Below are 57,671 nucleotides of genomic sequence, written 5' to 3' on the forward strand. Positions count from 1 at the left end.
GCAACTGTGATAGATAAATATTGGTATACTAGATTTAACTATTCTAGTGAAGGTGATGACAGTTATGAAAAAGAAGAGGATTCCGTGGGACCAATATTTTATGTTGCAAGCGATGTTAGTTGCGTCCAGAAGTACATGCAATCGACGATCTGTCGGTGCGGTATTGGTGCGAAATAAGCGAGTAATTGCTTGTGGATATAACGGTTCAGTATCAGGAGATGTCCATTGTATTGACGAAGGGTGTTATTTAGTAGATGGTCATTGTCAAAGAACAATCCACGCCGAGATGAATGCCATTCTACAATGTGCTAAGTTTGGTGAGTCAACTGATAATGCTGAGTTATACGTCACTGATGTACCTTGTTTGCAGTGTACAAAGATGTTACTTCAGGCCGGGATCATTAAAATCAAGTATTTAAGAAATTATCATAACAGTGAGTATGCTAAAAAGTTATTGGACATGAAACATGTCTCTTTAGAAAAAGTTGATGTTAATCAAAATGATGTTAATAATCTACCGTTTGAATCATTCTTATCCGTCGATAAATAATTAAAAAGAATTTTTTGGTTTTTACATCCATTTTGTGGGTGCTTGGTGCATTCGCATTTTTTGGAAATCACGTAATTGGAATTGTTTTATTAATTTTATGGTTGATTCGTATCTTTCTTTTAAGAATTCCCCGTTTCTTTTCAAAAAGTGTCATCTCACTGCTAATTCCACTGATATTTTTTGGAATTTGGCAAAATCACATTAACCGACAAGTTAGGGTGATACCTAAGACAGAAACGACTTCGACTTGGATAGCTAAGGTCCATCCAGATGAATTACAGCTTCATGGAGATACGTATAGTGGAGTTGTAGAAATTCCCCGGCTAAAACAGCGGGTATTAATTTATGGGTTTGTAAAAAATAAGAGTGAAAAAGATGCTTTGCTTCATCTTAATCACACCAGCGAATTTATTATTGATGGCCAACTTAGTTTGATTGATTCACCACCCAATTTTGCTCAATTTGACTCCAAGAGTTTTAATCGCGCTAAGGGAATTGTGAGTGAAATTAAATGTGATCAAATTAAATACCGTCAGATTTGTAGCAATCAAGGTTTAGGTGATCGGGTTCACGACTTAAGGTTTCAAATGATTAAAACGTGTGATCAATTACCTAAACATCTACGGATGTACGTTTTGGGTATCATTTATGGAAGTCGGAGTAGTGATTTTAGAGAAGAACTGACCGGGGTCCAACGCTTGGGCCTCATCCACTTATTCACAATTTCGGGGATGCACGTTTATTATTTAATTGGTTTGATTACGTGGATTATGACGACTTTTCGATTGAGAAGGGAGCAGGTTAATTCATTCTTAATCATTTTTCTTCCATTTTACTTTGTAATTGCTGGTGCAGGAGCTAGTTTACTTCGGGCAATTATAATGGCCGAAGAACGCTTGGGTCTAGATAAAGTGTATCTTGACATATCTCCCTTAGATATCTGGTCCAGTGCGGTGATGATCAACTTGCTGATTAATCCATTGTTTATTTTTCAGTTTGGGTGTCAGCTTTCATATTTATTATCACTTGGGTTAATCCTGACGAAAAACTGTGGGTTTTTAAAACAAACTATCCTACTTAACTTAATTAGTTTACCGATTATTTTGTATCATATGTATGAATGGCATGCATTATCTTTGTTTGCCAATCTGTTATTTGTCCCTTTCTTTTCAACCTTTATATTTCCGATTGTGTTAATTGGATATTTGCTGTCATTTTTAAAATTTGATTTGATTGTTTCATTAATTGATACAACCTTAAAGACATTTGACCAGCTTTTAAATTTTCTTTCAAGGCTTCCAGGAAATTTGGTGATCGGGAAACTAAACGTATGGATCGTTTTATTAATGGTAATAATTTCTTTACTACTCATTGAAAAAGTAACTATGAAGCGAATGATTCTTTTAGTGTTATTTTTTAGCATTGGTTTTGTGATGATTCATTTTCCAATGAATGGAGAAGTTGATGCATTTGATGTTGATCAAGGGGATAGTTTTCTTGTTAGAGAGCCATTTAATCGTTCGATTACGTTGATTGACACTGGTGGAAAGCCTAATTTCTTTGGCAAACAGAAGCGGGCCAAAATTTATCAAGCCAATGATACTTCAATCCAATATTTAAAAAGCATTGGGATTTCAAAACTTGATAATGTTTGTTTAAGTCATCAAGATGCTGATCATGTTGGTGATTTGCCGGCCTTCTTAAGTAAAATGAAGGTTGATCGGGTTTATGTTCCGTGGGGGATGACTAATAATCAAAGCTTTTTAAGGCGAATTAGACCGTATCAAGGACAGTTTCAGTTGCTTGATGCCAAGACTGGAAATCGAATTAAAAATTCCCCATTTCAAGTTGTTCATCCGATGAAAAGTGGGTCTGGTGAAAATCAAGATTCCATGGTACTTTTTGGTAAAATTGGCGGTTTGAAGTGGATTTTTATGGGTGATTTGAACCGAGAGGAAGAACTTAAGATTATCCAAAAATATCCTGATTTGCGAGTTGATGTGATCAAGCTAGGTCATCACGGAAGTAAGACTTCATCCGATCCTAGATTTATCAGGGCAATTAATCCTAAAGTTGCTCTGATATCTGCGGGTCGTCATAATCGTTATAATCATCCAAATCAGGAAACTATTGATACAATGAACCAACAACATGTTGCAATTATCAGTACCAAAAAGAATGGTATGATTAGATATAAATTCAAAAATAATAACAAAATTGGAAAATTTGAAACAAAGTGGAAGGTGGCACGTCGTTGAGTGTCGTAGAACAAGTTAATCAGATTGATAGTGATCCTAAATCAATTTATTTAATCCTTGGAAATGATGATTATTGGATCGATATAATTCAAAAGAAACTAAAGTCTCTGATCCCAAATGATGAACGGACAATGAATTTTGCTACTTATGATATGGAAGAAACATCGCTTTCCGTTGCACTAAATGATGCGATGTCAATTCCTTTTTTTGGAAAAAAACGACTAGTCTTCATTAAGAATCCGTATTTTTTAACCGGTGAAAAAAATAAAAGCAAAACCGTTCATCATTCAGAAGAACTCATAAATTATTTGAAGAATGTTCCTGATGAAACAACTTTGGCTTTTTTTGCTCCATATCAAAAGTTAGATGCTAGAAAAAAGGTTAGTAAGGAGCTTTTAAAACGTGCGGAAGTAATCGACTTAAATCGGTTTTCTGAAAGGGAAATTAAGCAGTTAGTGCAAAGTAAGATTAAGAACAGTGGATATTCGATCGATCGAAATGCACTTGAAGAACTTCTTTCTCGAACTTCGGGTAATTTGGCTAGTGTTATGAATGAATTAGATAAACTCTTTTTATACAAAATCAATGATAAAAAAATAACGCTTGATGCGGTCGATTCGTTAGTATCAAAATCGATGGATCAAAACGTTTTTGATTTAATTAATTATTTAATGAGTGGTAAAACAACGCAAGCAATCGAGTTTTATCATGATTTAATTTCTCAGAAGCATGAGCCAATTCAAATCAATGCAATTTTAGTTAGTCAGTTCAGATTATTACTGCAAGTTAAAATTTTAGATTATTTTGGCTATAGTCAGGGGAATTTAGCAAGTTCTTTACGGGTCCATCCGTATCGAGTAAAATTAGCAATCAGGAACAATCGCAAGTATCCTAGAGAATATCTACGAGATGCATATATTAGTTTGGTAGAAATTGAAGAGCAACTGAAAAGTACGAGTATTGATCCAGAATTGTTGTTTGAAATGTTTGCCGTTAAACTAAATCAGAGTATAAAAAAAGAATCCGATTAATCGGATTCTTTTTTTAGTTATCGTTTTTAGCAAGTTTATTTGCTAAATGAGACTTCTTACGGTTAGCGTTATTAGCTTTGATAAGACCCTTAGATTTTGCATGGTCAATTGCTGCAACAGCACTGCGGTATACACTATCTAAATCATCGGCATCAGAAGCTTCAGCTTTTTCGAATTTTTTGATTGCACTTCTCATTTCGTTCTTTTGAGATGCGTTTTTCTTTCTAGCTTCTTCGTTAGTTCGCATACGTTCGATAGCAGATTTAATTACTGGCATTAAGTTCACCTCCACCTTGTGAAATAAATTCAATTATTCACATCTTTTGACGTTCCTAATTATACAAAATCCATTGATTAATTGCAATAGCACTAAAAACAAGACTAATTTTTTAATGATAACTTGAATAACGCTTTCTTTTAGGTTATATTAAATAAGTAACTTAATCTTAGTTTTGCGAGTCACTGACGTATTACTCAGATTGAGGGATTAGATTAGAAAGGTGGAATGTAATAATGGCTTTAACTAAAGAACAAAAGAACGATATTATTAAAAAGTTTGCTCAACACGATGGTGACACGGGCTCGACAGAAGTACAAATTGCTGTACTGACTGCTGATATTAATGAAATTAATGGACACATGAAGACCCACAAAAAGGATTTTCATTCACAACGTGGACTTATGAAGAAGATCGGTCACAGAAGAAATCTTCTTGCTTACTTACGTAACAATGATGTACAAAGTTATCGTAAATTAATCAAGGAATTAGGATTACGTCGTTAATCTTGATTTTAATAGGGCGGATTTTTTCCGCTCTTTTTTTATACATAAATAATTTAGTGCTTAATATAAATATGTTACACTGTTAACAGATATCATGAGCGTTTAGAGGCCAAGCTTCGCATAAAATAGTTAATTTTAATCGTAAGTAATTTTTTGAGAGGAACAAGTAATTATGAAAAAGAACATCAAAATCATTCCACTGGGTGGAGTGAGAGAAAATGGCAAGGATCTTTATGCTATTGAAATTAATGATAATAGTATTTTTATTTTGGATTGTGGACTAAAATACCCTCAAAACGAAATGTTAGGAATTGATTTTGTAATCCCAGATTTTTCGTATTTAAGGGATAACGCCGATAAAATTGTCGGGGTCTTTCTTACCCACGGTCACGCAGATGCAATTGGTGCACTTCCATATTTTTTAAGTGAATTTAACGTTCCCGTGTTTGGAACGGAGTTAACGATTGGTTTGGCAAAGTTGGCGGTTGCCGATAATAAGAAGACTAAGAAATTTAATGATTTTCACGTCATTAATAGTAAAAGCGAAATTGTATTTGAGGATGGCACGGTTAGTTTCTTTGATACCACTCATTCAATTCCTGACTCAGTTGGGATCGTGATTAGTACTGAACTCGGAAACATTGTTTATACTGGTGATTTTAAATTTGATCAGACTGCTGCTGACGGGTACAAAACGGATTATTCAGCTCTTACTGATATTGGTAAAGAACACGTGTTGGCACTTTTAAGTGACTCAAGAAATGCTGACAATCCGGAAGAGAGTACTGACGAGAAGGAGATCAGAGACTATCTCTATGAAACCTTTCACTATCAGAAAGGTCGTGTGATCGTTGCCTGTCTTGCTAATAATATTTTAAGAATTCAAGAAGTATTAAATGCTGCGTCTAAGTCAGGTAGGAGAGTTTATCTAACCAGCAAGGGTCTAGAAGAGGTTATTGATACTGCGTTGAAACTTGGCAAGTTAACGTTACCTTCTGACGATTTGTTTATTGAATCTGCAAAAGAGTTAGAGCAAATGAATCCGCATGAAGTTTTGATTCTACAAACCGGTAAGAACGGTGAACCAATGGAATCACTTCAAAGAATGGCTGATAACCGAGACAGAGACGTTGATATTCAGCCAGGTGACCTGGTCTTGATTGCTACCAGTCCATCCCGTGCAATGGACACTCCATGGGCTAAGACTCGCGATATGATCTATAAAGCTGGTGGAGAGGTCACGAGCATTGCTGATGAAAAGAATATTTCAGGGGATGCCAGCAAGCATGATCTTCAACTGCTCCTTAATTTAATTCATCCTGATTACTTAATTCCAATCCAAGGTGAATATCGATTAATGGAAGCACAAAAAGAGCTAGCTGAGGAAGTTGGGATGAAACCATCACACGTTATTTTACCCGCTAAAGGTGATGTAATTGAGTTTGATGGTGAAAACATGTTTTTGTCAGAAGCTGTCCCAGCTTCTGACACCATGATTGATGGGATTGGTGTCGGAGACATTGGAAACATTGTATTACGAGATCGAAAAGTGTTATCGGAAGATGGTGTCTTCGTGGCAGTTGTTACTATCGACCGCAAGAAGAAGAAAATTATTTCAGAGCCCAAAATCATGGCTCGGGGATTTGTTTACGTTAATTCTGATAAATCCTTGCTTAAAGAAGCAGCTGGTATTGTATCTGAAGCAGTCCAGAATAACCTTAATAACAAGGAGTTTGACTGGGGTCATTTAAAACAGGATGTTAGAGAAGATCTTGGACAATTTCTATACAAAAAGACTGGGAGAAGACCAGTGATTCTTCCAGTTATTATGGAAGTCAATCAACACCATAGAAGAAAAAAAGCTAACAATAAAAACGATCAAGAAGACTAAAGAAGTTGAGCCCCGGCTCAATTTTTTTGTTTTCTTATGTGAGGATAATAGATTGAATGATCATCAAAAGGCAAGATTAAAAAAAGCACAAACAGACTTTAGGAAAAAACATTATCAGAAAAGTTCACAGGAATTGTTGGCTTTGTATGATGAAGTTGACGATTACAATGTGATTGATTTGTTGGGACACTCGCTCTTTAATGAAAAAAAGTACGTTGAATCATATCGATTATTAGAAGATAACTTTAATTATTTTGTTGAAAATGACGTTAAATTATTAATAAATATTTACTTAAAAAACCGGAAGTTTATCCCATTACGAATAATTGTTGATTCAATTGATGTATTAGATAAGGATGATGTCAAAGGCAAAATCGAATCTTTAGAGAGAATCAATGACTCTGAGCAAGCTGAATCTAACCGGGCTAACTTGAAGCATTTTATGCACATGGGTGGACAAACGGGAATCAAGCAGCGCGACATAATGGAAAAGGCTGAAGAACTCCCGTATAAGCAATATTTGAAGGGTGCACAGTTTAACCTAGTAGATCCAGATGTCAATCCGGTATGGAGAAATCAGTTACTTAATAATTTAGCTAAGTTAAAGTATGATAAACCAGTTAAATATATTTGGATGGATGGAAAAACGTATACTTTAACACCATCACAGCTTGTTGATGAATTGGATTCTAGTGCGTATCAAGCAATGCAAAAGGAAATTAGGGAACGCTATGGACAAAATGATCCAATTCGTTATCAGCAAATTTCTAACGCGGCCGAATATGATGCTCAGATTTTGTATCCGTTTATTGATGATGTGATTAAGGAACCTGATGAATGGGTAACCGCTATTCATCGGCATATCATTAATCCGAATATGGTAGTGGATGATGAAAAAATGAAATCAATTGATCATTGGTTAGTGAAAATTGATAAAATCATGAATTTATTACTAAAGTAATTTAAGAAATTGTCTATATCTGGTTTACAAATAATTTGTCAGTGGATATAATATGAAAGTGAATTCCCAAAAAGGTGACAATTTTGCCTTTTAGGGGAAATGTAGTATAATTAATAATAAAGAGACATTGGCGTTTTGCTGATGTTTATCTTACGAAAATGACAGGAGGGTTTCATAAATGGCAAAAGAACATTATGAAAGAACAAAGCCCCACGTTAATATTGGTACTATCGGCCATATTGACCACGGGAAGACTACTTTAACTGCAGCAATCACTAAAGTATTATCAGAAAAAGGCTTGGCTAAGGCTGAAGACTTTGCTGATATCGATGCTGCACCAGAAGAAAAGGAACGTGGTATTACTATTAATACTGCCCACGTTGAATACGAAACTGAAAAGCGTCATTATGCACATATTGACGCCCCAGGACATGCTGACTACGTTAAGAACATGATCACTGGTGCTGCCCAAATGGATGGTGCCATTCTTGTTGTTGCCGCAACTGATGGTCCTATGCCACAAACTCGTGAACACATTTTGCTTGCTAGACAAGTTGGTGTTGACCACATTGTTGTCTTTTTGAACAAGACTGACATGGTTGATGACGACGAATTGATCGACTTAGTTGAAATGGAAATTCGTGAGTTGCTTTCAGAATATGGTTACAATGGTGACGATGTTCCGGTTGTTCGTGGTTCAGCTTTGAAAGCACTTCAAGGTGACAAAGAACAAGAAGAAAACATCATGAAATTAATGGATGTTGTTGATGAATACATCCCAACTCCAGAACGTGATGACGACAAGCCATTCTTAATGCCTGTTGAAGATGTGTTTACCATCACTGGTCGTGGAACTGTTGCTTCTGGTCGTATTGACCGTGGTAGCATCAAAGTCGGCGACGAAGTTGAAATTGTTGGTTTAGTCCCTGACACATTGAAGACCACTGTTACTGGTCTTGAAATGTTCAGAAAGACTCTTGACAAAGGTGAAGCCGGTGACAACATCGGTGCATTACTTCGTGGTATTGATCGTGACCAAGTTGTTCGTGGACAAGTTCTTGCAGCGCCTGGTTCAATTCAAACCCACAAGAAGTTCACTGGTCAAGTTTATATCTTAACCAAAGAAGAAGGTGGACGTCATACTCCATTCTTCTCAAACTATCGTCCTCAATTCTACTTCCACACCACTGATGTTACTGGTGTTATCGAATTAGACAAGGGAACTGAAATGGTAATGCCTGGAGACAATGTTACTTTCCACGTTGACTTAACTAAGCCAGTTGCCATTGAAAAGGGTACTAAGTTCACTATTCGTGAAGGTGGACATACCGTTGGTGCCGGTGTTGTTACCGAAATCGATGATTAATTAGTATTTTTATTTAGAGATTGAAGACAATGTCTTCAATCTCTTTTTTATTGCTATGGCCGTTTTAGCGTCGCTGTTTACTTTTGAGGACGCTTAAGTTAGAATATTATTTGAATACTATTACTTGGAAAAGTGTGTAAATATTTTTCATGTTGGAGGAAATGTTATGGCAGATTGGAAGAAAAAAGGTACCAATGATGGGGAATTAACCTTTGAAATTGGTCTTGATAAGATTAAAGAAGGATTAGATCAAGCTTTCAAAAAGAATAAGAAAAATATTAAAGTTCCTGGATTCCGTAAGGGTAAAGTTTCAAGACAAGTATTTAACCAAATGTATGGTGAAGAAGCTTTATACCAAGATGCTTTGAATTTGTTATTACCAGATGCTTACAGTGAAGCAATTAAAGACGCTGGCATTGAACCCGTTGGTCAACCTGACGTTAGTGTTGATTCAATTGAAAAAGGGAAGCCTTGGGTCTTAAAGGCTACTGTTAGCGTTAAACCTGACGTTAAACTTGGTCAATACAAAGGACTAAGCGTTCCAAAGGAAAGCACTCGAGTTTACAAGAAAGACGTTGATGCTAAGATTGATAAAATGCGTCAATCTCAAGCTGAACTTGTTCTAGTTGATCGTCCTGCCAAAAAAGGTGACACTGTTACCATTGATTTTGAGGGATTTGTTGATGGCAAGCCTTTTGAAGGTGGAAAAGCAAATAACTATTCTCTTGAACTTGGTTCAGGATCATTCATTCCAGGATTTGAAGATCAATTGATTGGAAAAAAGGCTGGCGATGATGTCGAAGTAAAAGTTACCTTCCCTAAGGATTATCAAGAAAAGTCACTAGCTGGCAAAGAAGCTACCTTTAAGGTTAAACTCCATGAAGTTAAAGAGAAACAACTTCCTAAGCTTGATGATGACTTTGCTAAAGATGTTGATGAAGATGTTGATACTCTTTCTGAATTGGAAGACAAAGTTAAAAAAGAACTTAAGGAACAAAAAGAATCAGCCGCTCACGATGCCAAGGAAAATACGGCTATTAGTGAAGCAGTAGATAATGCTACTGTTAAAGATATTCCAGAAGTTATGATTAATGATGACGTTCAACGTCAAATGGACCAGTACTTAGCTGGAATGCAGCAGCAGGGTATTAACGCTGAAATGTACTACAAACTCACTGGTACTAAGCCAGAGGACTTAAAGAAGCAATTTGCTGATGGTGCAGATCGTCGAGTTAAAACTAATTTGGTCTTAGAAGCAATTGTTAAAGCTGAAAAGATTGATCCTAGTGAAGAAGACATTCAAAAAGAAGTTAGCAACCTCGCTAAACAATACGGAATGGAAGAAACTGCCGTTCGTAATGCATTATCTGATGACATGTTAAAACATGATATTGGTATTCAAAAAGCCGTTGACATTGTGGTTGACAGTGCTAAAGAAGAACCAAAATCAACTACCAAGAAGGCTTCTGAAAAGAAGGATTCCAGTAAAGAAAATAAGAAATAATTTATACAAGATGGGATCCGCTTGTTAGAGCGGGTCTTTTTTTGTAGAGCAAATTATTTTAAAAGGTTCTATTAGTATGGTATAGTTTCAAATTGCAGGCAACGAGACGAATTAACAACGAATTAACAAAAAGGAGAGATACCATGTATGATGATTCAAATCAAAATGAGACCATTACTTGCTCCTTTTGTGGAAAGTCACAGGACCAAGTAAAAAAAATTGTTGCTGGACCCGGTGTATATATTTGTAATGAATGTATCGATTTGTGTGAACAAATCATGAGTGATGAATTAAACAAGACCAATGTTGAAGACATCAATGTGCTTACCCCAAGTGAAATTGTTAAAAAACTTGATGAGTATGTGATTGGTCAAGATGAAGCCAAAAAAACGCTAGCGGTGGCTGTCTTTAATCATTATATGAGAATTAAGGCTTTGAATGATTCTGAAGATGATGATGAAAGTGAAGATGGTAACCAAGAACGACATGCTTATGATGATGCTCAGATTCAGAAAAGTAATATTGCGATGATTGGACCAACTGGATCGGGGAAGACTTATCTGGCTCAAACACTTGCTAAAATTTTAAACGTTCCCTTTGCAATTGCTGACGCTACGACGTTGACTGAAGCTGGATATGTTGGAGAAGATGTTGAAAATATTCTTTTGAAACTCTTACAGAACGCTGACTATGACGTTGATCGGGCTGAAAAGGGAATCATTTATATTGACGAGATTGATAAAATTGCTAAAAAAGCCGAAAATGTTTCAATCACAAGAGATGTATCTGGTGAAGGTGTCCAGCAAGCTCTGTTAAAGATTTTAGAGGGAACTACCGCTAATGTTCCACCAAAGGGTGGTAGAAAGAACCCGAGCCAAGAGTTTATTAAGATTAATACGAAGAATATTCTGTTTATTGTTGGTGGGGCTTTTGATGGAATTCAAGATATTGTTAGACGACGCTTAGGTGATAAAACAATTGGTTTTGGGGTTGATAATCATGAGACCCAAGACGTTGCTGATGAAGATATTATGCAAAAAGTAATTCCTGAGGACCTGATGAATTTTGGATTAATTCCAGAGTTTATCGGTCGTCTTCCAATTTTGACCGCTTTGAATAAGTTAAGCGAAAATGATCTGGTCAAAATTCTGACTCAACCTAAAAATGCGTTAGTAAAACAATACCAAAAGCTTTTATCACTCGAGGGTGTCCAACTTAAATTTGAAGACGCTGCACTTAAGGCCATGGCAAAAAAAGCCATTGCTAGAAATACGGGTGCTCGTGGTCTTCGTTCTATGATTGAAAGTGTGATGAGAGATATCATGTATTCACTTCCAAGTCGTGATGACGTTAAAGAAGTGATTGTTACCCCAGATTCAGTAAATAGTGGTAAAGAACCAAAGATGGTCTTAAAAAGCGAAACAAAGTAATTAAACGGAGATAATAATGGACGTAAATGATGTTGAACTTGTAATGAGTGCAGTTGATCCCAAACAGTATCCCACTACTGGATATCCAGAAATTGGCTTTTTGGGTCGATCTAACGTCGGCAAGTCTTCACTAACGAATGTGTTGATTAACCGAAAGGATTACGCTCATACGTCTGGTCAACCTGGAAAAACTCAAACTTTGAATTTTTATTGCGTTAACGATGAACTCTACTTTGTTGACGTTCCAGGATATGGGTACGCGAAGGTTTCTAAAACGGAACGGGAAAAATGGGCTCAAATGATTGAGACTTATCTAACGCAACGTGAACAGCTCCGGGGAGTGATCAATTTAATTGATGGTAGACACGCCCCGAGTGAGTACGATATTCAGATGCGTGATTGGTTAGAGTATTATGGAATTCCCGTGCTTTATGTAGCGACTAAGGTTGATAAAATTCCTAAAAGTAAAATCAAGAAACAAGAACAGACGTTGCGAAAAGGGCTGGAGCTTGAAGCAGATGAACCGTTGATAATGTTCTCTGCTAAAACCAAGGTCGGAGCAGATCAAATTTGGAACTGGATTGAGCAACAAATTAAGTAATAAAAAATCAGCTGTGAGAACAGCTGATTTTGTGTTTATTTGGTTTTGTCTTGATCTAATATTCTATTCTTTTTTGATTCGCGCTGGTCTTCTTTGTTTTTATGATTCAAAAACTTGGTACGGTTAGGATCTTTCGGATTCTCTTTAGCGAATTTACTGAACATGGCATCAAGATCTTCATTTCTTCTAATTTTTAGTCCCATATCGATCGCTCCTTTAAACTCATCATAGCAAAAAAATCATTTCATGTCAGTTTGTTATACAAACTGTAACTAATTCATTATAATTGTAACAGTAGTATTTATCGGAAAGGAGGGAGTTTATGGCATCTGATTTAATTGAACGAAAGTTAACGTTACTTCCGGATCAACCCGGTTGTTACATTATGAAAGATAAAGATGGCAAAATTATTTATATTGGTAAGGCAAAAAACCTAAAGAATCGAGTTCGCTCTTATTTCAAGAGTACTCAGTATGGGAGACGAGCCAAATTAGTGCGAAACATTGCTGATTTTGAGACAATCATTACTTCAAATGACAAAGAAGCATTTTTACTTGAAATCACTTTGATTCAGAAGCATCGGCCTTATTATAACGTTCGTTTAAAGCAAGGACACAGTGGGTATCCTTACATTAAAATTACTAATGAACGTGATCCCCGAATGTTGATTACTAATACCGTTAAAAATGATGGTGGATATTATTTTGGACCATATCCAAACGTCTATGCTGCAGATGAAACCTTGAATTTCTTACAAAAGATGTATCCACTCAGACGTTGTAATGGGTATCAAAAACGAGCTTGTTTGTACTACCACATGGGACAGTGCTTGGGAGCTTGCTTTAAGAAAGTACCTAAGTCAGAGTACGATGCTCAAATCAAGAAAATCAAGTCATTTTTAAACGGTAGTGTGGGACCTGCTAGACAACTACTGACTAAACGAATGAATACGGCATCAAATAACATGGAGTATGAGCGGGCAGCTGAATTGCGCGATCAACTGCATTACATTGATGCGACCGTTGAGAAACAAAAAATCATTTCACATGATAATACCCCACGAGATGTGTTTAATTTTTATGCTGATAAGGGATGGCTTTCTGTACAAGTTTTCTTTATTCGGCAGGCACGTTTAATGAAACGTGAGAAAAAATTGTTTCCGATTATCAGTACCGCCAATGAAGAGATGACTAGCTATATCGTTCAATTTTATAACGATTCTGATCGGATTCCACCCAAAGAAATTTTGGTACCTAACTCAATCGACCATGATGTTCTTTCGAAGATGATCGGAGTGCCAGTTAGAACCCCTCAACGTGGCCAAAAGAAAGCCCTTTTGGACATGGCAGAGCATAATGCGCGATTGGTTTTAAACGAACAGTTTAAGTTAATGGAAATGGATCGCAAAAAGACTACCGGAGCAATGGATGAGTTGGGTGATGCTTTAGGAATTGGTCATCTCGGACGAATCGAAGCTTTTGATCATTCTCATATTTCAGGTGCTGATTTGGTTTCTGCTATGGTAGTATTTGAAGATGGGAAACCGAATAAAAAGAAGTACCGAAAATATAAGTTAAGAACCGTTGATCATGCCGATGAAGCAGCCAGCACGCGCGAAGTGATTAGAAGGCGCTACACACGTTTATTAAAGGAGCACGCTGAAATGCCAGATTTAATCCTAATGGACGGAGGCGAGATTCAGATGAATGCCGTTACCGATGTTTTGGAAAATGAACTTAATCTGCACATTCCAGTAGCTGGAATGGTGAAAAATGAGAAACATAAGACGGCTGATTTGCTTTACGGAAGTAATGATCATCACGTTAATTTAAATCCGAAAAGCCAGGCCTTTTATCTAGTTCAAAGGGTTCAAGACGAAGTGCATCGCTTTGCAATTAACTATCATCATCAACTCCATAATAAGAATTCGATGACTTCTAGATTAGATAGTATTAGAGGAGTGGGACCCAAAACTAGAAATAAACTTTTGCGAAAATTTGGTTCCACCAAAAACATTGCAGATGCTAGTGTCGAAGACATTCAAGCAGTCGGTATTTCAAAGAAAGTTGCTCAGACGGTAAAATTGACCTTTGAGAACGTTGCACCAGTGGCCAAGATGATGAAAAACTAATATGAAAATGGAGAAATTATGTTTGTAGATCAAGTAAAATTTAAAGTTAAGGCTGGTAAAGGTGGAGACGGAATGGTCGGATTTCGTCGGGAAAAATATGTACCAAATGGTGGACCTTCTGGTGGTGATGGTGGCCATGGTGGTAACGTTGTTTTCAAAGTTGATACTGGAATGTCAACTTTAATGGATTTTAAGTATAAAAAACAATTTAAAGCCAAAAACGGTGGGAATGGTGCTAACAAAAAGATGACGGGTGCAAGTGCACCGGATTTGGTAGTACATGTCCCCGATGGCACCACGATTTATAACTCAGAGACCGGCGAGCCAATTGCGGATTTGACTAAAGCAAACGATGAAGTTGTAGTTGTAAAGGGTGGTCGTGGAGGAAGAGGAAACGTTCACTTTGCCACCCCTAAAAATTCTGCGCCAGAAATTGCTGAAAATGGGGAACCAGGTCAAGAAATGGAGATCGAACTTCAGTTAAGGTTATTAGCTGATGTTGGTTTAGTCGGTTTTCCATCGGCTGGTAAATCCACGTTATTAAGTGCAATTACTTCATCAAAACCAAAAGTAGCTCAATACCACTTTACGACCATTGTTCCTAATCTGGGGATTGTACGAAATCATGATGGAAGTGACTTTGTGATTGCTGATTTGCCTGGACTGATTGAGGGAGCTTCCAAGGGTGTGGGATTAGGTTTTGAATTTTTAAGACACATTCAAAGAACTCGAGTTATCCTTCATGTTGTTGATATGAGTGGAGTTGAGGGACGTGATCCGTATGATGACTATGAAAAAATCAATCATGAACTGGCTAATTTTGATAAAAGTCTTTTGAAACGTCCCCAAATCATCATTGCTTCTAAAATGGATATGCCGGATTCGGCTGAAAATCTTAAGTTGTTTAAACGTGAATTAGCTGAACATAATGACCACGTTAATGGCAAAATTATTCCCATTTCTTCCATTACTCATTCAGGGCTTAATGATCTCATTCGAGAAACGAGTAGTGAACTTGATAAGGCACCAAAGTTTCCAATTGTGGGTGCTAACGAGCTTAATGATTCTAAGGAAGTCATTTACCGTCCCGATGAGGATGAAAAGCCGTTTACTTTGACAAAAGATGAAGATGGAACTTGGGTTCTGTCTGGACATCAGATTGAACGAGTAATTCAAATGGCCAATACTGAACATGAACAAGGTGTGTTAAGATTAGCTCGAAAATTACGTGGAATGGGTGTTGATCAAGCACTACGGGATGCCGGCGCTAAGAATGGCGATCTGGTATCAATTTCGGACTTTACCTTTTCATATGTTGAATAATATAAAAGACGATACTTGTGGTATCGTCTTTTATTATCCAAAAATAAGCTCATCATTTTTTAAACGATAACCGAATAGTTTTGGAGTTTCAATTGTTTTACAAAAAAGTGATAGATGATCATCAAGTTCTCTTGTCCGGGTATTAAATTGATTCAAGGTTAGTGACCGTTTGTTTTTGCTTGGTACTAATAAAATTTTATTTTGCGAACATTCAATGTCAAAAACTGGTAAAATAACCTTATTAATTTCAACGTATATTTTATATGAATTATTTAAATCTTCGGATGAGACGTAAAATTCGTTTAATCTCAAAGTTATCACCTAGATTCAGCTTATTATTGCTAATGTGGTATGCTACAATTGTATAGTAATTCTTCACGAGTGTAAAAATTTGAGTGTCAAAAAGGAACGATAGGATATGCAATTAGAGTTTTTTGGAACTGGTGCGGGAGTTCCTGGTAAGTTTCGAAACGTTTCTAGTGTCGCTTTAAGATTGTTGGATGAGATTAATTCCGTGTGGTTGTTTGATGCGGGGGAAGGTACTCAACAACAAATCTTGCGATCAACGTTAAAACCGCGAAAAATTAATAAGATTTTTATTACCCACCTTCATGGTGATCATATCTATGGTCTTCCGGGATTATTATCAAGTCGTTCGTTTCAAGGCGGAGATGATCCGGTTACCATTTATGGCCCCTTTGGAATCAAAAATTACGTTCAGACTAGTTTGCAAGTGACGCAGACTAAGTTAGGGTATAAAATAAAATACGTAGAGCTGGACCAGCCTGGTAAGATTTTTGACGGTAAAAAGTTTACAGTTTATGCGGAAAAGCTTGATCATCAAGTTCAAAGTTGGGGTTTTCGAATTGTTGAACATGATCATCCGGGTGAACTGCTTGTTGATAAATTGCAGGAGGATAATATTCCGTCTGGTCCACTGTACGGAAAGCTTAAGGAAGGTAAGACGGTTAAACTTAGTGACGGGAGAGTCATTAATGGCAAGGACTACATTGGTAATTCCCAAAAGGGGAGAATTGTTACCATTTTAGGGGATACGAGAAAAGTTGATACCATCAATAAGTTAGCGCAAAATGCTGACATTTTAGTTCATGAAAGTACTTTTGGAAAGGGCGAAGCAAAATTAGCTCACAATTACTATCATTCTACGAACATCCAGGCTGCTAATACCGCCAGGGATGCCAACGTAAAACGATTATTATTAACGCACATTTCTGCAAGGTATACTGCTAAAATGGCTCATGAGTTACAGAGGCAGGCTCAACAAGTTTTTCCAAATACCAAGGTAGTTAAAGATTTTGATTTTATTGATATTCCCTTTAATAAGGGAGAGGAGAATGCCCAATGAAAAAGCAAGTTTCAATGATTTTAAGCATGGTCTTGATTGTGATTGTCGCTATTTTTGTTTTGTTAAATATGGGAAGTGCGGAGATTAATTTTGGTTTTACGACGGTTAAAATGCCGTTAATCTTAGTCTTATTATTGACATTACTAATTGGGGCTTTAATCATGTTCTTATTATCAATGATCAGTTCATTTAAAAATGGTTCCAAGCGGAAAAAAGAAAATCGTGATTCACAGAAAACCATTGATGGATTAAAGGGGCAAATTAATGATTTAAATAAACAAATTGATTCTCTAAAGATGCAGTTAAAGAATTCAATTAGTAAACAAAAGGTTAATCAAGATAATCGAAACGTTGAAGATGTAATTAATAAACAGCAAAAGGACAACGAAAAATAGTGAAAAGAGGATCCATATTTGCTTTCTTCAAAGTATAATTGGGAGCTAAAACAAAATAATCTTAACCAAGATGCTGTTAATCAACTAGCTAATGATTTGGGACTTGAACCGTTAGTTGTTAGCTTACTGTTTGAACGTGGTTATGATAATGTCGATAAGATTCAACATTACTTAAACCCGGATACTAGTGACTTAAACGATCCCTTTTTAATGCATGATATGCAAAAAGCAGTTGAACGGATTGAATTGGCAGTTGAAAACGGTGAACAAATTACCGTTTATGGGGATTATGATGCTGACGGACTTACTAGTACCGCCATTTTATATGAAACGCTAGTCGAGATGGGAGCGGAAGTTCGTTATTATATTCCTAATCGGTTTAAAGATGGATACGGTCCAAATGTGAAGGCCTTTCAAAAAATTATTGATAGTGGAACTTCGTTAATTGTTACTGTTGATAATGGAGTTGCCGGCTTTGATGCAATTGAGGAAGCTAATAAATTGAGTTGTGATGTGATTATTACCGATCATCACGAATTACCAGAAAAGTTGCCAAACGCCTATGCAATCGTTCACGCTCAGTTGGCCGATCCTAAATATCCGTTTCAGTATCTTTCTGGAGCTGGAGTATCTTTTAAGTTGGCGACGGCATTAATGGATGAAATTCCTCAAGATAAACTAGATTTAGCCGCAATCGGGACGGTTGCTGACTTAGTATCGTTAACCGGAGAGAATCGGGCACTCGTTCAGTTTGGATTAAATGTCATTCATTTGACGGTGCGACCTGGATTAAAAGCCCTTATTAAACGATCTGGAATTGATTTGGAAAAAGTTGATGAACAGGACATTGGGTTTAACATTGCTCCTAGATTGAATGCACTTGGACGGATGGGTGACGCCAATATGGGAGTTGATTTGCTTACTACGGTTGACGACGATCAAGCTAATGAACTAGCTAAGAAGACTGAGCAAAAAAATGATCAAAGGAAGTTACTGGTTAGTTCAATTACGGACGAGGCAATCGCTCAAGCTGATTCACCTGAGAATAAGAAGAGAGAAACCCTTTTAATTGTGGGAAAGGATTGGCATACTGGAGTTTTAGGTATTGCAGCTAGTCGAGTTAAAGATAAATTTCATAAGCCGACGGTTGTTGTCAGTGTTGATGACCAAAATAAGATCGCCAAGGGATCCGGAAGAAGTGTCAAAGGATTTGATCTTTTTAAAGCCTTAGATAGTGAACGTGATCTGATGGATGCATTTGGTGGACATGCGATGGCAGTTGGATTAACGGTTCCAGCTGATAATTTAAAAACACTAGCTGAGCGGTTTGAACGGTCAGCAGCAAAACAGCAGGTTGATTTATCACAAAAGCCAACTTTAAAAATTGATTTTAAAGTTACTCCAGATGAAATTGATCAAAAGTTATTTCAACAAATTCAAACTTTGAGTCCATTTGGGACTGATAATGAATGCCCCCGATTTGACGTTGATCCGATTGCTTTAACTAATGTTCAGGCAATTGGGAAAGCCCATGATCACCTTAAATTTCAAGCTGTTGGCAATCATTCACGGATTTCTGCAATTGACTTTGGGATGGGTGATGTTGCTACTGAAGTTTCTAAATTGTCAGCTAATATTAACGTAGCAGCGACCTTGAATGAAAATGAGTGGAAGGGTCGTACTAATCTTCAGTTGATGGTTGATGATCTTAAAGTTGACGGAACCGTTGTTATTGACAAACGGACCACTACCTTAACTAAGTCAATGTTTGTAAATGCGGGAACGTATATTTTCTTTCATCGTAACTTGTATCAACAATTAAAATCATATGTTGGTAAGAATTCTAAAGCTATGCTTGCTTCGGATGTTAAAAAAGATATTACGAATGGGGTAGTTTATCTTGTTGATTGTCCTGAAACACTTGGTGAATTAAAAGGCGCTGTTAATCATTTCCAAAATCCTGAAATTATATTGTATTTATATAAAAAGAATCATATTTTAAATTTAGGGATGCCAGAACGTTCACAGTATGCTAAACTATTTAAGTTCGTTGAAACTAATAAAAATGTGCAAATTTCAAAGAATGTTGGTGAGGTTGCAAACCATTTGCAGGTTCCAACCAATATTCTGGTTTTCATGTTGCAGGTATTTAATGAACTGGGATTTATCACCATTCGGGATGGAATTTTGAATGGTATCAGTAATCCAAACAAGCAAAGCTTGTCAACTTCTCCCACGTACCAATTGCGAGAAGAGCAATTAAAAGTAGAAGATGCTCTTTTTAACGTTTCCCCAAGTGATTTGGTGAAAATAATTAATAAGATTGGGAACTGATAATAAGAAAGGAAGTATTTTTTATGGTCCTTAATTTAAAGGATTATGTAGCAAGTTATCCTAATTTTCCAGAGCCAGGTGTAACTTTTCGAGATATTTCTCCATTACTAGAAAGTGGCGAAGCATATCGTCAAGCTACTGACGAAATTGTCAACTATGCCAAGGGTAAGAACATTGATATGATTGTTGGTCCCGAAGCGCGTGGCTTTATTGTTGGATGTCCCGTTGCATATGAACTTGGAATTGGATTTGCTCCTGCAAGAAAAAAAGGGAAGTTACCTGGTAAAACTGTCAAAGCTACATATGGTTTGGAATACGGTCAGTCATCACTTTATTTGCATGATGATGCGATTAAACCAGGTCAGAGAGTTCTTGTGACTGATGATTTGCTAGCTACAGGTGGTACCATTGAAGCTACCATTGAGTTAGTCAAAGATCTTGGTGGAGTAGTAGTTGGAACGGCTTTTATTGTCGAATTAATGGACTTAAAGGGTCGCGATAAGATTAAAGACTATGATATTCTCAGTCTGATTAAATATGATTAAGTTTTAAATTAAAAAAACACCTCTCAAGTTGATTGTCGGTTCTTTTACGATTATACTTGAAAGGTGTTAGTTATGGAGAGTTGGCAGAGTGGTAATGCACCGGACTCGAAATCCGGCGAACCGGTTTATAGCCGGCGCGCAGGTTCAAATCCTGTACTCTCCTTTATAAGTAGTATTACAACACAAAAGACTATCAAAATTACAAGTTTTGATAGTCTTTTGTGTTATTGAGCTTTTATAATTCAGATTGCATCCGGATTGCTTTTCCAATGATTTTTCCTGGATTATCTTTATTCAAGATAATCGGTGGGTACTCCTTATTATCAGGAACTAAGACGGTTTGGTCTTTTTGAGTACTAATCCTTTTAAGAGTAGCTTCGTCGTTATCGTTTAATAGGACAGCGGCAATTTCACCATTCTCCACCTCTGGTTGATAATGGATTAAAACGTACGATCCGTTTTGAATGGTAGGAGCCATTGAATCTCCGTCACATTTTAACCAGAAATTCTCACCACTTGGCAGTCCTTCTTTTAAAGTTGGAAAGTACGCGGTAACGTTCTGTTCAGCAAAGATTGGTTTTCCGCAAGCAATGCTGCCAATGAGAGGAAGATCAATTGTCTCATTAGTTTTTGATTTAGCACTTGTACTATCATTGTGATAGTTAAGTTGATTAGTATTTCCTAATAGGTAATCGATCGACACTCCAAGTACTTTGGCGACTTTTCCAAGGCTTTTTGTACTAGGAGTTTTCTTGTTCCAAGTATAAATATTGTTAATCCCAATCCCAGCCTTCTGGGCCACTAACTGAAGTGACCATCCACGCATTCTTGAAAGTCTCTTTATTCGTTCAATTGTTGTCAAAATTGTTTCTCCTTTTCTGAAATTGGTGGTTAAAAAAGTTATTTCAAATAATAGAGAAAATCATTGACATTTTATTTTATATGATTGATAATTAATTTAGTTAAGTAATTGATCAGTCAGTCCAGAATAATATCAATGGTTAAAAGTATCTAAACTAGTTCCCACGAAGAAAATAGTTTAAGTACAGTCCATTATTTTCATCATATTTACATTTTATTCCAAAGGATAGACATAGTCAATAACTTAATTAATAAATTGTGAAAGGAGGGATCAATAATGGCTAACGTTGAATTGGAACGTAATGCTCAAAGAGTATTTAAAAAGATCAAAGTTGCTTTAATTAACAAGGACTTGACTCAAGTTGATATGTCAAAAATTGTTGATGTCTCACCAGTTGAATTAAATCGGGCAATTCATGGTGAGATGAGTCCTAAATCTCAAAGAATTAGGAAGCAAATTTTTAAGTACCTAGATATCAAAGTTTCGTAATCTTCATTTGTTATCCATGTGATAAAAGAGCAGTAAGATAAACTAAATGTATTAATACTACTTGTTTTCACGTTTGTAATTAGTATTAGTATGTGTAGTGATCGTAAGATTTAATAAGGCCTAGATCAGTTGCAGTAGTTGATCTAGGTCTTTGTCGTGTAATAATTAGTTTATTTAGTCTCATCAACTGACAATTGTTTTACTAATTGGTCAATCTGATTGCGGACGTTTCTAAAAGTTTCAATTACTTCTGATTTGGATCCCTTAAATTGTGCAGGATCTTTAAGTGGCCAGTGAATTTTTGCAACTGATTGTGGGGTAACTGGACACTTATCTTTAGCGTCTCCGCAAAGCGTAACGATTAAATCACACTTAACTAAATAACTTTTATCAATTAGCTTGGATGTGTTGTGAGAAATATCAATTCCACGTTCTTTCATCACCTTAACCGCAACTGGATTTAAACCATGAGTTTTTACTCCCGCACTTTTTATTTGCCAGTTTTGCGGGAAATATTTTTTGGCAAATCCTTCCGCCATTTGGCTTCGGCACGAGTTTCCCGTACACAAAAAATAAATTTTTTTCATTTTAATTCATCCCTTAATAATTTATACGTCATGATACCAAAAGATGATGACTATGGATACTATTAGTAACTTATCTTATCGGTTATTAATTGCTTAACTTATGGGTAGTTCAATCAAATTGTGTGCAAATAATTTATTAAATATTGAACATTTTGTAGTCTCATTAGGTAATTGCGTGGTACTATAAAAATGTTCATAGAGAACGACAATTTAAAAATTGAAGGAGGAAGCAGATATGAAAGTAGCTGTAATTGGATCATCTCATGGTGGATTCGAAGCTGTCAGAGGAGTTTTAAAAGATTTTCCTGATGCTGACATCGAATGGTACGAAAAGGGAGACTTTGTATCTTTTCTATCTTGTGGAATTGAATTATATCTTCAAAACGTCGTAAAAGATGTTAACTCTGTAAGTTATGCAACTCCAGAAGGCATGGAAAAATTAGGTGTAAATGTCCACATTAATACTGAAATCACTGATATTGATCCTGAGGCTCACACGCTAACCGCTTTAAACGTTAACGATGGTAAAGAGAGCACTGAAAAATATGATAAATTAATTTTAAGTGTCGGTGCTAATCCATTCCAACTTCCAGTTCCAGGGAAGGAATTAGGTAATATCTACGCAATGCGTGGACGTGATTGGGCCATTAAATTGAAGGAAGCTGAAGTTACTCCAGGTATCAACAACGTCACGGTTGTTGGTTGTGGATACATTGGGATTGAAGCAGCTGAATCATTCGCTAAAGCTGGCAAGCACGTTACCTTAGTTGATACTGGTAAAACCATTCTTCCTACTTACTTGGATCCAGAGTTTACTAAAATTCTTGAAGCTGAGCTTAAAAAGAACGGCGTAAAATTGTCATTGAACCAAAGTGTTAAAGAATACGTTGGTGATGATGATGAAAACGTTTCTTCAGTTATTTCAACTAATGGTGACCAATGGGATGCTGATCTAGTGATTGAAACTGCCGGAATTCGTCCTGCTACCGATTGGCTTAAAGGTAAAGTTGATCTTGACGAAAAGGGCATGATTAAGACCGATGAATATCAAAGAACCAATCAACCTGATATTTTTGCCGTTGGTGATTCTACCGAGGTTACTTTCGCACCCACTGGCAAGAAGCAAATCATTGCTTTAGCTTCTAACGCTAGACGTCAAGGTCGCTCAGCTGCCATGAACCTGAACGATGAGAAGCGTAAGACTACTGAAGTTTCTGGTTCATCAGCACTTCATGTTTTTGATTACAAGTTTGCCTCAACTGGATTTAAGGACGTTACTGCTGAAAAAGCTGGCGTTGACGTTGAATCCGTCTTTGTTGTTGACACTGCGGTTCCTCCGTTTGTTCATGATGATAAGTTGAATGCAGAAGTCTACTTCAAGTTAACTTTTGATCCAAAGACTCGTGAAGTTGAGGGTGCTCAAATCATGTCTAAACGAGATGTAACTGCTAATATCAATACCATTTCATTAGCAATTCAACAACACATGACTGTTGATGACTTGGCATATGCTGACTTCTTCTTCCAACCAGGTTTTGACCGTCCATGGAATATCATGAACGTCGCAGCTCAAAAAGCACAAGATAAGTTAGATCACAAATAAAACCAAAGGGTCCGTTGACTTAATCAACAGACCCTTTTTATTACATACTTTTTGCTACTAGAATATCACCATTTGACAATTTGAACGTTTTATCAAAACCATTTAGATAAATGGTAGTACCTCGTTCTGGAAAATCTTCACTGGTCTTAGGAAGAAATTCAATTTCAAGTGAATGGCCATCTGGAGCCAGATTATCTAAGGTAGTTAATTTCATGACGTACTGATTGTCATCGTTAACTTTAATGGTTTTAGTATCTGAATTTCCAGGTGCTGGAAATGTTAAAGTAATCCGTTTCATATCATCCCTTCTTTCGTAGTTATTATACTACCAATTAATTTTTGGTATTGGTACGAATCTAGTAGTAAGAGAAGTGCTAACATATAAAATAAATCTTAAAGAAAATGGTGAAGCGATAATGAAATTTTATACTTCTGATAATGTGGAATTAGACTATGATGATGAGGGAAATAAAAGCAATCAACCCGTGATGATTCTTACCGGAATTGGGGGCTATAAAGAGATTTGGACCCTTACTGTCCAAAAATTAGTCGAAAGCGGTTTTAGGGTTATTAACGTGGATGCTAGAAATCAGGGGATGTCTGAGCGTACTAGTAAGGATGAACGAATGTCGCGCCATGCGATGGATTTATATGAGATTCAGAATGAACTAAAATTAAAAGAACCAATCTTGCTTGGGAATTCAATGGGAGCAGCAACCATGTTTGCGTACGTTTCTTTGTTTACTGATAAGGGAATTAAGGCCATTGTAGACGTTGATCAGAGTCCTAAGATGATTGCGGATCGGTCATGGCCATACGGATTTAAGGCTTTAGACTGGAGTAATTTTCCTGAATTTTTGAAGCAGCCATTTGGACGTTCGACTTATAGTAAAATTAATGATCTTTTATATAGTAAGATTCAATCGTTAAAACAGAAGTATCCATATGACGCCGACTTAAACTATTCGTTGTTAGTGGATCATGCTTTTCAAGATTGGCGTGACATTTTGAGTGATTTGAAGGTTCCATTGATGATTATAGCGGGAAGAAAATCACCATTTTTTGATTATCACTTTGCAAAAGTTGCAGCTGGGATGGCTCATAATGGTCATTATCAGATTGTTGAAGATGCGGGGCATATTATTATGGCTGAACAGCCAGATGTGTTTAACGATATTTTGTTGAAGTTTGTGAAAAGAATATAATAAATCACAATGGTAAGAAATATCATCGTGTGAATTATTAGACTTAACCCTTTAATAGCGGTCTCACTTTAATGAGGTCGTTTTTTATTTGGGTTTGTTAAAGAGTGTTAACTTGGTTGACTTTACGCACTTTGGTTAATATAATCACAATGTAAGCGGATATGAGCAATCTTGTCTGCGTGAAAATAAAAACAATTGGAGGGGTTTACGTGGCTGATAATATTTATTCCATTCATGAAAAGCACACGGGAATGCTAGAAATGGAATCAGAATTTCCTGTAAAAAACCGTGAGGAACTTAGTGAAGCTTACACACCTGGTGTTGCTAAGATTTCCAAGGCCATTGAAAAAGACCCTAGTTTAAAGGACAAGTACACAATGAGTGGAAAGTTGCTTGCTGTTGTTACTGATGGTTCAGCAGTTCTAGGATTAGGTAACATCGGACCAGCTGCAGGGCTTCCGGTTGTTGAAGGGAAAGCTTTGTTATATAAAGACTTGGCCAATGTTAATGCGTTACCAGTTGCCATTGATCAGGAAGATGCCAAGAAAATGGCCACTCACATTAAAAGTATTCAATATACCTTTGCTGGGATCCATTTGGAGGACATTGCGGCACCAAAATGCTTTGAGTTAGAGGATATCTTGAGTAAAACATTAGATATTCCGGTCTATCATGACGACCAAGAGGGAACTGCTATTGTAGTTTTGGCCGGATTAATCAACGCTAGTAAAGTAGTTGGTAAAGAGTTGAAAGATTTAAAGATCGTCGTCAATGGGGTTGGAGCATCTGGTGTCGCTACTGCCTCGTTGCTGGAGCATGTTGGCATTAAAAATATTACTTTGGTTGATATCGATGGCGTGGTTAAGCCAAATAGTGAGAACTATAATTCATATCAAACTGGACTTGCCCAATCCTTGAACGGAAAAGAAGGACAAACTCTGGATGATGTAATTGATGATCAGGATGTTTTTATCGGTCTGTCAGATGCTAATGTTTTAAGTACTAGTCAAGTTAAAAGAATGGCAAAGGATCCGATTGTCTTTGCGCTTGCTAATCCAGTTCCGGAAATTCTTCCACAAGACGCTAAAGCTGGTGGTGCTAAAGTGATTGCGACTGGATCTAGTAAGTATCCAAATCAAGTTAATAATATTTTGGTTTTCCCAGGTCTGTTCAAAGGACTTTTAAAGAGTGGAATTAAAAAGGTTACATACCAAATTGAGGAAGTCGTTGCTGACGCGTTAGCCAGCATGATTCCTGATCCTACTCCAGATAAAATTGTCCCTGGGGTTTTTGATGAAAATGTTGTTAAAACAGTCACAAATTCAATTATAAAATATAGTGAAAAAGGATAAGAGGTGCAATTATGGCAATATTTATTACATCAATCCAGAGTGTGCTAGCGATTGTAATTATGATTGCAGTTGGTTATGTAACACAAGGACTCGGGTGGTTTAAAGAATCATTTTCCGGTTCAATCTCAAAGATTATTATGAAAGTTGCTTTGCCATGTTCTATTTTTGTGGCGATGCTTAAATATTTTCATCCAGAACAACTAGCTAATTTGTCAACTGGATTAATCTATGTTGTCCTTGCTATCCTTTTAGGCTACGTTATTTCATGGATTGAAGTTAAGTTATTTAGAGTTAAAAAGGGTCGAAGAGGACTGATGATGACCGGTATTAACGGTGCTAATACCGTTTTTATTGGAATGCCCTTAAACGTTGCCTTATTTGGTGAGATATCAGTCCCTTATTTACTTGTTTACTATATTGTAAATACGATCATTATTTGGACTTTAGGTGTTTGGGTAATTGCTGCAGACGATCCAACAGCTAAAGATGGTTCCAAAGCTAAATTTGATTGGCACCATTTGATTCCGGCTCCATTATGGGGATTCATTGTTGCCATTCCATTTTTGTATATTCCATGGCTTCAGGAACATTTATTGGTTAATTTTGTCCAAACAACCTTAACTGATTTGGGGGCACTGGTTACTCCACTTGCATTAATCTATATTGGAATTATGTTGAGATCATTTGGTCTTAGAAACATGCATTTTGATAAAGATGTCATTTTGACTTTAGCAGGCCGTTTCGTGATTTCACCATTAGTCATGGCTGCAATTATTTTTGTTGGGTTCAAGCTCGGAGCATCAATGGTTCCGACCTTCTCCAAGACTTTGATTGTTCAAGCTGCTACGCCTTCACTTGCAGTTCTGCCAATTTTGGCACAAACTTATCATGGTGACGTTAAGTTTGCTACAAACGTGGTTGTATCTACCTCAGTCCTCTTTATCATCGTAATTCCGATTATTATGTTAATCATGGGTTAGTAGAAACGGGAGATTATTGAGGATATGAATATTGAGACTAGAGAAATTAATTTAGAGGTTCCTGACCAATTTAATCAGTGGAGAGATTTTTTGAAATCACTTGGCATCGCCAATTTTTCTGGTGATGAGGTTGATCCCTTAGATTATACCGTTGGACTTTTTGATGGGAATAAATTAGTTGGTACTGGTTCATATTCTGGAAACATTTTGAAGTACATTGGTGTTTGTCATAAGTACACTGAAAATGGGGTTTATTTTAACAAGGTAATTTCGAATCTTTTAACAAGTTTGGGACAACGTGGAGTCTTTCATGTCTTTGTCTTTACAAAGCCAATGTATGCGGAAAGTTTCGAACACGTTGGGTTTAAGGAACTCGTTCAAAGTGATGATGCGGCCTTTTTAGAGACCGGTGATTATAGTATTACTGATTATCTTAAAAGTCTGCCTAAAGTTAATAAAGCTGATAATAATGCCGGGATTGTCATGAATGCTAATCCTTTTACCGATGGTCATAGATATTTGGTTGAAAAAGCGTCAGAAGTTAGTGATAACGTTTACGTATTTGTTGTAAGTACTGATAAATCACTGTTTACGTCACAGGAACGATTAAAACTTGTTCAAGAGGGCGTTTCTGACTTAAAGAATGTGATGGTTGTTCCGGGTGGCGATTACTTAGTAAGTTATGCCACTTTTCCTTCGTATTTTTTGGGGGCGCAAGCAGATAAGGTGCGGTATCAGACAACCATTGATGCATTAATCTTTAAAGATTGGATTGCCAAAGATCTTGGCATTAACGTTCGGTTTCTTGGAACGGAGCCAAATTCCAAAACGACCTCAATCTATAATCAAATTTTAGAAAAGGTTCTCCCGCCTGAAGTCAAAGTTAAAGTTATTAAACGAGATCAGGATGAAGCCGGAAAAGTGATTTCGGCCCGAACGGTTCGGATGGCCATTAAGAATGGTGAGTTAACATCAATTAAAGGGATTGTCCCAAAAACAACTTACGAGTTTATTACCAAACATATGGATTCGTTACAGGAAAGAATTAAGAAGGGAATGAAGATCAATGGGAATTAATAAAACGGCAATGGATGGAACGCTGGAATCTTCTGACATTCAGATCACAGTCAGTAAGGGTACTAACGGAATCCAAATTAATCTTGAATCTGATGTTAAGAAACGGTTTGGTGATGATATTATTGCTACCATTAAGGAAGTTGTTAACAAATTTGAATTAGATAATGTCAATATTAAGGCAGTTGACCAGGGAGCTTTAGATTGCGTAATTAAAGCTCGAACGATTACCGCAATTCAACGGGCCATGGGCGACAGCGAACAACCAGCATGGGAGGCACTATAATGGCTGAAAATGGTGAACGACTCAGAAGAACGATGATGTTTGTTCCAGGTAACAATCCAGGGATGATCAAAGATGCTGGGATCTATGGCGCCGATTCAATCATGTTTGATCTTGAAGACTCAGTTTCGTTAGCGGAAAAAGATTCTGCAAGAAACTTAGTTTATGAGGCTTTAAAAACGGTTGATTATGGTGATGCAGAATTAGTTGTTAGAACTAATGGACTCGACACTGACTTCTTTGAAGCTGACGTCAAAATGATGGTTAAGGCTGGCATCGATGTTATTAGAATTCCTAAAACTGAAAGTGCGGCAATGGTTGAAGAGATGGAGAGTCTAGTTGTTGACGCTGAAAAGGAGTTCAACATTCCAGTTGGAACCACTCATTTAATGGCCGCAATTGAGAGCGCTGAAGGTGTCATGAATGTACTTGAGATTGCTAAAGCCTCTGATCGCATGATTGGGATTGCTTTATCGGCGGAAGATTACACAACGGATTTAAAAACACACCGTTATCCAAATGGCTTGGAACTACAGTTTGCCAGAAATATGATTTTAAATGCTGCTAGAGCAGCTGGTATCGCCGCTTTTGATACGGTTTACACCGATGTTGATAATGTGAAGGGATTCTTGGCAGAAACCGAGTATATTCATGAGTTGGGTTACGACGGAAAATCAGTTATTAATCCACGCCAAATTCCTTTGGTAAACCAAGTTTATGCCCCAAGTGAAGATGAAATTAAGAATGCTGAAAATGTACTTGCTGCGATTGAAAAAGCAAGAAAAGCTGGCTCAGGAGTTATCTCAATGAACGGACAGATGGTTGATAGACCAGTTGCACTTAGAGCTGAGAGAGTTATGAAACTAGCTAAAGCTTCTGGCTTGATTGATAAGGAGGGTCATTACATTGGAAAATAAATTAGGTCGTAATTTACCCGATAAATTAATGAATGAACTGCACTTTAAACCATTTGAAACTACTAAGATTGGTAACCCGGTCTTTCAAAGAACGGCTCCTAAAGTCCAAGTTCAAGATGGACATGATAAATTAAAGGATGATTTAAAGCAGGTTGTTAAAGATAACGTGAAGGATGGGATGACCATCTCATTTCATCACCATTTACGTAATGGTGATTACATCTTTAATCTTGTGATGAAGGCGATCATGGACCTTGGAATTAAAGATCTAACTTTAGCACCTTCTTCATTGACTGGCGTCATGAATGATATGGCAATTAAAGCCATCAAGAATGGAACCGTTACTAACATCACCACATCCGGAATGCGTGGCTCATTGGGTGACGAAGTTTCTCATGGAATTCTTAAAAATCCAGTGATTTTCAGATCCCATGGAGGCCGTGCTCGTGCTATTGAAAACGGTGATATCAAAATTGATGTTGCCTTTTTAGGGGTTCCTAATTCAGACCGTTGTGGTAACGCTAATGGAATGGAAGGTCCCGCCGCATTTGGTTCACTAGGGTATGCGTTAATGGACGCAGCCTATGCTAATAAAGTCGTTTTATTAACTGATAATGTGGTGGACTATCCCAACACCCCTGCCTCAATTCGACAAACACAAGTCGATTATGTCGTTAAGGTGGATAAAGTTGGTGATCCTAATAAGATTGGCTCTGGCGCTACTCGTTTCACTAAGGATCCAAAAGATTTGACCATCGCTAGAGCGGTCAATCAAGTGATTGTTAATTCACCGTACTTTAAAGATGGCTTCTCATTTCAGACTGGTTCTGGTGGAGCTGCCCTTGCTGTTACTCGTTACTTAAGACAAGCAATGCTTGATAATCATCTTCATGCCTCGTTTGGTTTGGGTGGAATTACTAAACCAATGGTTGATTTGCTTGAAGAGGGATTAGTTGATAAGTTAATGGATGTTCAAGACTTTGATAAAGCCGCTGCTGATTCAATGAAGAACAACAAAAACCAACAGGAAATTGATGCGTCATGGTATGCTGATCCTGATAATAAAGGATCAATGGTCGCTCAGTTAGACATTGCGGTCTTAAGTGCCTTGGAAATTGATACTGATTTTAACGTTAACGTGTTAACTGGCTCTGATGGCGTAATTAGAGGAGCTGTTGGTGGACATCAGGATGCTGCTACGTCTAAGATGACAATCATCTGTGCTCCACTGGTGCGAGGTCGCATTCCAACGGTGGTAGATCATATTAGTACAGCTGTTACTCCAGGGCAATCGATTGATGTCTTAGTAACCGAGTTTGGAATCGCCGTTAATCCTAATCGTCCAGACCTGATTAAGCAATTTAAGGATGTTCCGAGTTTGCATGTTTACAGCATCCAAGAATTAGCTGAAAAAGCTGAAAAGATCGTCGGCAAAGAAGAACCACTGAAGTATACTGATAAGACGGTTGGATTGGTTGAGTATCGGGATGGAACGATCATTGATTCAATTCGACAAGTAAAAGATTAATTTTAAAGACGGTGCTATCTGTAAGGCAGATGGAGCCGTTTTTTTAAGGAGTTTGATAAGTTGGAAGATAATATTTTTTTAACTGGGAAAGTGCAGGGGATCCCAGCTGTACTTGCTAACAAAGACAGACGGGCACACTTACAGGCTCGATTAAAGGAGCAGTATCCAATGGATACGATTGTGTCAATCAAGTTAAATATTCCGGGTCCCATCAAGAACAACCCGCAAATCATGAACTTATTTGATGTTGGCTATAAGCGATTCTTTAAAACACAGTTGTACAATATGAAAATTATCGATAAAATGGGGTGGAACACTGATGCGGGAAAAGAACGGTTTTTGGTGGTTGATGGTGATGGGCTTGTTTTGAAGAAACGATCAATTCATTTTGAAGATCATGATCGTTTAGGACGTTTGTTTGATATTGACGTAATGGATCATAATCATTCTCATTACTCCCGGACTGATGTCAAAATGAGACCCAGAAGATGTCTGATTTGTGATCGAAATGCTAAAGAATGCGCTAGAAACCGTACTCATTCCGTGTCTGATTTGCAACGAAAAATTAGCGAGATATATTTTAGGAATGTCGGATATGAATAATGCGGTAATGGATTGGAAAGTTAAAATTTGTCAAAAAAATAAAACCGTTAATGCTGTGATGGAATCAATGTTAGATGAAGTTGTTTCTAATCCAAAACCAGGATTGGTTGATCCAGTTTCTCATAAATCTCATCCTGATATGGATGTCTTTACATTCATTGACAGCATTATTACAATGCGTCCTTATTTTGAAACCGCTTTTTTACGAGGACAAAATTTTTTAAGTGATGACTTAAGTCAATTATTGAAGTTGATTCGACCTGATGGAATTAAAGCTGAAAAAAATATGTTTAGGGAGACTAACGGTGTCAATACCCATAAGGGTGCAATCTTCGTAATGGGAATTATTGTTGCGGCACTAGGCTATCTTTCTCAGTCCAAAGCTTCCTTTACACTTGGAGATATAATTAATGTAGAAAAAGCTATGACTGCTGGAATCGTTAAATCAGACTTTTCGCAGGTGAGAAGAAAATCTGCTAGCAAATTAACCGCTGGTGAGCACCAATTTTTAGAATATGGGATGACAGGAATTCGTGGAGAAGCCGAGGCTGGATTCAAAACTGTGACAGGTCATGGCTTGCCAGCTTTGGTCGCTTTTAATGGAAATAAAAATGAAAAGATCCTTCGAGCGTTACTTAACATTGTTGCTCATAGTCAAGATAGTAATTTGATTAAACGTGCTGGATCGCCTGAAATCGTTGAAAAGGTACACAGGCAGGTTACTTCAATTTTAAACACTGAAGCTTTTAATTCCGCTCTAGTTAAAGAACAACTGGAAAAAATGTGTGAAAACTTTGATAATCAAGATTTAAGCTTAGGTGGTTCAGCTGATTTATTAATTTTAACCATCTTTTTTGGTAAGATAACTGATCATTTTTAAACATGAGTGACGTTTAGAAAATTAAATTGAAAATGGAGTGGTATTAGTGAAAGTTGGAATTGATAAAATTGGCTTTTATACCCCAACTTATTTTATTGATATGGTGGATTTAGCCAAAGCGCGTGATGAAGATCCAAACAAGTATTTAATTGGGATCGGACAAACTCAACAAGCTGTCATTCCCTCCACCCAAGATTCTGTTACGTTGGCAGCCAATGCTTCGGACCAAATTGTAAGTCAAGAAAATCGAGATAAGATTGATTTAATTATTTTTGGGTCAGAAAGTGGAATTGATAACTCTAAGTCTGGGGCAATTTATGTTCAAAATCTGTTAAAACTGAGTTCACACGCACGAGCATTTGAAATTAAACAAGCCTGCTATGGAGCGACTGCGGGATTACAGATGGCTAAAGACTATGTTCATTTGCATCCTGATAAGCAAGCTTTAGTGATTGGTTCTGATATTGCTAGATACGGGGTTCAAACTGCTGGCGAAGTTACACAAGGTGGTGGAGCGGTTGCCATGACGGTGTCGAATAATCCACGTATTATGACTTTAAGCGATGATAGTAGTGTTTATTCTCAAGACATTATGGATTTTTGGCGGCCAATCGGAAAGACTGAGGCGGTTGTGGATGGACACTACTCCAACGATATTTATGAAAAATTTTTTAATGAAACGGTTCATGATTATTTAAAAAAACATGATCTTACTTTTAATGATTTAAAGGCGATCGTTTTTCACTTGCCATACACTAAGATGGGGTTAAAAGCATTACGCCAAGTCCTTCCTGAAGTTTCAGTTAAGGAACAGGAAAAATTGTTAAGAGAATTTGAAGCTAGTCGGGTTTACAGTAAACGAGTTGGCAATTTGTATACCGGGTCACTATATTTGAGTCTTCTTTCACTTCTGGATAATTCTTCAGATTTAAGGGTAGGAGACCAAATTGGTGTGTTTAGTTATGGTTCTGGGGCTCAAGGAGAGTTTTATACCGGAATGCTACAAGATCACTTTAGGGATCAAAATCGGAGACAGTTAATGAATAATCTGTTAGACAGTCGAAAGAAATTATCAATTGAAGAGTATGAACAAATATTCAATGGTTTGCCTAGTCTTTTGGATGATAATTATGAATTGGATCTAAGTAATGATCCTGCTAAATTTGTCTTTTCTGGTGTTAAAGAAGGTAAACGTCAGTATTTAAATCAAGAAAAAAACCATTCACTTTGAAGTGAATGGTTTTTATTTAATGCCGATTCGATATAAACCGACAACTTTACCTAAGATGACTACGTTTTTTAAAATAATTGGTGCCATGTCATCATTTTCGGGTTGGAGTCTGAAATGGTCACTTTCTTTAAAGAATCGTTTGCAGGTGGCTTCGTTTTCGTCGTTCATGGCGATAACAATATCACCATTTTCAGCGGTATTTTGGCGTTTTACAATTACCTGATCACCGTCTAAAATTCCGATATTGATCATACTTGTACCACTAATGGTAAGCATGAAGAGTGAATCAGAACTTCGTTGGAGTGCGGTTGGAATCGGGAAATAATCAGTTGCGTCTTGAACCGCAAGAATTGGTTCTCCGGCAGCAACGGTTCCAAGTAAAGGCATCTCGTCCGGCTTTGATTCTTGAGAAACACCAAGATAGTTCATTCCATCAGAAGTAACTTCAAGGGCGCGCGGCTTAGTTGGATCCTTGATGATATAGCCCTTCTTTTCCAAACGAGCGAGATGACCATGGACCGTTGAAGTTGACGATAATCCAACGTGTTCTCCGATTTCTCGAACGGTTGGTGGGTATCCTTGATCACGAACTTGTTTCCAAATGTATTCGAGAATATCATGTTGTTTTGTTTGTGATGCTTGCGACATAAGGCACCTCTGTGCTTTCTAATTGGTTTTTAGCTAAAATAAGAATACCACAAAAACGGAATTTTGCAAACGTTTGTTCGTGTACAAATCCTTGTTTTCACGCTTTATTTCGTGATATTATGATATCAGATGAAGGGAGAGGTTAACATGGCTGAAGATAAAGAATTAGAAAAACTCATTCCAAGAATTAACGAATTATCTAAAAAATCAAAAAACGAAGGTTTATCTGAAGAAGAAAAAGAAGAACAGAAGAAGTTACGAAAAGAGTACTTAGATCGTTTCAAGGCTAATTTTAAAAGTCAGATTGAAATGACTAAGGTCTATGATAAAAAAGGGAACGAAATTACTTCAGACAAAGTCAAGGAATCTCAGCGAAAGAAAAATTTGCGAGACGATTGATTCCAATCTTTTCAAAACCTTGCTAATTGTGTAAAATAATAATAAAAGGCTTGAAGGGAGGTCAATGATTTGTCTACATGGATCTGGATTTTAATAGTGATTTTGGCTTTACTAGCTGGTGCACTAATTGGCTTCTTCGGTGCTCGTAAGTACATGGAAAAGTATTTGAAGGATAATCCACCAATCAACCAGGAACAACTTAAAGCGATGATGCTTCAGATGGGACAAAAGCCATCACAAAAGAAACTTAACCAAATGATGAACGCAATGAAACATCATCAAAATTAAAAAAACGTCGAATTACTTCGACGTTTTTTTATTATGCGGTTTTGATTCATCAATGTACACGTAGTTGGGATTAATTTCATCATCGAGCTTGTCAAAGGCGGCTTGCATTTGATTTTCAATTAATTTTTGATTCTTATCATCCAATCTTTCTTTTTTGTTGATATAAATTGGATCACCAAAGTTAATTGAAACTTTCTGGCGTTTGAAAACTTCTTTGAGGGTCAATGGCCCCTGATAAACAACTGGTACCAGGGGCACTCCAGCTAGTTGGGCAATCAGTGCTGCACCGCCCTTGAGTTTTTTGGAATGCCTCGTACCAGACGGGAACATCATGAGTGATAGATTGGTTTTTCTCAGTGTTCTAACTGGAATTTTAATTGCTGAAATTCCTGGATTTGAACGATCAACCGAAAATACGTTGACGTGCCGCAAAAACCATCCCAGCATTGGATTTTTGAATAGTTCTTTTTTAGCCATGAAACACAACTGTTTAGGGCGAATTACCGTTGCAATTAGAATCATATCAAACCAACTCCGGTGGGGAGCAATTAACACGTAATTTCCGTCTGGGATACGATTCTTGTGCATCACATTCATTGGTCCATTTATAATTCTTAAAATGAATTGGCCAACTGTAAATAAAAACGAGTACCACAAAAGATTTTAAGCTCCTTTTTTTAAGATGTATAATTTAATAGTATATTATTAACGGTAAAAGTGACAAGTTAAATTTAAAAAATGGTGGTGAACTAGGTGAACTTGATTGGTGATGAACGAATTGACCAACTCTACAGTCAGGACATTAAAGTCATTCAAAGTCCAAGTGTGTTTTCATTTTCTTTGGATGCCGTAATGCTTGCTAATTTTGCTCAGCCTAAGATCAATAAGAATAGTCTTTTGGTTGATTTATGTGCTGGTAATGGTGCCGTTGGTTTGTTTTTAAGCAAAAAAACACATGGTAAGATTGCCGAAGTCGAGATTCAATCACGTCTAAGTGATATGGCAACTAGGAGTGTTCAACTGAACGGCTTAGAGGATCAGATATCCGTTTATAATGATGATTTAGCTAATGCTACCACAATTTTTGGCAAAGATGAGGTTGATACTATTACGGTTAACCCTCCGTATTTTTCAAATCTTCCGACTAGTAAAAAAAATCCGAATGAATATTTAGCGATTGCAAGACACGAAGTAAAAACTAATTTGAAAAGCGTTATTAAAACTAGTAGTGAGCTTTTAAAAACTGGTGGGAAACTTTACATGGTTTATCGTCCTGATCGCCTACATGAATTAATGAACTTAATGACTAACTTTCGACTAGCAATGAAGCAAATTCAATTTATTTACCCTAAAGAGGGAAAGAATTCTAACATGATTTTGGTATCTGCAATTAAAGATGGAAAAAATGCTGGTTTAAAAGTCGATTACCCGATTACGGTTTATGACCATGGTAGTTATTCAAAAGAGGTTAAAAAGATGTTGTATGGAAAGTAAAAGTTACTATATGTATGTCTTACTTTGTTGTGACGGGACGTTTTACGGTGGGTTTACCGATGACGTTTATCGTAGATTAGCGGTTCATCAAGCTGGGAAAGGGGCCAAATATACTAAAACTAGGCGACCCTTAAAGCTACTGTACTACGAAAAATTTAATGATAAAAGGAGTGCCATGAAAGCAGAATACGCTTTTAAGCATCAAACTCGGAGAAAAAAAGAATTTTTTCTAATTAGCCATGGAATTGACTCGACTCTTTGGGGTAATTAGTGGTTGGGTGTTATAATTATGGTGAAAAGAAAAGGGGGACTAAGTTATGAAAATCATTGCATATGGAATTAGAGACGATGAACGACCATACTTAGAACAATGGGATAAAGCTCATCCAGACATTGAAGTAAAAGCAGAATCAAAATTATTGGATAATGACACTGTCGACGAAGCAAAGGGATTTGATGGTGTGGTTGCATACCAGCAAAAGCCTTATACTGCTGATATTTTAGACAAATTAGCTAGTTTTGGCATTAAATCACTTTCACTTCGAAACGTTGGGGTGGATAATGTTGATGCTGATGCTGTTAAACGTGATGGCATTAATGTCACTAACGTTCCAGCTTATTCACCAGCTGCTATTGCTGAATTAGCGGTTACAGAAATGATGCGGTTACTTCGTCATACTAAAAAGTTTGAAGATAAGGAACGCCATGGTAACATGACCTGGGCTCCAGATATTGCTGACGAAATGAACAAGCAAACCGTTGGTGTCTATGCTACTGGGAGAATCGGACGCCAAGTTGTTAAAATCCTTCAAGGTTTTGGTGCCAAAGTGATTGCTTATGACCCTTATCCAAACCCTGAGCTCAAAAAAGAGGGAATTTACGTTGATACCCCTGAAGAATTGTATGCAAATTCTGATATTATAACTCTTCATGCTCCAGCATTAAAAGAAAATGATCATATGATTAATGATGATTCAATTGCGCAAATGAAAGATGGAATCAAAATTATCAATGCTGCCCGTGGAAGTTTGATTGATACTGATGCTTTGATTCGTGGCCTTGACAGTGGCAAGATCTCAGGAGCTGCTCTTGATGTGTACGAAAACGAAGTGGGTATTTTCAATGTTGATTTTGGAAGTTTTGATAAGATCCCAGATGACAGATTGAAGAACTTGATGAAACGGGATAATGTTTTAATCACTCCACACATTGCATTTTACACGAAGCCTGCGGTTAAAAACATGGTTCAAATTGCACTCGATTCAAACGTTCAATTGATTAAAAACGGTAAGTCCGATAACTCAGTTGAAGTTAAATAGGAACTCAAAATAAAAAGTGCACTTCATATGAAGTGCGCTTTTTATTTTGATAGAGCCTTTAAAAGTTCACAAAGCTCATTTTGAGAAGTTACCGTTTGATCTGGGACAAAGTTTGTTTCTGGGACGGATCGTTTGCGGTGATTGAACCAAAAGGCATGCCAACCAGCTCGCTTGGCTGAAATGATGTCACCAGTAAATGAATCGCCAATGTAAGCTACTTCGGATGGTCTGACATCTAATCTATGATTCATAACGGTAAAAATTTTAGGATCCGGTTTTAACATGCCAACTGACTCTGAAGCAATGATGTAATTAGGATCAATGTAATCATCTAATCCAAGGATCTTTAGTTCGTTATTTAAGAATTGACTGGATCCGTTAGCAATAATTCCAATTTTTAAATCATTTGACAACATTTGGATTGTCTTTAAAAGATCGTGATAAGATGAAATTTCTTTAATACAAGTTAGATAGTTTTTCTTAAAATGTTTAATTTCTTCTTTATCCGGATCAAGATCGTTAACACCATTTTTGATGTTTTGATAAACTAGTTCATTTTGCTTGTAAGTCCCAGACATTATATTGGAATAAACTAAGGGACTTTGAATTTGAAAATTTTTAAATGAAGTAGCTGAGTCAATAATTGGATGATTAGGGAACGTCTTAAAAAAGGCCTCTTCTGAAACCCGCTTTTGATCATACAATGTGTCGTCGACGTCAAATACGACAGCTTTTATCATTTAAACTCCTCCTCAGATAAATAAAACCGTAACACATTTTTAATATTATACGCAAGATTTGATTAAATCTCAAAATATTATTGTTATTTACGTTGATATTTTGTATACTAATCCTTGGTGTTAATTACCAATACACACCTAGAAGGTTTTGTAAGGCGGTGCTCATTTGAGTTCCTTGCATAATTCTAGGGAGGAAAAAACTTTTATATGGAGGCTAATTATGGCTGTAGTTACAATGAAACAATTACTTGAGGCTGGTGTTCATTTCGGTCACCAAACTCGTCGTTGGAATCCTAAGATGAAGAAATACATTTTTACTGAACGTAATGGTATTTATATCATCGATTTACAAAAGACGGTTAAGTGCATTGACCGTGCTTACAACTTTATGAAGGATGAAGCAGCAAATGATGCTGTAATTCTTTTTGTTGGTACTAAGAAACAAGCTCAAGATTCAATTGAAGAAGAAGCAAAACGTGCTGGTGTTTACTACGTTAACCATCGTTGGTTAGGTGGTACTCTTACCAACTGGAACACGATTCAAAAACGAATTAAGTACTTGAAGAAACTTAAAAAGATGGCTCAAGATGGCACTTTTGAACGTTTACCAAAGAAGGAAGTTGCTTTGCTTAAGAAGCAAACCGACAAACTTGAAAGATTCTTAGGCGGTATCGAAGATATGCCTAAGATTCCGGATGTAATGTTCATCGTTGATCCACATAAGGAACAAATTGCTTTGCATGAAGCTCAAAAGCTCAATATTCCGGTTGTAGCAATGGTAGATACTAATACTGATCCTGATGGAATTGATTATGTTATTCCTTCTAATGATGATGCAATTCGTGCCATCAGATTGATTACTTCAACAATGGCTGATGCTATTATTGAGGGTAAACAGGGTGAAGATGAAGTTAGCGAAAAAGATTTTGATAAAAATGCTGACCAAAAAGATGAAAAATCCGAAGAAACTAAATAATTAAAGTGATAGGCTGACTTTTGTTTAGACCCTTTTGGCCTAATTTAAGTCAGTTTTTTATTAAAACAAAGGAGATCACAATTATGGCAAAAGTAACTGCTAAACAAGTTAAAGAGTTACGTGACAAGACTAGTGCTGGTATGATGGATGCTAAGAAGGCTTTAGTTGCCGCCGATGGTGATGAAAAGAAAGCCATTGATATTCTTAGAGAAAATGGGGTTGCAAAGGCTGAAAAGAAGAGTGGAAAGGTGGCTGCCAGTGGCCTCACTCGAGTTGTTGTTCATGATAACAAGGCTGCGATCGTTGAAATTAACTCGCAAACGGACTTTGTTGCCAGCAATGATGACTTTAAGGATTTGATTGATGCTGTTGCTGATGCAATTGCTTTAAATCAGCCTAAAGATTTAGATGCAGCAATGAAACTTGAATTAAACGATGGGACCGTCGAAGATGCCATCATTAATACCACCCAAGTTACTGGTGAAAAAATCAAATTGCGTCGTTTCAAGACCTTTAATAAAAATGATGATGATAGTTTTGGCTTTTATCTTCATAATGGTGGAGAAATTGGTGCTTTGGTTGAACTTCAAGGTGGAGATGACAATACTGCTAAGGATGTTGCCATGCATGTTGCTGCTGAAAACCCAGAATTCTTAACTCAAGATGAAATTCCTTCAGATCGGTTGCAGCATGAACGTGAAGTTCTTAAAAAGGAAGCTCTAAGTGAGGGTAAACCTGAAAAGATCGTTGAAAAGATGGTTGATGGGCGTTTAAAGAAATTCTTAGCTCAAATTAGTTTAGCTGATCAACCTTTTGTTAAGGATCCTGATATGTCTGTTCAACAATATGTTGAATCAAATAATGGTAAACTAAAAGGCTTTGTTCGATATGAAGTTGGTGAAGGTATTGAACAAGATACTCAAAGTTTTGCTGATGAAGTTAAACAACAAATGAATCAATAATATTTCAGCAAAAAGTCAGTGTTAAATGCACTGGCTTTTTTGTTATACCTAACTTCAGGGCACTGTTGTTATACGTTAATATATGCTAAAATTATCGTAGTTAATTTATATTGTTGGAGGAAATCTGATGGCAGATTTAAAGTACAAACGGATCGTTTTAAAGTTAAGCGGTGAAGCTCTTGCTGGTGATAAAGGATTTGGAATTAATCCCCCCGTTATCAAGACGATTGCTGAAGAAATTAGAGATGTTTATAACTTAGGGATTCAAATTGCCATCGTTGTCGGTGGTGGAAACATGTGGCGTGGTGAAGCTGGTGAAGAAATGGGAATGGAAAGATCTCAAGCCGATTATATTGGGATGCTTTCGACCATTATGAACGGTTTAGCCTTACAGGATAACCTTGAATCAGTGGATGTTCCGACTAGGCTTCAAACATCGATTGAAATGAAGCAAATTGCAGAACCCTACATTCGGCGTAAAGCAGTTCGCCACTTAGAGAAGGGACGAATTGTGATTTTTTCCGGAGGTACTGGTAATCCGTACTTTTCAACTGATACTACGGCAGTCCTCCGTGCTGCTGAAATTGACGCTGATGCCATTTTAATGGCAAAAAACGGAGTTGACGGAATTTACTCAGCTGATCCTAAAACCGATCCCAATGCTAAAAAGTATGAGAAATTAACGCAAATGGATATCATTAACAAAGGCTTACATGTTATGGATACTACTGCAAGCTCACTTTCGATGGATAATAATATCCCGTTAGTGGTATTCAATTTAAATAAGCCTGGCAATATCAAGAAGGTTGTTCAAGGTGATAAAATTGGAACAATCGTGGAAGGAAAATAATATGCCTAGTTCAAATGAAATTATTGACACAACTAAGTCAAAAATGAAAAAAGCAGAGGAAGCCTTACAGCGGGAACTTGGAAACATCCGAGCTGGTAGTGCTAATGCTAGTTTATTAAGTCCGGTTAGAGTTAACTATTATGGGGCATCAACGCCATTAAACCAAGTCGCTTCAATCTCAATTCCAGAACCGCGTGTAATTTTAATTACACCTTATGATAAGAGTTCGTTAAAGGACATCGAGCATGGTATTTTAGAGGCTGACCTTGGAATTAATCCGATGAATGATGGTGACAATATTCGAATTGTGATCCCACAGTTGACAGAAGATCGTCGAAAAGAAATTGCGAAAAAAGTTAAAGCAACTGGTGAAGAAAGTAAAGTAGCAGTTAGAAATGTTCGTCGTGATGGCATGGACGCTGCTAAACGGGGTAACAAAGATGGTGATTTTACGGATGACGAGTCTCATAATTTGGAGGACAAAATTCAAAAAATCACTGATAAGTCAATTTCTGAAGTGGAAGACATTATCTCGAAAAAGGAAGACGAGATTCTTAATGGTTAATAAAATGAGGAGTTTTTCTAATGGCTGATGATAATGATAACGAAAAAGAAGTAACACCGGGCACACCTGAGTTTGATCACATGGCATTTCGTTTGAAACAGCCAGTTAACGAAGGGAACCTGCGTGCACTGGACTATGATGGTAATCAATTACAGAAAATTCAAGATAATGTGTACGTGATGCCCGCTTATATTAATGATGACTTTAACTTATTTTTTGTAGTTTCTCCCTTGATCGAAAATGACTGGATTATTGCTTTCTCAAAAGCGACGATTGAGAATGGAAACGAGATTACAGATCTGTCAGAGCCAATCCCAACGGGTGAGGGATTGAATCAACTCGGGGAACAGAGCCCAGAAGACGCTAATAAGATTTTAAAGTATTTTAATACTTTGGTTGACGCAGGTCGTGGAGAATGGAAATTAGTAAAGTAAAAGGATGAGGATTCTCTCATCCTTTATTTATGTAAAAGTATTGAGGTACTCAAATGACTAACGAACTGGATATAAAAAACATTCCTAATCATATTGCAATAATTATGGATGGAAACGGGCGCTGGGCAAAAAAAAGACACTTACCTAGAATTGCTGGCCATAAACGCGGAATGGAAGTAGTAAAAGATATTACTACCAAAGCAAGTAATCTTGGGGTTAAAGTATTAACGTTATACGCATTCTCTACGGAAAACTGGAAGCGACCCGCAAAGGAAGTTGGCTACTTGATGAGTTTGCCAGCTAAATTTTTTGATGATTTTGTTCCGAGCCTCATTAAACACAATGTTAAGGTTACGACAATTGGTGACATTTCTGGATTACCTAAAAGAACCCAAAAAGCAGTTTATGACGCAATTGATGATACTAAGGATTGTACCGGGATGGTTTTGAATTTTGCTTTAAATTACGGTAGTCGTGACGAGATTGTGCGTGGCGTTAAGGAAATTGCGCAAAATGTAAAAAGAGGTAATATAAATGTTGATGAAATTTCTGATCAGACAATTTCAGATCATTTGATGACCGCTTTTTTGGGTGAATATTCTGATCCTGATTTATTGATTCGAACTAGTGGTGAAGAACGGATTTCTAATTTTTTGTTATGGCAAATTGCGTACAGTGAATTAGAGTTTGTTGATCAGTACTGGCCTGATTTCACACCTGCTGATCTAGAAAAAACAATTATACAATTTCAACAGCGTCACCGTCGATTTGGTGGTTTGGACGCAAAATAGGAGATTTATTATGAAGCAGAGAATTATCACAGCGGTTATTGCTTTGATTATTTTTATACCGATTATCATTGCTGGTGGAATATGGATTGATTTAGCCGCTATCGTGTTAGGTTTGATTGCTCTAGCAGAAATTTTTATTATGAAAAAACGACTTTTAGTGTCTCCAGAGACACTAATTGCGTTTGTTGCGACAATTGCTATGATTATCCCGACAAACTGGTTATCATTTTTACCATTGTGGATTAAGCCTCCATTTGCAATTTACATTTTAATAATGTTATTGATGTTATTTACCGTATTTTCTAAAAATAAGTTCAATTTTGATGACGCTGGAGTCTTTACCTTGGCAATTTTGTACATTGGGTTTGGATTTCATTACTTTATTGAAGCCCGGACTGATGGATTAACAACCCTGTTGTACGCTCTATTTATTGTGTGGTTAACTGATTCTGGTGCCTACTTTTTTGGAAGGGCATTTGGAAAGCACAAATTGGCACCTCATATTTCTCCTAATAAGACTTGGGAGGGATCGATTGGCGGTACAGCACTAGCAGCCATTTTGTGTACAATCTTTGTCTGCTTTTTCCCAATTGATGGGATTGGTACTGTAAGTATGTTCTTTATTACGATTGTTCTTTCCATTTTTGGTCAATTTGGTGATTTAGTTGAGTCAGCTTTAAAGCGTTATTATGGAGTTAAGGATTCCGGCAAGATTTTGCCAGGCCACGGTGGAATATTAGATCGATTCGATAGTTTATTATTTGTTCTACCACTACTACATTTATTTGGAATTGTGTAATATCTGGAAGGGACTGGGTCTTTATTGTTAATTACAATCATTAGTTTCATAATCATTTTTGGAATATTAGTTTTTGTTCATGAATTTGGTCATTTTATCGTGGCTAAAATGTCAGGAATCATGGTCCGTGAATTTTCAATTGGAATGGGTCCCAAGTTGTTTTACTATCGACATAATCACACGACTTATACACTACGATTACTGCCTATTGGTGGATATGTTCGAATGGCTGGAAGTAGTGATGATGAGGATGAAGAAATTCAGCCAGGGACTCCAGTTCGGCTTCAAACTAATAGCAAAGGTGTTGTTACTAGAATTGATTTGAGTAATAAAAGCCAACTGTTTCAAGGAATACCACTAGATGTGTCGGGATCCGATCTAGAAGGGGGTCTCTGGATTGAAGGATACGAAAATGGTGATGATTCTGAGAAAAAAAAGTTTTCTGTTGATCACGATGCTACTATTATTGAAAAAGATGGGATCGAGGTTCAAATCGCGCCGGTTGACGTTCAATTTCAGTCAGCACTCTTGTATAAACGACTTTTGGTAAATTGCGCGGGAATTTTTAACAACGTTGTCTTGGCAATTTTGGCATTTATGCTTTTGTCCTTCATGCAAGGTGGAGTTCCTAATAACTCAAACAGGGTTAACCTGTCGCCACAAGTTTCAATTGCGAAAAAAGCTGGTCTGCAAAATAATAGTAATATTTTGGCTGTTGATGGTCACAAAACCAACACGTGGAATGATATCGGCACGTTGATTCAGAAGCGCCCAGATAAAAAAGTAACTTTAACGGTTAAGCATGATGGAAAAGTTAAAAATATTTCAATGACGACTGAAGCCAAAACCATTCAGAAGCAAAAAGTTGGTATGATTGGAGTTCAGCAGGCGATGGACACTAGCTTTTCAGCTAAGTTGTTTTCTGGATTTACTCGAACCTGGGATATGACAACTGAATTGTTTGGTGTGTTGGGTTCAATGTTTACCCATTTTTCTTTAAATGACTTAGGTGGTCCAGTTGCCATTTTTGCGGAGACGTCTAACGCATCCAAGGGCGGTTTTTTAGGACTGTTGAGCTTTTTAGCATTTTTATCCATTAATTTAGCCATTGTAAATGTGTTACCAATTCCAGCCTTGGATGGTGGTAAAATATTATTAAATATTGTGGAAGCAATTAGAAGAAAACCAGTTTCGGAAAAAACGGAAACGATCATTACGCTCATTGGTTTTGCCATTCTGATAGTATTGATGGTACTGGTAACTTGGAATGATATTGAGCGATACTTTATTCGATAAAACTTTAGGGGTTATAAAATGAAACAGTCAAAATTATTGATACCAACTTTAAAACAAGATCCAGCGGGAGCTGAAGCTCTTAGTCATAAAATGCTAGTTCGATCTGGATTCGTTAGGCAGGTTTCGGCAGGTATGTATGCATATTTACCACTGGCATATCGCGTGCTTGAAAACATCAAAAAAATTGTTCGTGAAGAATTAGATAAAACCGATGCAGCAGAAATGTTGATGCCCACAGTTATTCCAGCTAAATTATGGAAAGATTCGGGTAGATATGACACTTATGGTCCCGAACTATTTAAATTTAAAAATCGACATGATACGGATTTTATTTTGGGTCCTACACATGAAGAAACTTTTACAGATCTAATTAAAAATAATATCAAATCATATAAAAAGCTTCCTTTAATTTTATATCAAATTCAACCTAAGTATCGTGATGAAGATCGGCCACGTTATGGATTGTTGCGTAGTCGAGAGTTTATTATGCTCGATGTCTATTCCTTTTCTGAAGATGATGATGATTTGGATAAGATTTATAAACAAATGGAAGCAGCGTTTCAGAGAATTTTTGACCGGATTGGGTTAAATTATCGGACCATCATTGGTGATTCTGGGTCAATGGGTGGCTCCGATTCAAAAGAATTTTCTGCTCCTGCTGCGGTTGGTGAAGATACGATTGTCTATTCGGATGATAGTGATTATGCTGCTAATCTGGAGATGGCAACGAATATGTTTGTTGATCAAAAGGGACATCAAGAATTAAATGATTTGGAATTAGTTGACACTCCAGATGTTAATAACATTAATCAAGTTAGTAAGTTCTTTGATGTTGAAAAAGATCAGATTATTAAAAGTTTACTTTATATCGTTGATGGTAAGCCAGTAATGATTTTGATTCGGGGAGACCAAAAAATTAATCCAACAAAGGTTAAGAATTATTTTGATGCTGATTCGGCAGAACTTGCTAGCCCAACTGAGGTTTCTAAATACTTAGACGTTAAACCTGGATCGGTTGGACCAATTAATGTTCCAGATGACGTTTCTGTTTATGCTGATCAGTATGTTAAAGGTATTAGTAATGGTGTTACTGGGGCTAACAAAAACGGGAAGCATTATAAAAACGTTAATTACGACCGTGATTACCAAGTAAAAGACTTTGGGGATTTTCATTTAGTTAAAGAAGGAGACATTTCTCCTGATGGTAGCGGAGTATTGAAGTTTACCAAGGGAATTGAAATTGGTCATATTTTCAAATTGGGAACACGATATTCCAAAACATTGGGTGCTGATATTCTCGATCAGAATGGTCGTAATATCCCGGTTGTCATGGGCTCATATGGAATTGGTGTCAGTCGTTTGTTGTCGGCAGTTTCAGAGCAGCAAGCTGATCAAAATGGATTAGTTTGGCCAAAAGAAATTGCTCCATATGATGTTCATGTTATCCCAACGAATGTTAAAAATGATGAGCAATTAGAGATGACATCTTCAATTGAAAAAGAATTGGAATCAAAAGGACTATCTGTTTTGGTTGATGATAGAAAGGAACGTGCCGGGGTTAAGTTTGCTGATTCTGATCTTATTGGAATTCCAATTCGGGTTACAATCGGCAAAAAGGCGGATGAAGGAATTGTAGAAGTTAAAATTCGTAAAACTGGCGAAACGATTGAGACTAAACAAGATGATTTAAGTAATACAATTGATATTTTGTCTAAAGAGATTTAAATTAAAGACCAGGTTTTAACTGGTCTTTTTTAAACTAATGAAAGAGAGGATCAAAGTGAGTTTAAATAAAAAAGAATTATTTAGTAAATTACTTCAGCAAATTAAATTAGAAGATTCAGCTGATCAATCTTACTTTCAAAATGCTGAAATTGACAAAATCGATGTCCATCAGAAATCAAATCGATGGCATTTTCATTTGGTACTACCAGAGATTATGCCTTACGAAAAGTTTATAGAATTTTTTCATCATTTGTGTGTGGCCTTCGATGGGATTGCTAAGGTAGATTTCGAGATTAAAACTAAGAATAGTGGTTTTGATAATCGTAAGCTTGGTGATTATTGGCAATGGGTTGTAAATCACGCTGGAATTACTTCAAATTTAACGCATGAATTATGTAATAATAATTTACCAAAACTGATTGATGATCGAGTTACCTTTCTTGCTGAAAATGAAATCGTCAAAGATTTTCTAAATGGTAATGCTTTGGGACCAATTGAATCAACTTATCAAAGAGTTGGATTTCCTAAATTTTCCATTCATACCATGATTGATACTACAGCATCTCAAGAAAAAATAGATGATTTAAAGAAAAAGAAACAACAACGTGACGTTGAGTTGGCTCAAAAGGCGATGCAGGCTCTAAAGAATTCATCAGGCAAATCACATCCAAGTAAGCATTCTAAAATGATTGGAAAGAAAATCAAAGATGATGTTGATATTACTAAGATGGTGGACATAACCGAAGAGGAACGTTCCGCCGTAGTTAGTGGATATGTTTTTGATAAAGAAATTCGATCATTACGATCTGGCCGCCAATTGATGATTTTAAAGGTTACTGATTATTCTTCGTCAATTGTTGTTAAAAAATTCTCCAAAAATGATGACGAAGAACAAGAATTTGCATCATTAAATGTAGGAGATTGGGTTAAAGTTCGTGGAAGCATTCAAGAAGATAACTACTCTCATGAATTGACACTTAATGCTTATGATATTAATCCAATTAAACACGAAGAAAGAAAAGATACTGCCCCTGAAAATAAAAAAAGGGTTGAGCTGCACTTACACTCTAACATGAGCCAGATGGACGCTACTAATTCGATTAGTGATTATGTTAGTCGCGCCAAAAAATGGGGTCATCCCGCAATTGCCATTACTGATCACGACGACGTGCAATCCTTTCCGGATGCCTATCATGCTGCAGTTGATAACGATATTAAAATGATTTATGGAATGGAAGCAAATGTCGTTGATGATGGTGAACCAATTGCTTATAACGATAAACATGTTGCTTTAAAGGATGCTACATACGTTGTCTTTGACGTTGAGACCACTGGTTTATCAGCAATTTACGATAAGATTATCGAACTTTCGGCTGTAAAGATGCAAAATAACAATGTGATTGAACAGTTTGAGGAGTTCATTGATCCTGGTTTCCCATTGTCTGAACAAACTACCAATTTAACTTCAATTACCAATGATATGGTGGCTGGTTCTAAGTCTGAAGAAGAAGTCTTTAAGTTGTTCCGTGAGTTTTGTGGTGATGCAATCATTGTAGGACATAACGTTACTTTTGATATTGGGTTCATGAATACTGGTTACGAACGCCATGACATGAGTAGGATTAGTAATCCAATTATTGATACTTTGACGTTGGCACGTTTTCTGTATCCTAATTTTAAGAGTTATCGATTAAACACGTTAGCTAAAAAGTTTGACGTTTCATTAGAGCACCATCACCGTGCGATTTATGATGCAGAATCAACTGGTCATTTAAATTATCTTTTTTTAAAAGAGGCTGAAGATAAATATAACATTCAGTACCACGATCAACTTAATGATCATATGGAGGAGCATGATGCTTATAAGCATGCTCGTCCATTCCATGCTATTATTTTGGCGAAAACTCAAGCCGGTTTAAAGAATCTGTTTAAGCTGGTATCACTTGCTCATGTTGATTATTATTATCGGGTTCCTCGAATTCCTAGGAGTCAGCTTAAGAAGTTTCGGGATGGTCTATTGATTGGATCGGCCTGTTCGAGTGGCGAAGTGTTCACAGCGATGATGCAAAAGGGTAAAAAAGAGGCACTTGATAAGGCTAAGTTTTACGATTATCTTGAAGTTCAGCCTCAAGCAGCGTATCAGCCACTAATCGATCAAGGATTAATTAGTGATCGGGGTAAGTTACAAGAAATTATTAGTAATATGTATGAAATTGCCCATGAGCTAGACATTCCGTTAGTAGCAACTGGTGACGCTCACTATCTTGATCCTCATGATTATATTTATCGTAAGATCTTGATTAATTCTCAAGGCGGAGCTAACCCACTGAATCGCCAAGAATTACCCGATCTCCATTTTCGGACCACTGATGAAATGTTGAAAGATTTTAATTTTCTGGGTGAAGATAAAGCTGAAGAAATTGTAGTTGATAATACTAATAAAATTGCTTCCGAAATTAATGACGTAAAACCCTTAAAAGACAAGTTGTATACACCAAAAATGGAGGGTGCTAAGGACGAAATTAGAGATCGAACGATGAATACAGCGCATCGTTTGTATGGCAATCCGCTTCCTGAAATTGTCCAGAAGCGTCTTGATAAAGAACTAAAAAGTATCATTGGAAACGGCTTCTCTGTTATTTATTTAATTGCTCAAAGGTTAGTTTCTAAAAGTAACAAGGATGGATATTTAGTAGGTTCTAGGGGCTCAGTTGGATCGAGTTTAGTTGCCACTATGTCTGGAATTACTGAAGTTAATCCACTTCCTCCCCATTATCGTTGTCCTAAATGTCAGTACTCGCAATTTTTCACTAAAGGTGAATATAGTTCTGGATTTGATTTACCACATAAAAAGTGTCCGAAGTGTGGAACAGTTATGGTTGGTGATGGGCACAACATCCCCTTTGAAACTTTCTTAGGATTTAAGGGAAATAAGGTCCCTGATATTGATTTAAATTTTTCTGGAGACTACCAACCAATTGCGCATAATTATACCAAGGTTCTGTTCGGTGAAAAGAATGTATATCGGGCCGGAACAATTGGAACCGTTGCTGATAAAACAGCTTACGGATACGTAAAGGATTATGAACGGGACACCGGCAAACGTTTTCGAAATGCTGAAATTGATCGACTTTCTAAGGGTGCAACTGGTGTTAAAAGAACTACTGGACAGCATCCGGCAGGAATCATTGTTGTTCCAGATTACATGGATATTTATGATTTCACTCCAATACAATATCCGGCCGAAGATCAAAATGCGGCATGGAAAACGACTCATTTTGACTTTCATTCCATCCATGATAATATTTTAAAAATTGATATTTTGGGACATGATGATCCAACGATGATCAGAATGCTTCAAGATTTATCAGGAGTTGATCCGACAACGATTCCAATGGATGATCCGGGTGTGATGTCATTGTTTGCTAGTCCTAAGATTCTTGGTGTGAGTCCTGAACAAATTTTTTCAAAGACAGGGACACTTGGAATTCCTGAATTTGGGACGCGTTTTGTGCGGGGAATGCTTGAAGAAACTAAACCAAGTAATTTTTCTGAATTATTGCAAATCTCTGGGTTGTCACACGGGACCGATGTTTGGTTAGGAAATGCTGAAGAACTGATTAAGGATGGGACGGCTACCATTGCGAATGTGATTGGATGTCGTGATAATATCATGACCGACTTGATTAACTGGGGGTTAGATTCAGAAACCTCATTCCAGGTCATGGAACAAGTTAGACATGGTCGCGGAATTAAGGATGAGTGGCAGGATAAGATGACAGACGTTGGTGTTCCGCAGTGGTACATTGATTCTTGTTTAAAGATTAAGTATATGTTTCCGCGAGCTCATGCGGCTGCTTATGTGTTAATGGCACTAAGAGTGGCTTACTTTAAAGTCTATTTTCCACTAGTTTACTATGCCGCTTACTTTTCTGTTCGGGCTGATGATTTTGACATTGTGGCTATGAGTCATGGAAAAGAAGCAGTTAAATCAAGCATTAAGGCAATCAACGATAAAGGGACCGAAGCATCCACTAAAGAGAAAAATCTTTTGACTGTTTTGGAAATTGCCAATGAAATGTTGGAGCGGGGCTATGAATTTGAGATGGTCGATATTAATCGCTCGGACGCTTCTGAGTGGTTAATTGATGGTAAAAAATTAATCGCACCATTTCGAGCAATTCCTGGACTAGGTTTAAACGTTGCTAAACAAATCGTGGCGGCTCGAGAAGATAAGCCATTTATTTCAAAGGAAGATCTTGCTAAACGTGGTAAAGTTTCTAAAACCATTATTGAATTTATGACCCAAAATGGAGTCTTAAGTGAATTACCCGATGAAAATCAGTTAAGTCTGTTTGATATCTAGGGCTTTTTGATATTATTTGGGTTATATGGTATAGTTATATCAGTAATAATAAACTCTTCTGATGAGTGAGCAGGGATGCTCGCTCTTTTTATTGGTATTTTTTAGGAGGTAAAGTATTTGAGCGAAGTTATTGATAGAGTTACTAAAACCGTTCAACCGATTTTAGATGATAACAATTTTTACCTTTATGACATTGAGTATGTTCAAGAGGGTGGAAGCTGGTATTTGCGAGTTTATATTGATAAAGACCAAGGAATTAGTTTGGATGACTGTGTTTTGGTTAGTGATCAGTTAAGTGAAAAACTTGATGAATTGGATCCAGATCCATTTGACGAACCATACTTCTTAGAGGTGTCTTCGCCAGGTGCTGAACGGCCATTAAAACGGGAGTCTGATTATCAAAATGCAATTGGTGATTATATCCACGTTTCTTTATATCAAAAACTCGATGGGAAAAAGTCTTTTGAGGGAACCCTCAAAAGTGTTGATGATGATAAATTAACGTTAGCAATTAAAGATAAAACGCGAATTAGTGAACTTGAAATTCCGCGAAAATTAATTTCAAAAGCTAGATTAGCAATTGAATTTTAGTTAGGAGATTAAAATGAGTAAAGAATTAGTAAGTGCGCTTGATCAACTTGAAAAAGAAAAGGGCGTAAAAAAAGAGGTTGTGATCGATGCCTTAGAAGCAGCATTGTCTTCGGCTTACAAACGTAACTTTGATCAGGCTCAGAACGTCGAAGTTAACTTCGACGAAAAAACTGGAAGTATTCATGTTTACGCTGTTAAAAAAGTAGTTGATAATGTTGAGGATCAACGGTTAGAAGTTAGCTTGGATGAAGCTTTAAAGATTAATAAAGGGTACGAGCTTGGTGACGAAATTAAGTTTGAAGTTACACCAAAGAACTTCGGAAGAATTGCTGCCCAAACCGCTAAACAAGTTATTACTCAAAGGGTTCGTGAAGCTGAACGTGAGACCGTTTATGACAAGTACAGTAAGTATCAAGATGAACTTGTAACTGCTGAAGTAGAACGTCAAGATAGTCGTTTTGTGTATATGAACCTTGGTCAAGTTGAGGCCGTGATGGCTAAAAATGATCAGATGCCAAATGAAACTTATCGTCCACAGGACAAGTTAAAAGTGTATGTTACAAACGTTGAAAATTCCTCAAAGGGACCACAAATTTTTGTAAGTCGAACTGCACCTGGAATGCTAAAACGACTCTTTGAACAAGAAGTTCCCGAAATTTATGATGGAACAGTTGAAATTGTCTCGATCGCAAGGGAGGCCGGCGACCGTGCTAAGGTGGCTGTTCGTTCTAATAGTTCTGATATTGATCCAGTGGGAACTAGTGTTGGACCTAGAGGAACCAGAGTGCAAACAATTGTAAATGAACTTGGTGGAGAAAATATGGACATTGTCCAATGGGATGAGAATCCAGCTGAGTACATTGCCAATGCATTGAAACCCGCTGACGTTATTGACGTTATTTTTAAAGATGGAGACGATCGTTCTTGCACCGTTGTTGTTCCAGACGACCAGTTGTCGTTAGCAATTGGGAAACGTGGTCAGAACGCACGGTTAGCCGCTAGACTGACTGGATACAAGATTGACATTAAATCCGAATCAGAAATGGATGGCACTGACGAAAGTGACAGTGAAGATAATCATTCTACTGATGATGTTTCATCAAATGAAGACGAAAACGAGGAATAATTTTTGAGGAGGTACTGTTATGAGAAAAAGAAAAGTGCCAATGCGAAAAGATGTGGTGTCGGGTGAAATGGCACCTAAACGACAATTAGTAAGAATTGTTCGTGATAAAGAGGGTAATGTGTCAGTCGACCCAACTGGGAAAAAATCTGGTCGAGGAGCTTACGTAAAAATTGACGTAACAATTGCCAAAAAAGCCAAGCGGGATAAAATCCTTGATCAAGTTTTTGATGTAACTTTAACAAATGATTTTTATGATGAACTTATTAGTTACGTCGACCATAAGCAGGCTCGACAGGAATTGATTGATAATGACAAATTATAATAAAGTCTTAAACTTATTGGGAATTGCAAGACGAGCTGGTAAAATAATCTCAGGTGAGGGGATTGTCTTGAATGCAATTAAAAAGGGACAGATTAATTACCTGTTTATTGCATCAGACTGTGGTGCAAGTACCAAAAAGAAGTTTCTCGATAAAAGTAAATTCTATGAAGTTCCAGTTAATACTGGTATGCTTAAAGATGATCTTAGCGACGCGATTGGGATGAAACGATCAATCGTAGCGATTAAGGATAAAGGATTTTCGAAAAAATTTAAAGAATTAAAATAATACAAGTAAAGGAGTGTGATTATATGGCCAAAAAAAGAATTTATGAATTAGCCAAAGAGCTTAATATACCTAGTAAACGTGTGATTGACACTGCTAAGTCAAATGGTTTTACGGTTAAAAACCATATGTCATCGCTTGATTCAAATCAGGAGAAGACCGTCCGAGGCGCGCTTAAGAATAGTCAGAAAGCGGCCAGTGGAAGTGAACAACGGCATGCTCCAGCAAAAAAGACTGCTGACTCCCATAACGGAAGTAATGGTCACAATACTTCAAAACATGAAAATGGTCAGAATAACAATCATTTTGGTAGAAGCAATCATTCTAACAATCAACATCGACCAAGTAATTCTGAACATAAACAAGTAAATAAACATCAAAATAATGGGCAAACAAGTAATCAGCGTCCAGAAAATGCTCATAGCAATGGTGTTCATACTAACGGTCAGCACGGGAATCAGAATTCAAGTAATCATTTTAATCACAACAATCATCAAAATAGTCAACATTCGCACACGAATAATAGTCAAAATGCGGCCCATGCGAATAGTAATCGTTCTACAACTGCAAATAATACAAGCAAGAAGCCGGTTAATAATACTTCTAAGCCACATAATAACGGAAGTGGAAAATTTGGTGGTAGTTTGAACCGCAACAAAAATAAAAAGGGCAAGAAGCGTAATAAGCGTCGCGATAATCGTTATAATATGTATTCTAAGAATCAACGAATTCGTCAGAATCACAAAAAGAATGCGGCGCCAACCCGTAAGAGTCGTCCATTACCTAAAGTTTTAATCTATCAGGATGGTATGAATGCGCAGGATCTTGGTAAGTTACTGCATCGGGAACCAGCAGAGATTGTTAAAAAATTATTTATGCTGGGAATGATGGTTAATCAGAATCAATCCTTGGATAAGGATGCCATTGAACTTCTTGCCACCGATTATGGGATCGAAGCTAAAGAAAAAGAAAATGTTAATGTATCAGATATTGACAAGTTCTTTAATGAAGAAGAGCATAATACCGATTACCAAGAAAGCCGTCCACCCGTTGTTACCATCATGGGACACGTTGATCATGGTAAAACCACGTTACTAGATTATCTTCGTCATTCACACATTACAGCAGGTGAAGCCGGTGGAATTACTCAAGCTATCGGTGCTTATCAGTTAAAACATGGCGATAAGACCATTACCTTCCTTGATACTCCAGGACATGCTGCTTTTACTGCCATGAGAGCTCGTGGTGCTGACATTACCGATGTGACTGTTTTGGTAGTAGCAGCTGATGATGGTGTTATGCCACAGACTGTTGAAGCAATTGATCATGCTAAAGCAGCGGGAACTCCAATTATTGTGGCAGTTAATAAAATTGATAAACCGAATGCCAATCCACAACATGTTAAAGAGCAATTGATGAACTATGGATTGGTTCCTGAAGATTTTGGTGGAGATACGATTTTTGTTGATATTTCTGCTAAAAATGGAACTAATGTTGATGAATTGTTAAATATGATCTTACTTCAGTCCGATGTGCTTGAACTTAAGGCTAATCCAAAACAAAATGGAGCTGGCTCAGTCGTTGAAGCAAGATTGGATAAGGGTAAGGGTCCTGTTGCTACCCTTTTGGTTCAACAAGGAACTTTGCACGTTGGGGATCCAATCGTTGTTGGTGACACTTTTGGTCGAGTTCGAACCATGACTAATGAGAACGGGAAAGAAATCAAGAATGCTAAACCATCAACTCCAGTTGAAATTACGGGGTTAAATGATGTTCCTGAAGCCGGTGATCGTTTTGTTGTCTTTAATGACGAAAAGACTGCTCGTGCTGCTGGAGAAGAACGAGCTAAAGAAGCCCAAATCGAAGAACGGAAGCAAAATAACCGTGTTACTCTTGATAACTTGTTTGATTCAATGAAACAAGAAGATATGAAACAGGTTAACGTAATTATTAAAGCTGATGTACAAGGATCAGTGGAAGCCTTAGCTGGAAGCCTCAAAAAAATCGATGTTGAGGGAGTTAAGGTTAACGTTATTCATGCCTCTGTTGGTGCGGTGAACGAAAGTGATGTTGCACTTGCTGAAGCAAGTAATGCCATCATCATTGGTTTTAATGTCCGTCCTACTCCGCAAGCTAAAGCTCAATCTGAAACTGATAAGGTTGATATTCGTCTTTATCAAGTTATCTATAACGCCATTGATGACGTGGAAGCTGCAATGAAAGGCATGCTTGATCCAACTTATGAAGAAGAAGTTACTGGTAATATTGAAGTAAGACAAATTTATAAAGCTTCTAAAGTTGGAACGATTGCTGGTGGAATGGTTCTTGATGGGTACGTAAAAAGTGATAGCAAAGTTCGTCTGATTAGAGATAATGTTGTGATTTATGATGGAGAGCTTGGTAGTCTAAAGCGTTTTAAAGATGATGTTAAAGAGGTTAAACAAGGCTTTGAGTGTGGTTTAACGATTGAAAACTATAATGACATTAAAGTTGGAGATAAAGTCGAAGCATACCACATGAAAGAAGTCCAACCTAAGTAGATACCGTAAGGAGTGATTGTCATGGCACAATATCGTGTTGGAAGACTACAGCAGGAAATTCAAAAAGAAGTCGACGATATTTTACTTAAGCGTGTTCGTGACCCACGAGTTCAAGGAGTAACTATTACTGGTGTTGAAGTTACTGGTGATTTGCAACAAGCTACGATTTATTACAGTAGTTTATCTGACAAGAAGTCTGAACAAGAAAAGGTTCAAAAGGGCTTGGATAAAGCAACTGGTTTAATTCGAGGCGAGTTAGGTCATCGGTTAAGTATCTACGTTACTCCAGAGATTCATTTTGAACGGGATGGATCCATTCAATACGGAAGTAAGATTGATCGTTTGATTGATAATTTAAATAAAAAAAATAAGTAAAAAATTGACTGGAAATATTTATTTCCGGTCTTTTTTGCGTATATGGTACAGGAGTGAGTGAATTGGTCACTGGAATTATCCCTTTGTATAAGCCTAGGGGAATGACGAGCTTTGATTGTGTGAGTAAGATTCGACACATTATTGGACAAAAAAGAGTGGGCCATAGTGGCACACTTGATCCTAATGTAGATGGAGTTTTACCGATTTGTTTGGGCCATGCCACTAAAGTAGTTGATTATTTAATGCAATCAGGGAAGGTTTATAGTGGGTCAATTACGTTAGGTTTTTCCACTACTACCGAGGATTTAGATGGTGAAATTATTGATACTAATTTTGATTTTCAGCCAATCACAGATCAAGAAATTGACGAAGTCTTGAAATCATTTTTGGGGATTTCGACCCAGATTCCTCCCATGTTTTCCGCTGTTAAAGTGAATGGAAGAAGGTTATATGAGTACGCACGTGCTGGTATGAAAGTTGATCGGCCTAAAAGACAAATTAACGTTAGTCAATTTGTTCGTATCAATGCGAGTTCCTACAATCGTGATACTCACACCCAAACCTTTAATTTTGAGGTGAAGTGTGGAAAGGGAACTTATATCAGAACTTTGGCAACTGATTTTGGAAAAAAAGTTGGCATCCCAGCTGTGATGTCAAGTTTAACTCGGACTAAAAGTGGTGGATTTAATCTTTGCGATACAGTAACTTTTAAAGATATT

Annotated in this window: 59 protein-coding genes and 1 tRNA gene (1 of these 60 only partly in view); 51 read left to right on the forward strand and 9 right to left on the reverse strand. The window is 37.0% G+C overall.

The features are described 5' to 3' along the window. Positions 1-64: 64 nt before the first annotated feature. From AC6UD8_RS02500 to holA, 3 genes are all read left to right on the forward strand, one after another. On the forward strand, positions 65-550 hold the full coding sequence (locus AC6UD8_RS02500; protein WP_500695550.1) for a ComE operon protein 2: 486 nt from the start codon (positions 65-67) through the stop codon (positions 548-550). Positions 551-768: 218 nt separating this feature from the next. Beyond that, positions 769-2,808 carry a DNA internalization-related competence protein ComEC/Rec2 gene (locus AC6UD8_RS02505; protein ID WP_500699400.1) on the forward strand — a complete coding sequence of 680 codons (2,040 nt, stop codon included), beginning with the start codon at positions 769-771 and terminating at the stop codon, positions 2,806-2,808. Next, a complete protein-coding gene (holA, locus tag AC6UD8_RS02510; RefSeq protein ID WP_500699402.1) occupies positions 2,805-3,839 on the forward strand; it encodes a DNA polymerase III subunit delta in 1,035 nt (344 codons plus the stop codon). The genes AC6UD8_RS02505 and holA overlap by 4 nt, the downstream gene beginning before the upstream one ends. A gap of 13 nt (positions 3,840-3,852) precedes the next feature. On the opposite strand, the gene rpsT is transcribed toward holA, so the two are convergent. Continuing rightward, entirely contained in the window at positions 3,853-4,116 is a 264-nt protein-coding gene (rpsT, locus tag AC6UD8_RS02515; RefSeq protein WP_500699404.1) for a 30S ribosomal protein S20, read from the reverse strand. Between the two features lie 236 nt (positions 4,117-4,352). Between rpsT and rpsO the strand changes: the two genes are divergently transcribed. From rpsO to yihA, 7 genes are all read left to right on the forward strand, one after another. Continuing rightward, entirely contained in the window at positions 4,353-4,622 is a 270-nt protein-coding gene (rpsO, locus tag AC6UD8_RS02520; protein WP_500693894.1) for a 30S ribosomal protein S15, read from the forward strand. A 172-nt stretch (positions 4,623-4,794) separates the two neighbouring features. Then, positions 4,795-6,513, forward strand: coding sequence for a ribonuclease J (locus AC6UD8_RS02525; protein WP_500699406.1), 1,719 nt, complete (start codon positions 4,795-4,797; stop codon positions 6,511-6,513). Between the two features lie 52 nt (positions 6,514-6,565). Beyond that, positions 6,566-7,474: a hypothetical protein gene (locus tag AC6UD8_RS02530; RefSeq protein WP_500699408.1), complete on the forward strand. Its 909-nt coding sequence runs from the start codon at positions 6,566-6,568 to the stop codon at positions 7,472-7,474. Between the two features lie 178 nt (positions 7,475-7,652). Further along, positions 7,653-8,840: an elongation factor Tu gene (gene tuf / locus AC6UD8_RS02535; protein ID WP_500693891.1), complete on the forward strand. Its 1,188-nt coding sequence runs from the start codon at positions 7,653-7,655 to the stop codon at positions 8,838-8,840. A gap of 166 nt (positions 8,841-9,006) precedes the next feature. Then, entirely contained in the window at positions 9,007-10,344 is a 1,338-nt protein-coding gene (gene tig, locus AC6UD8_RS02540; protein WP_500699410.1) for a trigger factor, read from the forward strand. Positions 10,345-10,487: 143 nt separating this feature from the next. Further along, complete coding sequence (gene clpX, locus AC6UD8_RS02545) at positions 10,488-11,774, forward strand: ATP-dependent Clp protease ATP-binding subunit ClpX (RefSeq protein ID WP_500699412.1); 1,287 nt, start codon at positions 10,488-10,490, stop codon at positions 11,772-11,774. Between the two features lie 16 nt (positions 11,775-11,790). Continuing rightward, complete coding sequence (yihA, locus tag AC6UD8_RS02550) at positions 11,791-12,375, forward strand: ribosome biogenesis GTP-binding protein YihA/YsxC (protein WP_500699414.1); 585 nt, start codon at positions 11,791-11,793, stop codon at positions 12,373-12,375. A gap of 35 nt (positions 12,376-12,410) precedes the next feature. Here the strand turns inward: yihA and AC6UD8_RS02555 are convergent, their stop codons facing one another. Further along, positions 12,411-12,578, reverse strand: coding sequence for an SPJ_0845 family protein (locus AC6UD8_RS02555; protein WP_500699416.1), 168 nt, complete (start codon positions 12,576-12,578; stop codon positions 12,411-12,413). Positions 12,579-12,697: 119 nt separating this feature from the next. Between AC6UD8_RS02555 and uvrC the strand changes: the two genes are divergently transcribed. After that, positions 12,698-14,506: an excinuclease ABC subunit UvrC gene (gene uvrC / locus AC6UD8_RS02560; RefSeq protein WP_500699418.1), complete on the forward strand. Its 1,809-nt coding sequence runs from the start codon at positions 12,698-12,700 to the stop codon at positions 14,504-14,506. A gap of 18 nt (positions 14,507-14,524) precedes the next feature. Then, positions 14,525-15,829 carry a GTPase ObgE gene (gene obgE / locus AC6UD8_RS02565; protein WP_500699420.1) on the forward strand — a complete coding sequence of 435 codons (1,305 nt, stop codon included), beginning with the start codon at positions 14,525-14,527 and terminating at the stop codon, positions 15,827-15,829. A 33-nt stretch (positions 15,830-15,862) separates the two neighbouring features. Here obgE and AC6UD8_RS02570 read toward each other — a convergent pair whose 3' ends face one another. Continuing rightward, positions 15,863-16,141, reverse strand: coding sequence for a hypothetical protein (locus AC6UD8_RS02570; RefSeq protein ID WP_500699422.1), 279 nt, complete (start codon positions 16,139-16,141; stop codon positions 15,863-15,865). 106 nt (positions 16,142-16,247) lie between these two features. Here AC6UD8_RS02570 and rnz point away from each other — a divergent pair, with 106 nt between their 5' ends. The 5 genes from rnz to AC6UD8_RS02595 all read left to right on the forward strand — a co-directional run bounded on the left by rnz (position 16,248) and on the right by AC6UD8_RS02595 (position 20,632). Then, entirely contained in the window at positions 16,248-17,195 is a 948-nt protein-coding gene (rnz, locus tag AC6UD8_RS02575; RefSeq protein WP_500695560.1) for a ribonuclease Z, read from the forward strand. Continuing rightward, positions 17,192-17,590, forward strand: a complete 399-nt coding sequence (locus AC6UD8_RS02580) for a LapA family protein (protein ID WP_500693882.1) — start codon at positions 17,192-17,194, stop codon at positions 17,588-17,590. Before rnz ends, AC6UD8_RS02580 begins: the two co-directional genes overlap by 4 nt. Positions 17,591-17,608: 18 nt before the next feature. Next, positions 17,609-19,924, forward strand: a complete 2,316-nt coding sequence (gene recJ / locus AC6UD8_RS02585) for a single-stranded-DNA-specific exonuclease RecJ (RefSeq protein WP_500699424.1) — start codon at positions 17,609-17,611, stop codon at positions 19,922-19,924. A 23-nt stretch (positions 19,925-19,947) separates the two neighbouring features. Further along, on the forward strand, positions 19,948-20,469 hold the full coding sequence (locus AC6UD8_RS02590) for an adenine phosphoribosyltransferase (RefSeq protein ID WP_500695562.1): 522 nt from the start codon (positions 19,948-19,950) through the stop codon (positions 20,467-20,469). Between the two features lie 74 nt (positions 20,470-20,543). Then, positions 20,544-20,632 (forward strand) — tRNA-Ser (locus tag AC6UD8_RS02595). A gap of 72 nt (positions 20,633-20,704) precedes the next feature. Here AC6UD8_RS02595 and AC6UD8_RS02600 read toward each other — a convergent pair. Then, entirely contained in the window at positions 20,705-21,331 is a 627-nt protein-coding gene (locus tag AC6UD8_RS02600) for a helix-turn-helix domain-containing protein (RefSeq protein WP_500695563.1), read from the reverse strand. Between the two features lie 276 nt (positions 21,332-21,607). Here AC6UD8_RS02600 and AC6UD8_RS02605 point away from each other — a divergent pair, with 276 nt between their 5' ends. Next, positions 21,608-21,820 carry a helix-turn-helix domain-containing protein gene (locus AC6UD8_RS02605; protein WP_500693872.1) on the forward strand — a complete coding sequence of 71 codons (213 nt, stop codon included), beginning with the start codon at positions 21,608-21,610 and terminating at the stop codon, positions 21,818-21,820. A gap of 170 nt (positions 21,821-21,990) precedes the next feature. Here the strand turns inward: AC6UD8_RS02605 and arsC are convergent, their stop codons facing one another. Continuing rightward, positions 21,991-22,407 (reverse strand): arsenate reductase (thioredoxin), encoded by a 417-nt coding sequence (arsC, locus tag AC6UD8_RS02610; RefSeq protein WP_500699426.1) that lies wholly within the window; start codon positions 22,405-22,407, stop codon positions 21,991-21,993. A gap of 235 nt (positions 22,408-22,642) precedes the next feature. Between arsC and AC6UD8_RS02615 the strand changes: the two genes are divergently transcribed. After that, positions 22,643-24,010: an FAD-dependent oxidoreductase gene (locus tag AC6UD8_RS02615; protein WP_500693871.1), complete on the forward strand. Its 1,368-nt coding sequence runs from the start codon at positions 22,643-22,645 to the stop codon at positions 24,008-24,010. A 40-nt stretch (positions 24,011-24,050) separates the two neighbouring features. Here the strand turns inward: AC6UD8_RS02615 and AC6UD8_RS02620 are convergent, their stop codons facing one another. After that, complete coding sequence (locus AC6UD8_RS02620) at positions 24,051-24,308, reverse strand: hypothetical protein (RefSeq protein ID WP_500693870.1); 258 nt, start codon at positions 24,306-24,308, stop codon at positions 24,051-24,053. 118 nt (positions 24,309-24,426) lie between these two features. Here AC6UD8_RS02620 and AC6UD8_RS02625 point away from each other — a divergent pair, with 118 nt between their 5' ends. From AC6UD8_RS02625 to AC6UD8_RS02670, 10 genes are all read left to right on the forward strand, one after another. Further along, the gene (locus AC6UD8_RS02625; protein WP_500693869.1) at positions 24,427-25,215 is read left to right on the forward strand and encodes an alpha/beta fold hydrolase; all 789 of its coding nucleotides are present in this window, start codon (positions 24,427-24,429) and stop codon (positions 25,213-25,215) included. Positions 25,216-25,376: 161 nt separating this feature from the next. Then, the gene (locus AC6UD8_RS02630) at positions 25,377-26,567 is read left to right on the forward strand and encodes an NAD(P)-dependent malic enzyme (protein WP_500699428.1); all 1,191 of its coding nucleotides are present in this window, start codon (positions 25,377-25,379) and stop codon (positions 26,565-26,567) included. Between the two features lie 11 nt (positions 26,568-26,578). Then, the gene (locus AC6UD8_RS02635) at positions 26,579-27,547 is read left to right on the forward strand and encodes an AEC family transporter (protein WP_500693867.1); all 969 of its coding nucleotides are present in this window, start codon (positions 26,579-26,581) and stop codon (positions 27,545-27,547) included. Between the two features lie 24 nt (positions 27,548-27,571). Further along, entirely contained in the window at positions 27,572-28,624 is a 1,053-nt protein-coding gene (gene citC, locus AC6UD8_RS02640) for a [citrate (pro-3S)-lyase] ligase (RefSeq protein WP_500693866.1), read from the forward strand. Beyond that, positions 28,614-28,907 (forward strand): citrate lyase acyl carrier protein, encoded by a 294-nt coding sequence (gene citD / locus AC6UD8_RS02645; protein ID WP_500693865.1) that lies wholly within the window; start codon positions 28,614-28,616, stop codon positions 28,905-28,907. Before citC ends, citD begins: the two co-directional genes overlap by 11 nt. Next, complete coding sequence (gene citE, locus AC6UD8_RS02650) at positions 28,907-29,821, forward strand: citrate (pro-3S)-lyase subunit beta (RefSeq protein WP_500699429.1); 915 nt, start codon at positions 28,907-28,909, stop codon at positions 29,819-29,821. The genes citD and citE overlap by 1 nt, the downstream gene beginning before the upstream one ends. 28 nt (positions 29,822-29,849) lie before the next feature. Next, positions 29,850-31,349, forward strand: a complete 1,500-nt coding sequence (gene citF, locus AC6UD8_RS02655) for a citrate lyase subunit alpha (protein WP_500699554.1) — start codon at positions 29,850-29,852, stop codon at positions 31,347-31,349. A 60-nt stretch (positions 31,350-31,409) separates the two neighbouring features. Then, positions 31,410-31,952, forward strand: coding sequence for a citrate lyase holo-[acyl-carrier protein] synthase (gene citX / locus AC6UD8_RS02660; RefSeq protein WP_500699430.1), 543 nt, complete (start codon positions 31,410-31,412; stop codon positions 31,950-31,952). Next, positions 31,945-32,832, forward strand: a complete 888-nt coding sequence (gene citG / locus AC6UD8_RS02665) for a triphosphoribosyl-dephospho-CoA synthase CitG (RefSeq protein WP_500699431.1) — start codon at positions 31,945-31,947, stop codon at positions 32,830-32,832. Before citX ends, citG begins: the two co-directional genes overlap by 8 nt. Before the next feature lie 46 nt (positions 32,833-32,878). After that, positions 32,879-34,063, forward strand: coding sequence for a hydroxymethylglutaryl-CoA synthase (locus AC6UD8_RS02670; RefSeq protein WP_500699432.1), 1,185 nt, complete (start codon positions 32,879-32,881; stop codon positions 34,061-34,063). Positions 34,064-34,075: 12 nt separating this feature from the next. Here AC6UD8_RS02670 and lexA read toward each other — a convergent pair whose 3' ends face one another. After that, a complete protein-coding gene (gene lexA / locus AC6UD8_RS02675) occupies positions 34,076-34,711 on the reverse strand; it encodes a transcriptional repressor LexA (RefSeq protein WP_500695572.1) in 636 nt (211 codons plus the stop codon). Between the two features lie 147 nt (positions 34,712-34,858). On the opposite strand from lexA, the gene AC6UD8_RS02680 reads away from it, so the two are divergent. After that, positions 34,859-35,110, forward strand: coding sequence for a DUF896 domain-containing protein (locus tag AC6UD8_RS02680; protein ID WP_500693859.1), 252 nt, complete (start codon positions 34,859-34,861; stop codon positions 35,108-35,110). A 69-nt stretch (positions 35,111-35,179) separates the two neighbouring features. Further along, positions 35,180-35,398 (forward strand): YneF family protein, encoded by a 219-nt coding sequence (locus AC6UD8_RS02685; RefSeq protein WP_500693858.1) that lies wholly within the window; start codon positions 35,180-35,182, stop codon positions 35,396-35,398. Between the two features lie 12 nt (positions 35,399-35,410). Here the strand turns inward: AC6UD8_RS02685 and AC6UD8_RS02690 are convergent, their stop codons facing one another. Beyond that, entirely contained in the window at positions 35,411-36,055 is a 645-nt protein-coding gene (locus AC6UD8_RS02690; RefSeq protein ID WP_500693857.1) for a lysophospholipid acyltransferase family protein, read from the reverse strand. Between the two features lie 96 nt (positions 36,056-36,151). Between AC6UD8_RS02690 and AC6UD8_RS02695 the strand changes: the two genes are divergently transcribed. Genes AC6UD8_RS02695 through AC6UD8_RS02705 form a run of 3 tightly spaced genes read left to right on the forward strand, consistent with a single transcriptional unit; the run spans position 36,152 to position 38,211 of the window. Beyond that, positions 36,152-36,892, forward strand: a complete 741-nt coding sequence (locus AC6UD8_RS02695; protein WP_500693856.1) for a tRNA1(Val) (adenine(37)-N6)-methyltransferase — start codon at positions 36,152-36,154, stop codon at positions 36,890-36,892. Beyond that, positions 36,882-37,163 (forward strand): GIY-YIG nuclease family protein, encoded by a 282-nt coding sequence (locus AC6UD8_RS02700; protein WP_500693855.1) that lies wholly within the window; start codon positions 36,882-36,884, stop codon positions 37,161-37,163. Before AC6UD8_RS02695 ends, AC6UD8_RS02700 begins: the two co-directional genes overlap by 11 nt. Before the next feature lie 46 nt (positions 37,164-37,209). After that, positions 37,210-38,211 (forward strand): D-2-hydroxyacid dehydrogenase, encoded by a 1,002-nt coding sequence (locus AC6UD8_RS02705; protein ID WP_500693854.1) that lies wholly within the window; start codon positions 37,210-37,212, stop codon positions 38,209-38,211. A 41-nt stretch (positions 38,212-38,252) separates the two neighbouring features. Here AC6UD8_RS02705 and AC6UD8_RS02710 read toward each other — a convergent pair whose 3' ends face one another. Further along, positions 38,253-38,951, reverse strand: coding sequence for an HAD family hydrolase (locus AC6UD8_RS02710; RefSeq protein ID WP_500693853.1), 699 nt, complete (start codon positions 38,949-38,951; stop codon positions 38,253-38,255). A gap of 220 nt (positions 38,952-39,171) precedes the next feature. Here AC6UD8_RS02710 and rpsB point away from each other — a divergent pair, with 220 nt between their 5' ends. From rpsB to truB, 17 genes are all read left to right on the forward strand, one after another. Further along, positions 39,172-39,927 carry a 30S ribosomal protein S2 gene (gene rpsB / locus AC6UD8_RS02715; protein WP_500693852.1) on the forward strand — a complete coding sequence of 252 codons (756 nt, stop codon included), beginning with the start codon at positions 39,172-39,174 and terminating at the stop codon, positions 39,925-39,927. Positions 39,928-40,007: 80 nt separating this feature from the next. Continuing rightward, on the forward strand, positions 40,008-40,889 hold the full coding sequence (gene tsf / locus AC6UD8_RS02720; RefSeq protein WP_500695752.1) for a translation elongation factor Ts: 882 nt from the start codon (positions 40,008-40,010) through the stop codon (positions 40,887-40,889). Positions 40,890-41,016: 127 nt separating this feature from the next. Further along, positions 41,017-41,739 carry a UMP kinase gene (gene pyrH, locus AC6UD8_RS02725; protein ID WP_500695573.1) on the forward strand — a complete coding sequence of 241 codons (723 nt, stop codon included), beginning with the start codon at positions 41,017-41,019 and terminating at the stop codon, positions 41,737-41,739. Position 41,740: 1 nt separating this feature from the next. Beyond that, positions 41,741-42,304 (forward strand): ribosome recycling factor, encoded by a 564-nt coding sequence (frr, locus tag AC6UD8_RS02730; protein ID WP_500693850.1) that lies wholly within the window; start codon positions 41,741-41,743, stop codon positions 42,302-42,304. Between the two features lie 20 nt (positions 42,305-42,324). Then, positions 42,325-42,738 (forward strand): hypothetical protein, encoded by a 414-nt coding sequence (locus AC6UD8_RS02735; RefSeq protein WP_500693849.1) that lies wholly within the window; start codon positions 42,325-42,327, stop codon positions 42,736-42,738. 53 nt (positions 42,739-42,791) lie between these two features. Continuing rightward, on the forward strand, positions 42,792-43,529 hold the full coding sequence (gene uppS, locus AC6UD8_RS02740) for an undecaprenyl pyrophosphate synthase (RefSeq protein WP_500693848.1): 738 nt from the start codon (positions 42,792-42,794) through the stop codon (positions 43,527-43,529). 10 nt (positions 43,530-43,539) lie between these two features. After that, on the forward strand, positions 43,540-44,328 hold the full coding sequence (locus AC6UD8_RS02745) for a phosphatidate cytidylyltransferase (protein WP_500693847.1): 789 nt from the start codon (positions 43,540-43,542) through the stop codon (positions 44,326-44,328). A gap of 24 nt (positions 44,329-44,352) precedes the next feature. After that, entirely contained in the window at positions 44,353-45,624 is a 1,272-nt protein-coding gene (gene rseP / locus AC6UD8_RS02750; protein ID WP_500699433.1) for an RIP metalloprotease RseP, read from the forward strand. Between the two features lie 18 nt (positions 45,625-45,642). Next, positions 45,643-47,349, forward strand: coding sequence for a proline--tRNA ligase (locus AC6UD8_RS02755; RefSeq protein ID WP_500693845.1), 1,707 nt, complete (start codon positions 45,643-45,645; stop codon positions 47,347-47,349). 55 nt (positions 47,350-47,404) lie between these two features. Then, complete coding sequence (locus AC6UD8_RS02760) at positions 47,405-51,715, forward strand: PolC-type DNA polymerase III (RefSeq protein WP_500723562.1); 4,311 nt, start codon at positions 47,405-47,407, stop codon at positions 51,713-51,715. Positions 51,716-51,832: 117 nt separating this feature from the next. Then, positions 51,833-52,306 carry a ribosome maturation factor RimP gene (gene rimP / locus AC6UD8_RS02765; protein WP_500699435.1) on the forward strand — a complete coding sequence of 158 codons (474 nt, stop codon included), beginning with the start codon at positions 51,833-51,835 and terminating at the stop codon, positions 52,304-52,306. Between the two features lie 13 nt (positions 52,307-52,319). Further along, positions 52,320-53,432 (forward strand): transcription termination factor NusA, encoded by a 1,113-nt coding sequence (gene nusA, locus AC6UD8_RS02770; protein ID WP_500699436.1) that lies wholly within the window; start codon positions 52,320-52,322, stop codon positions 53,430-53,432. A 19-nt stretch (positions 53,433-53,451) separates the two neighbouring features. Further along, complete coding sequence (gene rnpM / locus AC6UD8_RS02775) at positions 53,452-53,754, forward strand: RNase P modulator RnpM (RefSeq protein ID WP_500695579.1); 303 nt, start codon at positions 53,452-53,454, stop codon at positions 53,752-53,754. Further along, positions 53,741-54,040, forward strand: coding sequence for a L7Ae/L30e/S12e/Gadd45 family ribosomal protein (locus AC6UD8_RS02780; protein ID WP_500693840.1), 300 nt, complete (start codon positions 53,741-53,743; stop codon positions 54,038-54,040). The genes rnpM and AC6UD8_RS02780 overlap by 14 nt, the downstream gene beginning before the upstream one ends. 23 nt (positions 54,041-54,063) lie before the next feature. Continuing rightward, the gene (infB, locus tag AC6UD8_RS02785; RefSeq protein WP_500699437.1) at positions 54,064-56,577 is read left to right on the forward strand and encodes a translation initiation factor IF-2; all 2,514 of its coding nucleotides are present in this window, start codon (positions 54,064-54,066) and stop codon (positions 56,575-56,577) included. Positions 56,578-56,598: 21 nt separating this feature from the next. After that, positions 56,599-56,952 carry a 30S ribosome-binding factor RbfA gene (rbfA, locus tag AC6UD8_RS02790; protein ID WP_500693838.1) on the forward strand — a complete coding sequence of 118 codons (354 nt, stop codon included), beginning with the start codon at positions 56,599-56,601 and terminating at the stop codon, positions 56,950-56,952. A 62-nt stretch (positions 56,953-57,014) separates the two neighbouring features. Next, a protein-coding gene (truB, locus tag AC6UD8_RS02795; RefSeq protein ID WP_500695581.1) for a tRNA pseudouridine(55) synthase TruB crosses the window boundary here: on the forward strand, positions 57,015-57,671 show its 5' portion. Its footprint extends 255 nt past the window's final position; the window shows 657 of its 912 coding nt (coding positions 1-657); it begins with the start codon at positions 57,015-57,017; its stop codon lies off the right edge, out of view.

It is taken from the genome of Fructilactobacillus sp. X1R3C1, from assembly GCF_059901545.1.

Bases quoted from the DNA above. Each gene is read 5' to 3' on its own strand.
- AC6UD8_RS02705 (WP_500693854.1), top strand. From the start codon at position 37,210: ATGAAAATCATTGCATATGGAATTAGAGACGATGAACGACCATACTTA.
- AC6UD8_RS02525 (WP_500699406.1), top strand. From the start codon at position 4,795: ATGAAAAAGAACATCAAAATCATTCCACTGGGTGGAGTGAGAGAAAAT.
- rnz (WP_500695560.1), top strand. From the start codon at position 16,248: ATGCAATTAGAGTTTTTTGGAACTGGTGCGGGAGTTCCTGGTAAGTTT.
- AC6UD8_RS02625 (WP_500693869.1), top strand. From the start codon at position 24,427: ATGAAATTTTATACTTCTGATAATGTGGAATTAGACTATGATGATGAG.
- AC6UD8_RS02755 (WP_500693845.1), top strand. From the start codon at position 45,643: ATGAAACAGTCAAAATTATTGATACCAACTTTAAAACAAGATCCAGCG.
- uvrC (WP_500699418.1), top strand. From the start codon at position 12,698: ATGGCATCTGATTTAATTGAACGAAAGTTAACGTTACTTCCGGATCAA.
- rnpM (WP_500695579.1), top strand. From the start codon at position 53,452: ATGAGAAAAAGAAAAGTGCCAATGCGAAAAGATGTGGTGTCGGGTGAA.
- AC6UD8_RS02780 (WP_500693840.1), top strand. From the start codon at position 53,741: ATGACAAATTATAATAAAGTCTTAAACTTATTGGGAATTGCAAGACGA.
- yihA (WP_500699414.1), top strand. From the start codon at position 11,791: ATGGACGTAAATGATGTTGAACTTGTAATGAGTGCAGTTGATCCCAAA.
- frr (WP_500693850.1), top strand. From the start codon at position 41,741: ATGCCTAGTTCAAATGAAATTATTGACACAACTAAGTCAAAAATGAAA.
- citF (WP_500699554.1), top strand. From the start codon at position 29,850: ATGAATGAACTGCACTTTAAACCATTTGAAACTACTAAGATTGGTAAC.
- rpsO (WP_500693894.1), top strand. From the start codon at position 4,353: ATGGCTTTAACTAAAGAACAAAAGAACGATATTATTAAAAAGTTTGCT.
- lexA (WP_500695572.1), bottom strand. From the start codon at position 34,711: ATGTCGCAAGCATCACAAACAAAACAACATGATATTCTCGAATACATT.
- rpsT (WP_500699404.1), bottom strand. From the start codon at position 4,116: ATGCCAGTAATTAAATCTGCTATCGAACGTATGCGAACTAACGAAGAA.
- AC6UD8_RS02745 (WP_500693847.1), top strand. From the start codon at position 43,540: ATGAAGCAGAGAATTATCACAGCGGTTATTGCTTTGATTATTTTTATA.
- rpsB (WP_500693852.1), top strand. From the start codon at position 39,172: ATGGCTGTAGTTACAATGAAACAATTACTTGAGGCTGGTGTTCATTTC.
- citG (WP_500699431.1), top strand. From the start codon at position 31,945: ATGAATAATGCGGTAATGGATTGGAAAGTTAAAATTTGTCAAAAAAAT.
- tuf (WP_500693891.1), top strand. From the start codon at position 7,653: ATGGCAAAAGAACATTATGAAAGAACAAAGCCCCACGTTAATATTGGT.
- citC (WP_500693866.1), top strand. From the start codon at position 27,572: ATGAATATTGAGACTAGAGAAATTAATTTAGAGGTTCCTGACCAATTT.
- AC6UD8_RS02680 (WP_500693859.1), top strand. From the start codon at position 34,859: ATGGCTGAAGATAAAGAATTAGAAAAACTCATTCCAAGAATTAACGAA.
- AC6UD8_RS02605 (WP_500693872.1), top strand. From the start codon at position 21,608: ATGGCTAACGTTGAATTGGAACGTAATGCTCAAAGAGTATTTAAAAAG.
- uppS (WP_500693848.1), top strand. From the start codon at position 42,792: ATGACTAACGAACTGGATATAAAAAACATTCCTAATCATATTGCAATA.
- AC6UD8_RS02615 (WP_500693871.1), top strand. From the start codon at position 22,643: ATGAAAGTAGCTGTAATTGGATCATCTCATGGTGGATTCGAAGCTGTC.
- AC6UD8_RS02735 (WP_500693849.1), top strand. From the start codon at position 42,325: ATGGCTGATGATAATGATAACGAAAAAGAAGTAACACCGGGCACACCT.
- AC6UD8_RS02700 (WP_500693855.1), top strand. From the start codon at position 36,882: ATGGAAAGTAAAAGTTACTATATGTATGTCTTACTTTGTTGTGACGGG.
- tig (WP_500699410.1), top strand. From the start codon at position 9,007: ATGGCAGATTGGAAGAAAAAAGGTACCAATGATGGGGAATTAACCTTT.
- citD (WP_500693865.1), top strand. From the start codon at position 28,614: ATGGGAATTAATAAAACGGCAATGGATGGAACGCTGGAATCTTCTGAC.
- pyrH (WP_500695573.1), top strand. From the start codon at position 41,017: ATGGCAGATTTAAAGTACAAACGGATCGTTTTAAAGTTAAGCGGTGAA.
- AC6UD8_RS02710 (WP_500693853.1), bottom strand. From the start codon at position 38,951: ATGATAAAAGCTGTCGTATTTGACGTCGACGACACATTGTATGATCAA.
- clpX (WP_500699412.1), top strand. From the start codon at position 10,488: ATGTATGATGATTCAAATCAAAATGAGACCATTACTTGCTCCTTTTGT.
- AC6UD8_RS02620 (WP_500693870.1), bottom strand. From the start codon at position 24,308: ATGAAACGGATTACTTTAACATTTCCAGCACCTGGAAATTCAGATACT.
- infB (WP_500699437.1), top strand. From the start codon at position 54,064: ATGGCCAAAAAAAGAATTTATGAATTAGCCAAAGAGCTTAATATACCT.
- citE (WP_500699429.1), top strand. From the start codon at position 28,907: ATGGCTGAAAATGGTGAACGACTCAGAAGAACGATGATGTTTGTTCCA.
- rbfA (WP_500693838.1), top strand. From the start codon at position 56,599: ATGGCACAATATCGTGTTGGAAGACTACAGCAGGAAATTCAAAAAGAA.
- AC6UD8_RS02500 (WP_500695550.1), top strand. From the start codon at position 65: ATGAAAAAGAAGAGGATTCCGTGGGACCAATATTTTATGTTGCAAGCG.
- nusA (WP_500699436.1), top strand. From the start codon at position 52,320: ATGAGTAAAGAATTAGTAAGTGCGCTTGATCAACTTGAAAAAGAAAAG.
- arsC (WP_500699426.1), bottom strand. From the start codon at position 22,407: ATGAAAAAAATTTATTTTTTGTGTACGGGAAACTCGTGCCGAAGCCAA.
- AC6UD8_RS02555 (WP_500699416.1), bottom strand. From the start codon at position 12,578: ATGGGACTAAAAATTAGAAGAAATGAAGATCTTGATGCCATGTTCAGT.
- obgE (WP_500699420.1), top strand. From the start codon at position 14,525: ATGTTTGTAGATCAAGTAAAATTTAAAGTTAAGGCTGGTAAAGGTGGA.
- AC6UD8_RS02635 (WP_500693867.1), top strand. From the start codon at position 26,579: ATGGCAATATTTATTACATCAATCCAGAGTGTGCTAGCGATTGTAATT.
- AC6UD8_RS02630 (WP_500699428.1), top strand. From the start codon at position 25,377: ATGAGCAATCTTGTCTGCGTGAAAATAAAAACAATTGGAGGGGTTTAC.
- AC6UD8_RS02580 (WP_500693882.1), top strand. From the start codon at position 17,192: ATGAAAAAGCAAGTTTCAATGATTTTAAGCATGGTCTTGATTGTGATT.
- AC6UD8_RS02590 (WP_500695562.1), top strand. From the start codon at position 19,948: ATGGTCCTTAATTTAAAGGATTATGTAGCAAGTTATCCTAATTTTCCA.